The sequence below is a fragment of the Actinoplanes sp. NPDC023936 genome (assembly GCF_040639325.1).
Lineage (GTDB): Bacteria > Actinomycetota > Actinomycetes > Mycobacteriales > Micromonosporaceae > Actinoplanes.
Window position 1 is genome coordinate 1 of record NZ_JBEZZR010000045.1, and the last position, 56,143, is coordinate 56,143.

A 56,143-nucleotide genomic window follows, 5' to 3' on the forward strand; every position below is an offset into this window, starting at 1 on the left:
GCCGGCCCCGGCGGCGCTCCAGGGCCGGCGGCGGGTCGCGCCGGCGGAACGGACCGTCAGGTGCCCGGACGAGGCGGGACGCATGTGATGCGGCAGGGGAGGGTTTGGCTCGTACCGATGTGGCGGGGTTGCCTTCGGTGTCCATGATGGATTCATGCGGACCAAAGGATTGACCGCGGCCGGGATTGTTCTTCTCGCCGGTGCGCCGATTCTGTTGCTACTGATGGGGCGGACGGATCTGGCCACGTCGGCTGATGCGGAAGCGGGAGCGGTGCCGCTGGCCGGGGTGGTGATTCCCTATCTGGTGGGGCTGGTGCTGATCGCGCTGATTCCGCCGCGTCTTCCGGGGATGGCCGTCGATCCGGACGAGAAACTGCGGCGGCAGTCCTATTGGCTGATCGGGCTGGCGTTGCTGTTCCCGGTCGCCGCTCTGCTGACCCGGGACAGCGTCGTCTATCCGCTGGCAAAGATTCTGATTCTGCTGGTGGGGGCGTGGGTGGTGCTGCGCCGGATCCGGCGGCCGTCCCCGGCGCGCGCACATCGGGAGCGGATTCCGAAACTCTGGTATTGGCTCGGGCCGGCGCTGGTGATCGTGGTCTGGGGCTATCTGTTCTTCTACAGTCCGCTCGCCGAGTGGGATGTGTCCGGTTATCGGGATTGGGACCGGATCGAGCTCGCGGTGGTGGCGTTCTACACGTTCCTGACCGCGAGCGTGCTGGAGGAAATCTTCTATCGGGTCATTCTGCAGACCCGGCTCGAAGCGTTGTGGGGCAGGTGGCCGGCGATCGTCGCGACGGCGCTGCTGTTCGTCCTCATGCACGTGCACCGGTACGCGGACGGCCCATTCCTCGACATCACGCTCGTCATTCTCACCTCGAACGGCGCGCTCGGCCTGTTCGCCGGCTATCTCTGGTCGAAATACCGGAATGTGTGGGCGATTGTCGTCGTGCACGCGGCAATCAACGGGCTGACCCTGCTGCCGTTGCTGATCGGCGGGTGATTTCTTGACGCACGGCAGTTGGCCTCATTCTGAACGGACTATGGAACACCCGCTCTGACCTGCGGTTTCGTGGTTTTGCGCGTTCAGTGAGCGGAGACGTCGATCCGCTACCGTGCTGCCGACCAGAAGCATGGGGGAACAGTGGACGCAAATACCGCGGTCATCGAGCGTGCGCCGGCGCCGGAAGCCGACACGCCGGACCGGAAGACCGGCCGATTCGACGCGGAGACGCTGATCCGCGCGCTGCCCTGGCTGGTCGTGGTGGGGTTCCTGGTCGGCATGCTGACCTGGGCCGGCACGCCCGGCGTGCAGACGCTGCGCTACGCGATCTACTGGACGCTCGGCGTGCTCGTGCCGGGCGTGCTGGTCTTCCGGGCGCTGCGCGGCAGCCGCGGCAACCTGCCGGAGGACGTCGGTTTCGGCGCCGCCACCGGCATCGCGGTCCAGCTGATCGGCTGGGCGATCTTCGTCGGCGTCGGCCTGGAGAGCGTGCTCTGGATCTGGCCGCTGCTGGTGCTCGCCGCGTTCGTGGCGGTGCCCGGCCTGCGCCGGCACTGGCGGATCGAGAACCCCGAGCCGCTGCCGCTGGCCTGGTCCTGGCTGATCGCCGCGGTGATGCTGCTGGGGGTCGCGATCCTGGCGCTCGGCGAGTGGGCGGGCAACCCGCTGCCGCCGGTCACGCACTCGCTCTTCGGCGACATCTACTACCACTGGGCGAACGCCGCGCAGCTCAGCCACACGATCCTGCCGACCCAGCCGCAGATGGCCGGCGAGCCGCTGAAGTACCACTGGTTCTCGGACGCGTTCCGGGCCTCCGCCACGCTGATCAGCGGCGCCGACCTGGCGACCGTGATGCTGCGGCTGTGGGCCGGCCCGATTGTGATCACCTCGGTGCTGGTGATCGCGGCTCTGGCGCGGACCGCGAGCCGGGTGTGGTGGGGCGGGCCGGTCGCGGCGTTCATCGCTGTCGCGCTGCCGATCGCCGCGATCTGGCCGCAGTTCTCCAGCTGGCCGGTGACGATCGAGCCGTCCTACAGCCCGACGCTCACCTTCTCCATCCCGTTCGTGACGGTGGTCGCGGTCCTGCTCGTCGAGATCGCCCGCGGTCAGCGGCTCGGTCGCGGCGGCTGGACCCTGTTCGGCCTGCTGCTGGTGGTCGCGACCGCCAGCAAGTCCAGCTCGCTGCCGACGCTGCTCGGCGGCATCTGCCTCGGCGCGCTCGCCCTCTGGGTGCTCGGCCGGAAGCCGCCGAAGGCGATGCTCGCCGCGCTCGGTGGCGCCGCGCTCGTCCTCGGCATCACCGCCCCGTTCCTGGCCGGCGGCGGCTCCGGCGCGGGCATCCAGTTCGGCGCCACGTTCAGCTTCAAGGGTCAGTTCATCTGGGTGGTCGGCCGGGACGGCATCCCCGGTACCGGCGGCCTGCTCCCCGAGCAGATCATGCACGTGCCGTGGGGTCTCAAACTGATCCTCCCGGCGCTGCTCGTCTGCTTCGTGGTGAGCCAGATCGGCCGGGTCCTCGGCTTCACCGCGCTGCTGCGCAAGGACTTCCGCAAGGACGCCGCCGCGTGGGTGCTGGCCGGCATCGGGATCGCCGGCTGGGCCGGCGCACTGCTGATCAACCACACCGCCAACGGCGAGCTGTACTTCATCTACTCGGCGATCCCGGCGCAGGCCGCGCTCACCGCCTGGCTGCTCACCGCTGTCGCGCCTCGCAAGGCCTTCGTCCCGGTGACCGGCGGCCTGATCGCCGGCGCCGTGACCGGCGCGATGCTGCATCGGTACGGTCCCGGCCTCACCGGCCCGTGGGAGGACCACTGGCGGTACAACCTGGCCCGCCCGCTGCTCGTGCTGCTCGCCGTGATCGCGATCGGGTCGGCGCTGTGGTGGCTGCACCGGCGCCGCTGGCCGGTTCTGATCGGCAGCGGCCTGGCCGTGCTGCTGGCGGCCGGCATCGGACTGGGCTGGGCCACCACCTGGCGCGGACTCTCCGGCCAGATCGAGGCGGCGGTCAGCGGCAAGACGCCGTCGACCGGCACCAAGGGCAACTTCTGGGTCACCGCGAACGAGATGCGCGCCGCCGACTGGCTCGCGAAGAACGCGCCGGCCGAGGACTACGTGGCGACCAATGTGCACTGCGAGATGGTGAAGACCGACGCGGACTGCATCAACCGGTCGTTCTGGGTGTCCGCGCTGACCGAGCACGCGGTGGTCCTGGAGGGCTGGGCGTACCAGCCCGACACCCAGTCGGCGCACGGGGACAACGGGATCCCGTACTTCCGGCAGCCGGCGCCGCAGCCCGAACGTCAGCGGATCAACGATGCGGCGTTCAGCGCGCCGACCGCCGCCGGCCTCGCGGAACTGCGCGAGAAGTACGGCGCCAAGTGGCTCTACGCCGACAAGCGCGCCTCGCCGGTCTCGCCGGAGCTCGCCACGCTGGCGACCGAGCGGTTCCGCGCCGGTGACGTGATTGTCTACCAGCTGCCGGGGTAGAAAGACCGGCGTGACTGTTCCGAAGCTGAGAGCATTCGTCCTCGACTCGTCGGACGCCCGGCGGCTCGCCGAGTTCTACCGTCACCTGCTCGGCCTGGAGTACCGGCCGGGCGACGAGCCGCCGGCGTCCGGCGAACCGGACGAGAAGGGACAGGACTGGCTGGTCCTGCTCGGCGACGACGGGTCGTGGCAGCTGTCCTTCCAGCAGACCGACAAGGTCGAGCCGACGACCTGGCCGGACGCGGGCGTGCCGCAGCAGATGCACCTGGACACCGCGGTCGGCTCGGTCGCTGAACTCGACCGGCAGCACGAGCGGGTGCTGAGCCTGGGCGGGACGCTGCGCTTCGACCGCAGCGACGACCCGGAGGAGCCGCTGCGGGTCTACGCGGACCCGGACGGCCACACGTTCTGCATCTTCGTCGGCTGATGGCGGGTTCGTCGGCTGAGGTGGCCGGAACCTATCGCAGGTCGACGTCCACGCCGGCGGCGGTGAGCAGGTCCAGCAGTTGCTCCATCGTGAGCGCCGGGGCCCACCACCGCCTGTCGTATCCCGGCTTCAGCGCGGCCCGCGCCACCGCCGCGTCGTGCCAGATCAGCCGGAAGCCGGGGGCGGCGCCCCAGCCGCCCTGCAGGCAGTCGTGCAGCGCGCCGAGGTTCCACCCGAAGTACCCGCCGGGCCCGTTCACGGCCTCGCCGATCGCGCAGTAGAAGCCCTCCTCGTCGGTGACGTGCCGCCCGTCGAGATGGAAAACGCTGCCCGACGCCGGACCGTGCCGGTGATGGGCCAGCGCCGCCCCGGCCCACTCCTGGCGCAGGTCGCGGTCGTAACCGGCCCAGGTCCCGGTCTCGGACGGGCGGCCGGACCGCCAGCGCTCCCAGATCTCGCGGGCGCGCGCCGGGCGGGGTGGGATGACGGCGTCGGCGTAGGTGGGCTCGAGCACCACGTCGACCAGGTCGTCGCCGTGCAGCGAGGGGCGGACCGCGGCGACCTCGGCGCCGATCCCGGTGTCGAGCAGCCTGGTCGCGGTGCCGTCGTGGGCCACCGTGAAGAGCGAGGCGTTGATCCAGCGGCGGTGACGGTTGTTGGTGCCGCTCTCCAGGGCTTCGATGGCGCGTTGCAGGCGGGCGCCGGGCCGGCAGCCGAGCAGCGTGGCGGGCCGGGGCTGCGGCGCGGGCTGCCGGCGGTAGACGCCGCCGACGCCGCCGCAGGAGCCGAAGTCCTCCTCGCCCTCCGCGCCGATGCCGGTGAGGTCGAAACCGCCGGCGGGCGGCGTCCTCGACGGGGGGTGGCGGAGCCGCCCCTCGAGCATGACGTCGAGCGGGCCGTGGCGCGACGAGCGGCGGGCGTCGAGGACGGTGACGTCCAGCAACTCCTGGTCCCGCGACGGGTCCTCGACCGCCCCGAGACCGATATTGCCCACCCACGACGGACCGGTTCCGTCACAGGCCGCCCGCAACCGGCCGGCCGGGGTGCAGTCGAGCAGTGTGTAACGCTCGACGGCCGGTTCGGTGACCGTGGCGAACAGGCCGTCGATGTCGGCGCACGCCGCGACGAGGCTGTCACCGTCGTCGATGGTCTCGTCGACCAGAAGCCAGGGAAGGCCGATCATCCGGCGACCGTACCGCCTGAAGAGCCAACAGGGGTAACCCGGGACATGAGCCGCGAAACCCGAGGTCCCCGGGGGTACTCTCCGCGCAAAGGGGACTAACTCAGCGTGGAGAGAGGACGGTGTCGGCTCGTGAAGGTCGGCATTCCCAGCGAGGTCAAGAACAACGAGTTCCGGGTGGCGATCACTCCGGCCGGGGTGTTCGAGTTCACCCGGTTCGGCCATGAGGTCTTCGTGCAGGCGGGCGCGGGCCTGGGCTCCTCCATCACGGACGGTGACTACCAGTCGGCGGGCGCGACGATCCTGCCGGACGCCGACGCGGTGTGGGGGACCGGTGACCTGATCCTCAAGGTCAAGGAGCCGGTCGCCGAGGAGTACCACCGGATGCGGGCCGGGCAGGTCCTCTTCACCTACCTGCACCTGGCGGCGTCGAAGGCGTGCACCGACGCGCTGCTGGACCGCGGGGTCACCGGGATCGCCTACGAGACGGTCGAGCTGCCGGACCGCTCGCTGCCCCTGCTGGCCCCGATGTCCGAGGTCGCCGGCCGGCTCGCGCCGCAGGTCGGGGCGTACCAACTGATGCGCCAGGGCGGTGGCCGCGGCGTGCTGATGGGCGGCGTGCCCGGCGTGTACGCGGCGAAGGCCGTCGTGATCGGCGCCGGGGTGTCCGGCTTGAACGCCGCGGCGATCGCGCTCGGCATGCAGGCCGAGGTGCTGCTGCTCGACAAGAACGTAGCCCGGCTGCGCGCGGTCGACGCCGACTATCGCGGGCACGTCCAGACGATCGCGTCGAACGCGTACGAGATCGAGAAGGCGGTCCTCGACGCCGACCTGGTGATCGGCGCGGTGCTGGTGCCGGGCGCGAAGGCGCCGACGCTGATCTCGAACGACCTGGTGTCGCGGATGAAGCCGGGCAGCGTCCTGGTGGACATCTCGATCGACCAGGGCGGTTGCTTCGAGGACTCCCGGCCGACCACGCACGACGACCCGACGTACCCGGTGCATTCCTCGATGTTCTACTGCGTGGCCAACATGCCGGGCGCGGTGCCGCACACGAGCACCTACGCGCTCACCAACGTCACCCTCCCGTACGCTCTGGAGCTGGCCAACCGTGGCTGGCGGGACGCGCTGCGGACCGATCCGGCGCTGGCCGGCGGTCTGAACACGTTCGGCGGCGAGGTCGTCTACGGCCCGGTCGCGGAGGCGCACGGCATGCGCTCGATATCGCTGACGGAGGTGCTCCGCTGAACCTGGACCAGTCGATCACCGCCTACCTGGACCACCTGAGCGTGGAGCGGGGGCTGTCCCGCAACACGCTCGCCTCCTACCGGCGTGACCTCCAGCGGTACGCCGCGGAGCTGGCCGAGGCGGGCGTCACCGACCTCGGGGACGTGCGGCCCGCCGACGTGACCGGGCACCTGGCCCGGCTGCGCGAGGGCGGGCTCGCGTCGTCGTCGGCCGCGCGGGCGATCAGCGCGGTGCGCGGGCTGCACCGGTTCGCGGTCCGCGAGCGCCTGGCCGGGCAGGACGTGGCGGCCGACATCCGGCCGCCGGCGCCGCCCAAACGGCTGCCCAAGGCACTCGACGTGGATCAGGTGGGCCGGTTGCTCGCGGTGCCGGACACGCACTCGCCGCTGGGGCTGCGGGACCGGGCGCTGCTGGAGTTCCTGTACGGCACCGGCGCCCGGATCTCCGAGGCGGTCGGCGCGGACATCGACGATCTGAACGACGAAGACGTGATATTGCGGGGAAAAGGGGGGAAGACCCGGATCGTCCCGGTCGGCGGTTATGCGCGGAACGCGCTGAGCGCCTACCGGACCCGGGCCCGCCCCCTGCTCGCCGAGAACGGCCGGGGCACCCCCGCGGTCTTCCTGAACGCCCGCGGCGGCCGCCTCTCCCGGCAGAGCGCGTGGACCGTCCTGCGCCGCTGCGCGGTTCAGGCGGGCCTGCCGGTGGACGGCCCGTACGCTGTCTCCCCGCACACCCTGCGTCACTCCTACGCCACGCATCTGCTCGACGGCGGGGCTGACGTCCGCGTGGTTCAGGAACTCCTGGGACACGCGTCGGTCACGACGACGCAGGTGTATACGCTGGTGACCGTCGAGCGCCTCCGGGAGGTCTACGCCACCTCTCATCCGCGCGCTCGTTAGAAGATGCGTACCCACAGGTGCGACACGCCGAACGGCTGACCCCGAAGGGGCGGCGGTCGTGGCGTACAGTCGGGCTTCGAGCCGGGAGGGGGGCGAGGTCATGTCAGGGAACGGCGAGCGCGCAGAGGCCTGGACTTCCGCGCTCCGCGACCAGCAGAACTCCCTTGATCTCGGAGCTGACCTGGGTCCAGCCGACCCCACGGCCTACACGATGCGCCGCCCGATCCCCGAGCCGATGCCGACCGACCGGCACGGCCCGGCCCGGATCATCGCGCTGGCGAACCAGAAAGGTGGTGTCGGAAAGACGACGACCACCATCAACCTGGGCGCCGCGCTCGCGGAGTATGGGCGGAAGGTCCTCCTCGTCGACTTCGACCCGCAGGGCGCCTGCTCGGTCGGCCTGGGTGTGAACCCGCACAACCTCGACCTGAGCGTCTACAACCTGCTCATGCAGGACGACGTCGCCACCGAGGACGTCATCATCAAGACCGACGTCGCCGGCCTGCACCTGCTCCCGGCGAACATCGACCTCTCGGCCGCCGAGATCCAGCTGGTCAACGAGGTCGCCCGGGAGATGGCGCTGGCCCGGGCGCTGCGGTCGGTCCGCAAGGAGTACGACTTCATCCTGATCGACTGCCAGCCCTCGCTGGGCCTGCTGGCGATCAACGCGCTGACCATCGCGCACGGCGTGCTCATCCCGCTGGAGTGCGAGTTCTTCTCGCTGCGCGGTGTGGCGCTGCTGCTCGACACCATCGACAAGGTGCGCGAGCGGCTCAACTTCGACCTGGAGCTCGAGGGCATCCTCGCCACCATGTACGACTCCCGCACCACCCACTGCCGCCAGGTGCTGCAGCGCGTGGTGGAGGCGTTCGGCGACAAGGTGTACCAGACCGTCATCACCAAGACGGTCAAGTTCCCGGAGTCCACGGTCGCCGGCGCCCCGATCACCTCGCTCGACCCCGCGTCGTCCGGCGCCCGCAACTACCGTCAGCTCGCTCGCGAGGTCATCGCCGCAAAGGCCGAACGAGGCTAGGTCCGCCAACCGTGCTCTTCGCCCTCGGCGAACCGGTCGCCTTCGTGGCGCTGCTGATCGCCTTCCTGCTCGGCCTGGCGCTGCGGGCCCTCGCCATCCGTTTCACCGCCCGCACGGTCGGCCTGGCGGAACGCCGGGTCTCCCTGCGCCTGAGCCCGCGCGAGGACATCGACCCGTTCGGCGCGGTCGCGGCAGCGGTCGGCGGCATGGGCTGGGGCAAGCAGCTCTCCGTCGACGAGATCCCGCGTTACCGGGGCCGCGGCCGTGCGGCCGCCGTCTTCATCGCCGGCCCGGTCGCCTGCATCCTCGCCGGCGAGCTGCTGATCGCCACCTACGCCCTGGTCTTCCCGGACGCCGCCGAGCTGGTCCTGGCAAGCGCCGGCCTCGGTGACGTCCTGCGCGGTGTCGGCCTCCCGGCAGCCCAGCAGATCGTGCTCTCCCTCGGCGTCGGCCTGCTCGCGTTCGGCCTGCTCGCGCTCATCCCGATCCCGCCGCTCGACGGCTTCGGCATCCTCTGGAACGCCCTACGCCGCCCGGGCACCGGCATGCAGTGGATGCGCCTCTGGCTCGAGGACAAGAACATCGGCGTCCTGCTGCTGCTGATCTTCGCGTTCTTCCCGACCGGCTACCCCCTGCTCAACATGGTCCTGGACTTCCTCGGAGTGCTTTTCCTGCGCGTCTGGGCCTGATCCTGCGCGCCTGATCCTGCGCGCCTGTTCCTGCGCGCCTGTTCCTGCGCGCCTGTTCCTGCGCGCCTGGCCCTGAGCGGTCAGTCCTTGCGATAGACCGAGACGTGGCTCGGGCTCTCCGCGGTGAACCGCCCGCGATCCCAGTCCGCGTACCGCGCCTCCAGCCGCAGCCCGGCAGCCTCGGCGAACCCGTCGATCTGCTCCGGCCACTGATACCGCATGCCGAACGGCCGCAACTGGATGCCACCCTCACGGAACGTCAGCGTCTGCCGGAGGAACGTCTGCGCCTCCCGGTCGTACCGATGCATGCGCACCGTCACCGAGTCCTCGGTGACCCCGTGTACCTGCACCTCCCGCTCGTCCCGGGCGAACTGCTCCTCGTCCGGCACGAACGCCTCGATCACGAACCGGCCGCCGGGCGCGAGCACTCGTGCCACGTTGCGGAAGCAGTCCTCCTGCCGTCCCGGAACCGTCAGGTTGAAGAGCGTGTTGAACACCAGATAGACGAGCGGGTAGCTGCCGTCCACGGCGACGTCCGCCATGTCCCCGAGAACGACCGGCAACGCCGCGCCGCCCGGCTTCCCTCGCAACAGCTCCACCATCTCCGGCGAAGCCTCGATCCCCTCGACGGCCACCCCGCGCGCCGCGAGGGGCAGCGCGACGCGCCCGCTCCCGATGGCCAGCTCCAGAGCCGGCCCGCTCCCGGCGAGCCCGGCGAGAAACGCGGCGGCCGGCTCCGGATCCGGATTGCCGGGTTGGTCGTATTTGGTGGCCCACTGCCGCCCGAACAGCCCAGGATCATCCAAAATAGACATGCTTAAACCCTTACTCGCCCCGCACCGCCGAACCAACCGGTTTTCCGCTCTCCTCCGACTCCTCCTGCCTTCAGTGCCTGCGGGCTGGACGCCCCTCCGGGAGCGATGCGGGCACACCGAAGCGCGGCTGGCGGCGATGCGGGCACACCGAAGGCCGGGCTGGCAGCGATGAGAACACACCGAAGCGGTGTGTGCGCCCGCATCCCTTCCCTGGCGTGGGTGAAAGCGCGCAATGACGTTACGTGTGTCCTGGTCCACGCTCAGCCGCCAACCACAGCGACCGGGCCTGCGCGAAGACCGTCGGCCCGGCCCGGCCCGGCGCGGCGCGGCCCGGCCCGGCCCGGCGCGGCGCGGCCTGGGCGGGCCTCTGGCCGATCACCCGGGGACGCTACTTCCGGTCACACCGGGGAGGGCAGGCGAAGCCGGGAATGGCATTCAGGGGCGGACGGTGAAGGACGCCAGCGCCTCCGGCTGCTCGTCGAACTCCCGGACGTCGGTCACCCGGGCCTGCGGCGGCCCGACCCGGGACCACGCCACCATCCTGTCGACCGAGGCCTCCGGACCCTCGAAGACGGCCTCGACGCGGCCGTCCGGCAGGTTGCGGACCCAGCCTGTCACGCCCTGCTCGGCAGCGGCCCGGCGGCACGTGTCGCGGTAGAAGACGCCCTGGACCAGGCCGCTGACCAGGACACGCTTGCGGATCACCCGGCCAACCCTACGTCGAGAAGAGTTCGCAGGTCATGTTGTAGTAGCGATCGGTCCGGCCCAGGTGCCGCATGCCCAGGCGGCGGCACACCGCCTGCGAGGCGGTGTTCTCCGGGTAGGTGACGGCCAGCACCGGGGAGACGCCGGAGCGGGCCGCGTACGCGAGAACGGCCGTCCCCGCCTCGGTGGCGTACCCCTGGCCCCAGGCGTCCGGGTGCAGGTGCCAGCCGATCTCGGTCGCGCCGGCCGGGGCGAGCGGCTCGCCGGCGAGCAACTCGACAAGGAACGCGGTGCCGAGCAGGTGCCCGGTCCGCCGGTCCTGCACCGCCCAGACGGTGTGCACGTCGTCCTGCCGGTCGCGCCACGCGGCCAGCCGGGCCCGGGCGCCGGTGAGATCCGTGAGCACCTGCGGTTCGGCGCCGAGATAGCGCATGACGTCCCAGCGCGAGTACATGTCCAGGATGAACTCGGCGTCCTTCTCCTCCCACTCCCGCAACACCAGGCGCGGAGTGATCAGTGACCTCATCGCGGCAGCGTAACCGGAGAGCAGCAACCGGTCACGGGTTGCGACGTTGGAAGCTTCGGGGACTGTCCGGCGACGACGTGGAGGAACCGACAACGTGAGCCCGGAGCAGCTCGTCTCAGGCATGGTCTACGGTCGGCACGTGCCCGAGAAGCCCGGCCCCGTCGTGGAGGCCAAGGAAGTGGACGCCCCCACGGACGGTGACGCCCCCACGGACGGTGACGCCACCACGGACGGCGACGCCCCCACGGACGATGATGCCGTCATGGCCGAGGTCGCGGAGCCCGATTCCGGCGGATTCACCGTGCGGCTGGAGAACTTCACCGGCCCGTTCGATCTGCTGCTCCAGCTGATCGGCAAGCACAAGCTGGACGTGACCGAGATCGCGCTGCACCAGGTCACCGACGACTTCATCGCCTACATCCGGGCCATGGGCGACGATTGGGACCTCGGCGAGACGAGTGAGTTCCTGCTTGTCGCGGCGACGCTGCTGGACCTGAAGGCGGCCCGGCTGCTGCCCGCCGCGGAGGTGGAGGACGAGGAGGACCTGGCGCTCCTGGAGGCGCGCGACCTGCTCTTCGCCCGGCTCCTGCAGTACAAGGCGTTCAAGGAAGCGGCCGCGCACATCGCGGAACTCGAGGCGAGCGGCGCGCGTCGCTGGCCGCGATTGGTCACCCTGGAGCCGAGGTACGCGGAAGCGCTGCCGGAGCTGGTTCTCGGGATCGGCCCGGAGCGGCTCCTCAAACTCGCGCTGAAGCAGTTCCTGCCCAAGCCGGGCCCGCCGCAGGTCTCGATCGCGCACATCCACCAGGTCCGGGTCAGTGTCAGGGAGCACGCCGCGCTGCTGCGGGACCGGTTGCGCCGGGCCGGGGTGGCGACGTTCGGCCTGCTCGTGGCGGACTGTGCGAACACCCTGGAGGTGGTCGCCCGGTTCCTGGCGCTGCTGGAGCTCTACCGGGAAGGGCTGATCGACTTCGAGCAGCCGGTCTCGCTGGACGAGCTGACGGTGCGCTGGATCGGCGGGGACGGCGAGGTCGAGCTGGACATCGACGATTACGAGGGGACGAAACCGGCCCCGGAGGGGTCTCCGGAGCCGAACTCCGCCCAGGCCGGGGGCGATGCGGCCGATCATGCCGGGATGGCCGCCGTTTCGGACGAGAATGGCGTGGACGATCTTGACGAGCGGCCGTCCAGTGGCGATCTTGGCGGGGTGGAGGAGACATCGTGAGCAGCGCGGAGCATGAGGACTCCCTGGCGGCGCAGGCGGCCGCGTGGGTGCCGCCGTGGGAGCGCCGGCGGGAGCCCGACCGGGACTACCGGGACGCCGTGGACGCTCCGGAGGGCCTGCCCGGCGGGGATCACCGGGATGCCGTGGACGCTCCGGAGGACCTGCCCGAGGAGGAGATCGAGCCCGAGCCGACCGAGGAGGAGCTCGGTCCGGAGCTGCCGCTGCCCGATCCGGTCGAGGAAGCGGCCGAGAGCGCGGACGCGGACGACGACGCGCCGGACGGCGAGGAGCACGTTCCGGTGGACGCGCCGATCAACGGGGACGGTCCCGGCCCGGAGGCGGGGGCGCCGGCGGTGGTCACGGTTCCGGTGCAGGGCCGGGGGCCGCGGGACGGCTCGGATGCGTCTGCGGGAGGTGATGCCCGTACCCTCTCTGTGGATCTTGACGACGCGGACCTGGCGGCGGCTCTCGAATCGATCATGCTGGTGGTTGATGAGCCGGTAGGCGAATTGCAGTTGGCGCAGGTGATGGAGCAGCCGGTCGAGCGGATCGCGCGGACCCTCGAGGACGTCTCGGCGCGGTACACGGCGGCGGGGCACGGGATCGACCTGCGGCGGGTGGCGGGAGGCTGGCGTCTCTACACCCGGCCGGAGTACGCGCACTACGTCGAGCGATTCGTGCTGGACGGACAGTCCGTGCGGCTCACTCAGGCCGCCCTGGAGACACTCTCGGTGGTGGCGTACAAGCAGCCCGTGACGCGCTCGCGGATCTCGGCCATCCGCGGTGTGAACTGTGACGGCGTCATGCGTACGCTTGTCACTCGCGGCCTCATCGAGGAGTGCGGCACGGAGCCGGAGACGGGTGCATACCTGTACCGGACGACCGTGCTGTTCCTCGAGAAGCTCGGCCTCAACTCGGTCGACCAGCTGCCGCCGCTTGCTCCGTTCCTGCCCGACGATGTGGAAGAAGTACTCGATGCCTCAGGCTGACACCGCCGAACGCCTCCAGAAAGTCCTGGCGGCGGCCGGTGTTGGATCCCGGCGCGCCTGCGAAGACCTGATCTTCCGGCGGCGCGTCACCGTCAACGGCCGAGTCGCCAAACTCGGCGACAAGGTCGACCCCGCCACGGCGGAGATCCACGTCGACGGGCAGCGGGTGATCACCAACACCAAGCTGGTCTACGTCGCGCTGAACAAGCCGCGCGGCGTCGTCTCCAGCCTCGACGACGAGAAGGGCCGCACCGAGCTGGCCGACTTCCTCGGCGCCAACTTCGAGCAGCGGCTCTTCCACGTGGGCCGGCTCGACGCCGAGTCCGAGGGCCTGCTGCTGCTCACCAACGACGGCGGGCTCGCGCACAAGCTGATGCACCCGTCCTACGAGATCTCCAAGACCTACCTGGCCGAGGTGGTCGGGCCGCTGCCGCGCAGCGTGGGCCGCACCCTGCAGACCGGCGTCGAGCTGGAGGACGGCCCGGCGAAGGTGGACAGCTTCCGCCTGGTCGACGCCATCGGGAAGACGGCTCAGGTGGAGATCGTGCTGCACGAGGGCCGCAAGCACATCGTCCGCCGGATGATGGACGCGGTCGGTCACCCGGTGACCCGGCTGATCCGGACGGCTGTCGGCCCGATCCGGCTCGGTGACCTGCGGCCGGGCGGTTTCCGGCACCTGTCGTCGGCCGAGGTGGCCGCCCTGTTCAAGGCAGTCGGCGACTAGCCGGCGGGTGTCCCGCGGGGGCGCGGACCGTGGCCGGACCCGGGTTTGAGGGCACACGATCCGGGTGGGGACGCGGACGGGGAGCACACCCGAGCTCGCGGTCAGGGGCGCCCGGGATCGCGGGGAAGGGACTCCAGCGCCAGGTGCCACGGGAAGTCGCCGTCGATCAGGGGCGGGTCGAGGACCCGTACCCCCTCGGAGCGCAAGCAGGCGACGCTGGCCTGGTAGGGAAGGCGTCCCGCCAGCGCCGGGTTCACCGACGGGAGCATCACCACCGGGATGCCGAGGCCGGGCGCCTCGGCGAGCAGGCCGAGCGGGTACGTGTCGGCGATGCCGAGCGCGAACTTGTTGACGGTGTTGTAACTGGCCGGGGCGACGATGATGGCGTCCGGCCGGGGCGGCTTCGGCTCGGTCGGCTTGCGGTACCGGCTGCGCACCGGCCGCCCGGTCTGCTTCTCGATCGCCGGCAGGTCGAGGAAGTCGAGGGCGAGCGGGGTGGCGACGACCTGCACCTCCCAGCCGGCGCGCTGGGACAGGCCGACGAGTTCGCCGACGCCGGGCGCCGGGCCGGTGGCACAGACGATCAGATAGAGGGTCACGGGCGTCCTCCGTTGCGTATCACGTCGGTGAGCAGGGTGATCAGGGCCCGGGCGGCGGCGCCCGGCGTGCGGTCGCCGGCGATCGCCAGGGAGAGCGGCCAGACCAGGTCGGCGCCGGTCACCGGGATCACCGCGACGCCCGGCTCGCCGGCCGCGATGAACCGGGGCAGCAGCGCGATGCCGAGCCCGTGGTAGACGTGCGCCGGCCCGGTGGCGATGTCCGGGATCTCGATGGTGACCCGGCGCGGCACCCCGGCGGCGGTGAAGGCGCGGTCGGTCACCGACCGGTTGCCGTATCCGACCGGGGAGTCGATGAAGTCCAGACCGGCCAGCGCGGTGATCGGGACGTGATCGGCGCCGGCCAGCGGGTGGTCCTCGGGGACGACCAGGTCGAGGACGGATTCGGTCAGGTCGATCAGGCGCACGCCGGGCGGCCGGGCGCCCGGCAGTGACACGAACGCCAGGTCCAGCCGGTGGTCGGTGAGCGCCTCGATCAGGCCCATCGAGCCGGACGGCGCGGCGCTGGTGCGCAGCAGCACACCGGGATGGCGGCGGTGGAACTCGCCGAGGATGGCCGGCAGGTCGATGATCCGGATCGAGGTGAGTGTGCCGATCCGCAGGGTGCCGCTGAGCCCGCCGCGCACCTCGGCCACCGCGTCCCGGGCCTCGCGGGCGGCGTCCAGGGCGAACCGGGCGCGGGGGAGCAGGGCCGCTCCGGCGTCGGTGAGCAGCACCCGTTTCGAGTTGCGTTCCAGCAGGGGTACGCCGAGATCCCGCTCCAGTGCCTTGACCGCGGCCGAGACCGCGGACTGGACGACGAAGAGCCTGGTCGCCGCCCGGGTAAAGCTCTGCTCCTCGGCGACCGCGACGAAGTACTCCAGCTGACGCAGTTCCACCCGTCGATTATCAACGTTGGTGATGCATGTGAGCTATTTTCTTCGTTGTTGTTGATGATCGGGCGAGCGACAGTCGGCTCATGAACGCATCGCCCGCCCGGCTGCACGCCGGCTTCTGGTCGATCGCCATCGCGTTCCTGACCGCGATGGCGTTCTCCACCGTGCCCACCCCGCTGTACCCGCTCTACATGGGGCGGGACGGCTTCTCCACCTTCACCGTCACGGTGGTCTTCGCCGTCTACGCGGTCGGCGTTGTGATCAGCCTGCTGCTCGCCGGGCACATCTCGGACCGGCTCGGCCGCAAGAAGATCCTGATCCCGGCCCTGGCGCTGGAACTGGTCGCCGCCGCGCTCTTCCTCACCAGCGCGTCGCTGCCGGTGCTGCTCGCCGCCCGGTTCGTCACCGGCCTCGGCGTCGGCATGATCACCGCCACCGCGACGGCGCACCTGCAGGAGTTGCACGCGGCACACCGGCCGGGCGCGTCACGGCAGCGCTTCGAGGTGGTCTCGACCGCCGCCAACAGCGGCGGCCTGGGATTGGGCACGCTGATCGCGGGACTTCTGGCCCAATTCGTGTACGCCCCCCTGCGTACTCCGTATCTCGTGTTCGCGGGCCTGCTCGCCCTGAGCATCCTGCTCGTGGCGCTCACGCCGGAGACCGTGACCCGGACGGCGGAGCGCTACCGGTACCGGCCGCAGCGGATCGGCGCGCACGGCGACCGGATGGTCTACCTGACCGCCGCGGTCTCCGCGCTCGCCTCGTTCGCGGTGTTCGGCGTCTTCACCTCGCTCGCCCCCGGTTTCGTGTCCGGCACCCTGCACCACTCGTCACGCGCGCTGGCCGGAGCGATCGTCTTCGCGGTCTTCGGCGCGGCGGCCGCCGCACAGGCCCTGACCGGCTCGTTGAGCGCGGCGGCGAAGACCCGTCTCGGCCTGCTCGCCCAGGCGGCCGGCATCGTCGTCCTGGTGATCGGCATGCACACCGGGAGCCTGGCCGCCTTCCTGGCCGGCGGCGTGGTCGCCGGCATCGGGGCGGGCGTCCTCTTCAAGGCGGCGGTCGGCTCGGTCGCCGCGTCGGCCGCGCCGGCGGAACGCGGGGAGGCCCTGGCCGGCCTGTTCCTGATCGCCTACCTCGGCCTCGGCGTCCCGGCGATCGCCCTCGGCGTCGCGACCCGGTCGCTGCCGGCGGTCACCGTGATGACCTGGTTCGCCGGGATCCTGCTGGTGCTGCTCGGCGCGGTCGCCCTGCTCGGCCGCCGCGGTGCGGCGACGCCGGCCGTTCCGCCGCCGCCGGCCGTTCCGGTGCGGGACTTGGCACACAGCACACGCTGACGATCGGCCCGGACCCGCTGGCGTGTTGACTTCGGGTGCGCTCCGCACCTGAAATCCCCACACCGGCCCGGACCCGGCTGGGCGTGGGGAAATCGGGTGCGCTCCGCACCTGAAGTCAACACACCGGTTCGGCGCGTCCAGCTTCCTGGTCGGCCACTCCGAGGTCAGCGGTGGATGTGGGCGGACAGGACGGCGAGCAGGCGCTGGTCCCAGGCCTGCTCGTCGTCGTCGCGCCACTGGTGGCCCTGCGGGCACTGCCAGTTCGGCGCCGGGTCGCGCATGACGCAGCCGCCTAGTGCGAGGTGACCGTCCTGGGCGGCGTCGATCGCTTCCGGGACGGGCAGGCCGAAGAGCAGCGGCACACCGGGGGCGCCGCATTCGGGACAGGAAGGGATCATCAATCAGACGGTACTCGCGTCCGGCGGCCCGACGTTTGATCCGGCTCGACGCGGCAATCGACAGCGGTATGCCGCGAGTGATGACCCTCAATCTATTCTCGCCCGAGCACGCCGACTACGAGCGGCGGCGGCCGGTGCTGCGCGACGGGCTGGCCGCCGTGCGCCCTGATCTGATCGCGCTGCAGGAGACGGTCTGGGGAGAGGGGTACGACCAGGCGACCGACCTGCTCGGACCCGGATATCACCTGGCCCGGCACTCCCGGCGCTCGGAGAACGGCGTGGGCGCGGTGCTCGCCAGCCGCTGGCCGATCGGCGCCGTGTCCGAGATTGATCTGCATGTCTCCAGCCGGGTGGACCTGCCCTGGGCGGCCGCCGTGGTCGCCGAGATCGACGCGCCGATCGGCCCGCTCTTCTTCGTCCACCACAAGCCGTCGTACCAGTACGGCTACGCCCTGGAACGCGAGGAGCAGGCGGTGCTCTGCGCCCGGATGGTGGAGGAGCGGTTCGCCGGCCGGCGCCCGCACGTGATCCTGGCCGGCGACTTCGACGACACCCCGGATTCGGCGAGCGTCCGGTTCTGGACCGGGCGGCAGTCGTTGCGCGGGTTCTCGGTCGCCTATCGGGACGCCTGGGAGGCCGTTCACCCGGACGATCCGGGGCACACCTTCACGCCGGAGAACCCGCTGGTCCGTACCGGGGAGATGCCGTTGGAGATCGGGCGGCGGATCGACTACGTGATGGTCCGCTGCGGCACGCACGGCCCGACCCTGGAGGTGGCCGGGTGCCGGCGGGTGTTCGACGAGCCGGTCGGCGGGGTGTGGGCGACCGACCATTTCGGAGTGGTCGCCGACCTGGTCGATCCGAGAGGATGAGGCGATGGACTGGAACAGCGCACTGGCCCGGTACGCCGATCGGCTGCACGCCGTCGCCGGCGGCCGCCATCACGTCGCCTCACCCCTGGGAGCCTGGCTGCTGCTGGCGCTGACCGCGGCCGCGGGCGGCGGTGACGACCTGGCCGAGGCGCTCGGCGTCGCCCCCGAGGAGGCGGCCGGGATCGCCGGCGCGCTGCTCGCCGAGCCGCATCCGCTGGTGGCCGCCGCGACAGCGGTGTGGCACGCGGAGCAGGTCGACCCGGCGGCGCTCGCCGGCTGGCCCCTGCCTGCGGCGACCACGACCGGGCCGCTGCCCGGCCCCGCCGCCCTCGACGCCTGGGCGCGGGAGCACACCGACGGGCTGATCGGCCGCTTCCCGGTCGAGCCCGCGCCGGACCTCCTGCTGCTGCTCGGCAGCGCCCTGGCCACCAGGGTCTCCTGGTCCGAGCCGTTCGAGACCGCCCCGGCGGCAGCGCTCGGCGGGGAGTGGGCGAGCCGGCTCACCCGGGTGCTGGGGACGCCGCCGTTCGGCCACCGGGCGTTCGTGACACGGGCCTCCGGCATCGGTGACGTCATCGTGCACGCGGCCTCCGCCACCGGCGGGCTGACAGTGGTCTCGGTGGCCGGCCAGCCGGACGTGCCGGCCCGCCGGGTGCTCGCCGCGGCCTACGAGATCGCCCCGGCCGTGGCCGCCCGCACGCTCGCCCCGGCGTCGCTGTTCGACCTGCCGCTCGGGGAGTCGCCGCTCTGGAGCATTCGGGAGGAGTTCGGCCACGACAACCAGCGCGAGCACGTGCGGGCGCTGCTACCGGCCTGGTCGGCCACGAGCGACCACGACCTGGCCGCCGACCCGGGGCTCGGTTTCTCGGCCGCGACCCGGGTGCTCGGCAGGCTGCTCGGCGTCGCCGGCCCGCGGTTCGACGCGAAGCAGGTGGCGACCGCCCGGTACAGCCGGTACGGCTTCGAGGCGGCCGCGGTCAGCGGTTTCGGGGTGGCGACGTCGTTCCCGCCGGAGGGCGCGATCCGGCATGCCGAGTTGCGGTTCGCCCACCCGTACGCGGTGGTCGCCGTGACCACCCAGCCGGGCGGCCCGTGGGACGGTGTCCCGGTCTTCTCCGCCTGGATCACGGAGCCGGACGACACCACGGACTAGCCCGGTAACGCCGATAAGCGAATACCAAGCCGGCAAAAACGTCGCCACGGGGTTGGGCGAGGGAAGGCGCGCGCCCTTCGAGCGCGCGCTCTCCTGGTCGATAACACATCCCGCCAGGTGGCGGAGACATCCCCGCTGACTGGCGGATCATCAGTTGGTCTGTATTGAGAAATCCCGGATTTGCGCCATACCATCGGCCATTGCGAGTCGCAGATCAACAGAAGAACGGGATGCTCCATGCAACACCCCAAACGCGCGATCACGGCGAAATTGACGGCCACCCTGGTGGCCGCAGTGCTGATCGCGCAGTCGGCGTCGCCCGCCGTCGCGAAAGAGATCGCTCCGCCCAGCGGTGACACCGGCCCCGCCGAGGTTGAGACGATGTACATCATGACCCCGCAGGAATATCAAGAGAGGTATTTCGATATTCATGGCGCGGCGGTTCCCACCGGTGTTCCGGAGCCGCTGGAATCTGAAACTATCCGCAATGCCGCAGGTCAGCTCATCGACACGGATACCGGAGAAATTCTGACCGGCGCGGGTGTCAGCTCGGCGGCCGTGTCGAGCAGCGACGCGGGTGCGGCCGGTGGCAACGAAGTGAGGCCCAGCGCCGTTGACCCCGGCAATGGTGGCGGCGGCACCGGGGGTGGCGTGCCGTGGCACAAGGTCTTGTACTCGTACACCGACTACAAGCGCAATAAGATCACTGTTCGGTACGGCACCAGAGCATTCGGCTACCACCACTTCGCCGCCAAACATAATCTTCGCAATCGCGCCGTCTTCAAGACGATTCCCAAGAACGCCCCGATCAGCACTTTCGGCGCCAAGCTGACGTACGAAGTCTGGGTCGGTGATCCGGCGAATGGTCGACCGAAGGTGAAAATCCGGTTCGTCTCGTGGCAGTCTTCGATGACCGATGACAATAAATACCGGGTACCGGACGCCGGTTACGTCGGAGTGATCACCGCATTCTGTGTGAAGGACAAAAAAGAAGTAAAGGGCGAGAAGTGCCCTGAGTGGATCAACAAGTTGAAGTAGGGTTGTGGCGGCGCCGCGCGGAGGATGCGATGAGCACAGAGCAGGAAGACCATCTGCACGAGCGTTTCCTGCAGACGGTTGCGCCCCTGATGATCGAACCGATCGGGGGGCCGCCGGCCGGGCTGCGTCTCGCCGGCGTCGTTCGCGCGGGCGTCAACGAGACCAGGGTGATGCTACGGGCCGGCGTGGCCATCTCCTTCCGCCTGATCAGCCAGGAGCGCGAGCTGGACATCCATGCGGCATTCGACTGGATACGCGACCTGACTCCTGCTGACCTCGTGGGCGTCGGCGGCGAGCGCGACAGTCATGGCTACGCGATAGTGGCTGCCGAGGAGATCGGCTTCAGTGCGGGCCGTCATGCGACTCGACCGGACACCGACTACTTCACGATGCTGCGCATGATGCTGTACGGCAGCTCGGTTCGGTACCGGGAGATGTATACGCTTGCCGGCTTCCTGATGCTGGAATCTCAGCGGCATCGGCTCTACATCAGGAATCCGGCCAGCGGCGTGACGGTCGGCGTGGATCTGCCACTCACCGACGCGGGAGGAGAGATCTATCCGGGCATGGGTGGCACCTTTCCCACCCTGCTGGCATCCGTGTTCGAGAACGATGAGCTGGACTTCGAAGAGGAGGTCCGGGGGACCGACGAATACTGTTCGAAGATCTACGACCTGAGCGGGTGGGTGGTTCCGGCGCCGGTCACCGGCACGGAGCAGGCCGACGACTCCGTTCCGGACGATGTCGAGAATCTCATGATCCTCAGCCCGGAGCAGTACGAAGAGCTGATGAACGCACCCGACCAGGACAGGTCCTAGCTGGCCAGCGCCATCTCGGCCAGGACGGCGTCGATCTCGGCGGCCGGGGCCGGGCGCGCGAAGTAGTAGCCCTGGGCATACCGATATCCCAGGGCGTGCAGCCGGTCCGCCTGGTCGCGGGTCTCCACGCCCTCGGCGACGGCCCGCAGGCCCAGCGTCGCGGCGATCGTGCTCAGCGAGGTGGCGATCGCCTCCTGCTCGGCGGTGCCGTTGAGGTCGTCGATGAACGACTTGTCCACCTTGAGGGTGGTGACCGGGCAGGTCCGGAGCAGGGTCAGGGAGCTGTGGCCCGTACCGAAATCGTCGAGAGCCAGACCCACGCCCAGCTCGCGCAGCTCACGCACCGTGCTCAAAGCTACGCCGCCGGCGAAGACGGCGGTCTCGGTGATCTCGATGGTGATCCGGTCCGGCGACAGCCGGTGCCGGTGCAGCGCGTCGGCGACCAGACCGGGCAGATCCGGGTCGAGCAGCTGGCGGGCCGAGACGTTGACGTTGACGCGGGGCGCGGCGGCGCCGTGCCGGCGGTACCAGGCGGCGGCGTCGGAGCAGGCCTGGTCGAGGATCCAGGCGCCCAGATCGATGATCAGGCCGCTGTGCTCGGCGACCGGGATGAACTCGGCCGGCGAGACCACCGGGCCGTCGGCGGGCTGCCAGCGGACCAGCGCCTCCACTCCGGTGATGGCGCCGGTCGGCAACTCCACGATCGGCTGGTAGACCAGGCGGAACTCACCGCGGTCCAGGCCGCGGCGCAGCGCGGCGGCCAGCTCGGCGTGGTGCGCCGCGGTGGCGTCCAGCTCGCCGCTGTGATCGCGGAACCGGTTGGTGCCGGTCAGCTTGGCGGCCTGCAGCGCGAGCTCGGCGCGGCGCAGCAGGTCGGGCACCGTGTCGCCGCTGCCCGCGGCGATGCCGACCGTCACGGTGACGAGCAGGTCGTGCCCGTCCACCCGCAGCGGGACGCGGAACGCGGTGAGCAGTGACTCCGCGAGACCGGTGTGGTCCCCGGCGAGCGGCATCAGGACGCCGAACTCGTCGCCGAGCAGCCGGGCGGCCACGGCCTCCGGACCGGCGACGACCCGGATCCGCTCGGCGGCGGCGCGCAGCAGCGCGTCGCCGGCCCGGTCACCGAGCCGGTCGTTGAGGGCGGAGAATCCGTCCAGGTCACAGACCGCCACGGTGACCGGGTCGGTGCGGCCGGTGAGCGCGGCGGTGAAGAACCGCCGGTTCGGCAGCCCGGTCAGGTCGTCGTGGTTCGCCTGGGCGTCGAGGTGGTCGAGCAGCAGGTTGTTGTCGGAGAGAGCGGCGTACTGGCGGACCATGACGAGCACTGTCAGCACCACCGAGCCGCCGGCCAGCCCGGGTGACAGGTTGCCGTGCCGGAGGGTGCTGATGATCAGCATGGCGGCGGTGATGCCGACGGCCGTGTACGGGACCGCGCTGACGTGCCGCCAGAGGCCGAGGTGGCCGGGCCGGTCGGCGGGCAGTGGCTGCGGCTCGCGGGCGGCCGGGTCCAGGTTGGCGCGGATCTGCAGCAGGGCGGCTGCCGCGAAGAAGATCGCGGCGAAGGGCAGCGTGACAGCGGCCGGGTTGAGGAACGGCCTCTCCTCGATCAGCGGCGCGACAGCCCACGCGGCCGGCCCGAGCAGGCCGATCGGGGCGAGCGACCAGAGCGCGGCGCGATGCACCGCGGAACTGCGGGTGATGCCCACTTTGATCACGGCGACCACCGCGGCGCACGCGACGGTCAGCACGACGGCGAGCATGACCGGGACGGCGCCGGTGCCCGAGGCCGGTCCCGACGTCGTCCAGAAGAAGTGCGAGACGACAAGGCTGGCGGCGACCGCGACGATCCCGATGTCCAGGAACATGGCGACGGTCGCCCGCCAGGTGCGCTGCGGCCGGGGCAGGCGGATCAGCGCCAGCACGGCGACGCCGACCGCGGCGAGGTAGCCGGTCGCGGTGAACGGGCTCATCGGGACCGGGTTGCCCGCCACCAGCGTGTCGGCGGTCTGTCCGACGGTGCCGGCGGTGAGCCAGCCGCCCGCGTACGCCAGCCGCCGCCAGAAGTCGCGCGCCGGGCCCCGGCCGGTGACCGACGCGAGCGCGCAGGCCAGCGTCGAGGTGACGGCCGCGCCGATCGTGGAGGGCCAGAGCAGCCACGGCGGCGAGCCCAGTTCGCGGCCGAGGAGTCCCAGCACCGCGCTGATCGTGACGAAGACGGCCGCCAGGATGAGCACGCGGACGGCCTGTCTCATCATGTCCGGCCTATCGGCACGTCACATCGCGGCGAGCAGCTTTTTCTGCACCTTGCCCATGCCGTTGCGAGGCAGTTCACCCACGATCCGCACGATCCGGGGTCGTTTGTGGGCGGCGAGCCGGTCCGCCACGAACGTGATCAGTTCCTGCTCGGTGACCGGGTCGGCCACAACGAACGCTGTCACCTGCTCACCCAGGTCGGCGTGCGGCGTGCCGATCACGGCGGCCTCGCGGACCGCCGGATGGAGCAGCAGCGCGTCCTCGACCTCGCCGGCGCCCACCCGGTACCCGCCGGTCTTGATCAGGTCGGTGGACGCCCGGCCGACGATGCGGTGCCACCCGTCCGCGCCGATCGTGGCGACGTCGCCGGTCGGGAACCAGCCGTCGTCCAGCTCGGGCCGCTCGACGCCGGCGCCGCGCAGATAGCCGTCGAGCAGGGTGGGGCCGGTGACCTGCAGGTTTCCGATGGTGACGCCGTCGGCGGGCAGCGGTGTGCCGGACTCGTCCACCAGGCGGGTGCGGACGCCGGTCAACGGGGTGCCGACCTGGCCGGCCCGGCGTTCGCCCGCGGCTCGGGCACTCACCGTGATCAGGGTCTCGGTCATGCCGTACCGCTCGACCGGGGCCTGCCCGGTCAGCTCGCGGAGGGAGTCGAAGACCGGGGACGGCAGCGGGGCGCTCCCGGAGACGAGCAGCCGGGCCGGCCGCAGCGCGCGAGCCGCGCCGGGGGTGTTCGCGATCCGGGACCAGACGGTGGGCACGCCGAAATACATGGTGCCGGGCGTCGACCCGTACCCCTGAGGTGTGGGTTTGATCGTGTGCCGCAACCGGCCGCCCAGCCGCAGCGGTCCCAGCACGCCGAGCACCAGGCCGTGCACGTGGTAGAGCGGCAGGCCGTGCACGAGCGTGTCGTCAGCGGTCCACTGCCACGCCTCGGCGAGCGCGTCCAGGCCGGCGGCGAGGGCGGCGCGCGAGATCACCACGCCTTTCGGCGGCCCGGTGGTGCCACTGGTGTAGAGGACGAGAGCCGGTCGCTTCGCTTCCGGCTCCGGCGGCACGCTGCCGGGCCGTTTCTGGTCACTGATTGCCATGACGGGTACGGGGGAGGTCCCGGCCGCCTCGCGATCGTCCGACAGCACCAACGCCGCGGCTGAGTCACGAAGGATGTGCGCGCGTTCGAGCTCACCGGCGTCCGGCGGCACCGGGACGACCGGGACGCCCGCGAGCAGGGCGCCGGTGACCGCCGCGATCGTCGGCAGGCCGGGTTTCGCATCGACCGCGACGATCTCGTGGCCGGCGATCCGTTCGGCGATCGCGGCCGCCCAGCCGAGGAGCTCGTGCCGGGACAGGTCCTGCTCCGGGGTGGCGACGGCGCCGGGCAGGTCGTCACCGCCGGATCGTTGGCCGCCGCCGGGCTGTGCGTCGCCGCCGGTTAGCGCGGTGAGGAGCGTCATGACCGGATTGTGTCATCGCACGGGGGAATTGCGGGTTGCCGCCCGGCTGTCGGGAGTGAGCGGCCGGTTGCTGGGTGTAGCGGCCGCTGCATAGCGTCTCCTCACGCGGTTGCAGATAAATGCCGAGGAGTCGCTACATGCCCGATATGGCTCGCTGGCGGGATCTGCGGCAGCTCACCCGCGGGTACCGCCGGTGGATCGCCCTCGCCGCCGCGCTCAGCCTCCTCGGTTCGGCCCTCGCCCTCGCGCAGCCGCTGCTCGCCGGCAAGGCGATCGACACGGCCGCCGGCGGAACCGTCCCGTGGCCGGTCCTCGGCGTCCTCGCCGGGCTGTTCATCGCGCAGGCGTCCGCCCTCGCGCTCGCCCGCTGGGTGCAGGCCTACACCGGCGAGACCATGACACGGGACCTGCGCCGCACCGTGGCCGAGCATGTGCTCCGCATGCGCCTGTCCGTTCTTGATCGGGTACGCACCGGGGACGTGATCGCCCGTGCCTGCGGCGACACCACGATCGTCAAGACCCTCGTCGCGCAGAGCCTCGGCACCGGGGTGGCCGGCGTCGCCGGGCTGATCGCCACCGTGCTGCTGCTCGGCTGGCTGGACCGGTGGCTGCTCGCGCTCGTCGTGCTGCTCTTCAGCGTCGCGGTCGGCAGCCTGCTCGCCGTGGTGCGCCGGCTGCGGGTCGCGTCCCGGATCGCGCAGACCGCGGAGGGCGCGCTCAGCGCCGACCTGGAACGGGCGCTCGGTGGTCTGCGCACCGTGCGGGCCTGCCGGGCGGAACCCGTCGAAGCGGCCCGGATCGACCGGGCGGCCGGCCGGGCGTACGTCTCCAACCTGCGGATGGCCGGACTGGTCGCGCTCAGCGGCCCCACCAACGACCTCGCGGTGAGCGGCGCGTTCCTGGCCGTGCTGCTGGTCGGCTCCACCCGGGTCGCGGCCGGCGAGACGAGCCTCGGGCGGCTGGTCGCGTTCACCCTCGCGATGACGTACCTGTCCGCGCCGATCTACGAGATCTTCCAGGCGGTCAGCGCGGTCCAGCAGGGCTCCGGCGCGCTGCACCGGATCAACGAGGTGCTGTCCCTGCCGACCGAACGTGATCACCCGGTCGGCATCGTCGGCGTGCAGCGGCACACCGGGCCGGTGCTGGAGTTCCGCGACGTCTGGTTCGGTTACGACCCGGCCCGGCCGGTGCTGCGCGGGATCAGCTTCGCCGTGCCGGCGCGCGGGCACATCGCGCTCGTCGGGCCGTCCGGAGCCGGCAAGTCCACGATCTTCGCGCTGGCCGAGCGGTTCTACGAGCCGGACCGCGGCACGGTGCTGCTGAACGGCCGGGACGTGCGGTTCACGCCGTACGACCGGCACCGCTCCGCCGTCGGCCTGGTCGAGCAGGACTGCCCGCTGCTGGCCGGAAGCCTGCGGGAGAACCTGCTCTACGGCGCGGGCCCGGCGGTCTCCGAGGACGAGCTGGCCCGGGTGCTGGCGATGACCGGTCTGACCGGTGTCGTGGCGGCCCTGCCGCGCGGGCTGGACACCACGGTGGGCGAGCGGGGGAGGCAGCTGTCCGGCGGGCAGCGCCAGCGGGTCGCGATCGCCCGGTGCCTGCTGGCCCGGCCGCGCGTGATCCTGCTCGACGAGCCGACCGCGCATCTGGACGCGGACTCGGAACGGGCGCTGGCCATCGCGTTGCGCGAGGTGGCGGCGGTGTGCGCGCTGGTGGTGATCGCCCACCGGTTCTCCACGGTGCGCGCCGCCGACCACGTGCTGGTGGTCGACCGGGGGGTGGTGACGGCCGGGGGTACGCACGAGGAGCTGTTACACGCCGACGAGTACTACCGCCGCCTGGCCGCCCAGCCCCTGTACCCGTGACCGGCCGCGCCGCCCGCCGCTGCCGCCCGCTGCCGCCGCCTTGGGCCCGCTTTTGGCCGCAGCCGGCTGCCGCTGCCTTTAGTCGCCGCCCGCTGCCGCCCGCCCGCTGCGGCGCCTCCCACGGCGGCGGCACGCGGCTGCGGCGGTCAGTCCGTTCGGCGTCCGAGGCCCGTTGCCAGTGACAGCAGGAGGGCGGTGCCGGTGACCGCGATCCACCAGTCATGCTCGATCACGGCCAGGACGACCAGGACGGCCATTCCGACGAGCATGCCGATCCGGCCGGCCCGGCTCGCGGCTCTGGTGCGCCACCACGGCGGCTGCCGGCGGGGTTCGCCGTCGGCCAGCTCCTTCGCGTACTGCTCCAGCGACGGGAACTCGTCGCGCGGACCGGAACCGGCCGCCGCCACGTGTGCCCGCGCCTCCCCGACGAGCGCCGCGGCCCGGCCGGGCGGCACGTCGAACCGCCCGACCAGCAGCGCCCGCAGTCGCGCGAACCACGCGTCCGGATCGTCCGGGGCGCCGGAAGCGCCGGCGTCCGGGCCGCTGGCCGGACCGGCGTCCGGGCGGATGGCCGGGCGGGTGGCCGGGGCGCTGGCCGGACCGGCGGCCGGGTTGGTGGCCGGGTCGCTGGCTTGCGCGGTGAGCGGGCCGGGCTCCGGGGCCGGCGCGGGCCGGGTGAGCCACCAGCAGAGGCCGAGCGAGACCACCAGTGTGCCCAGCGCCGAGGTCTCCCCGATGCGACCGTCCGGCAACTCGGTGAACCCGGCGGCGGCCGCGATCACCAGGGCGCCGGCCGCGACGAACGCCCACGGGGCCAGACGGGGATGCCCGGCGGCGCGCAGCGCGTCCGGCACGGCGACGACGGTGAACAGGCTCAGGAACCCGAGCAGGACGCCGACCGTACCGGCGGCGGTGAGCGGAATCGTGAGACCGCCGTTGACCCACATCGCCAGCAGCGACACCGGCACGCCGAGGAACGCGTACCGGAACACGCCGTCGCTGAGGTGATCACGTGCGGTCTTGCCGAGGGTGTCCCGCGACGCCTGCGCGGCCGGCTGGGCGGCGGCGACGTCCGCGGCGAAGCCGGTGGGTGGGCCCAGCGCCTCCCACGGGTCCGCGCCGCTCTGCTCGTAGTCGGACCGGGCCTGCTCGATCAGCGGTGTGGCCTCGTGATAGCCGATGCCACGGTCGCTGAGCGCGGTGCGGGCCAGCAGCTCCCACCGCTCGAAACCGGCTGTCATCGTTCCTCCATCGTCTGCCGCAGGAACCCGTCGAGGGTGGCGGCGAATCGCTGCCAGGACTGCCACTGGTCGTCCAGCCGGCGCCGGCCGGCATCGGTGATCGCGTAGACCTTGCGGCCCGGACCGCCCTCGCCGGCCTGCCAGGTGGAGCTGACCGCGGCCTCGGTCTCCAGCCGGTTGAGCACCGGGTAGAGCACACCGCCCCGGATCGTGCCGAGGCCCTCCTCGCCGAGGCGCTGCGCCAGGGCGTACCCATGCCGGTCGCCCTCGGTCAGCGCGGCGAGGACGGCCATCTCCAGGGTGGCGCGTAACCAGCCGGAGTCCGGCCCCGGACCAGCCATAGGTCGCCTCCCAGTCTAGTTCCACAAGTCGACTAGTTCGGATTTAGACTAGCAGAGCCCGCGGGAACCGCCGTGCCGGGTTACGGTTGTTGATCATGAGCGAGCGCGAGTTGCCCGGCGGCCGGACCGGGGGTGCGGTACTCCTCGGCGACACCCTGCGCCGGCCGGCCGGCCCCTGGACACCTGCGGTCACCGCACTGCTGAAACACCTGGAGGACGCCGGGTTCGACGGTGCGCCGGCGCCCCGCGGCACCGACGAGCAGGGCCGGGAGATCCTCACCCTGCTGCCCGGCGAGACGCTCGGCGACGCGCGGCCGTGGCCCGCCTGGACGCACAGCGACGAGACGTTGTGGCAAGTCGCACAGTGGCTGCGCGAGTACCACGCGGTGGTGGCCGGCTTCCAGCCGCCGCGGGACGCGGTGTGGCGCAAGGGCGGGGCCTGGGAGCCCGGACTGATCATCGGGCACAACGACGTGGCGCCGTGCAACGCGGTCTGGTCCGGCGAGCGGGTCACCGGGTTCTACGGGTGGGACTTCGCGGGGCCGGTCACGGTCGAGGCGGACCTGGCGTTCACGGTGTTCGCCTGGGTGCCGCTCAGCGCGCGGGAGGTGGCCGCCGCCGAGGGCTTCACCGCGTTCGCCGACCGGCCGCGGCGGCTGCGGCTGATGCTCGACGCGTACGGATGGCGCGGCGACAGGTCGCTGATCGTGCGGGAGGCACGGGACCGGATCAGCGCGTCCATCCACGACATCCGGCGGCTCGCGGTGGCCGGCGATCCGGGCTGCCGGGAGCTGGTGGACGCCGGGTACGACATGGATCTGGCGGCCGCGGTGAAGGAACTGGCCACCTTCCCGCGATAGGCGTCGCCGGATGGGCGCCCCTGGATGGGCGCCCCCGGATGAGGGCACACGCAACGCGAACCCGCCCGGATGAGGGCACACGCAACGCGAACCCCACCCGGATGAGGGCACACGCAACGCGCGCCCGCCCGGATGAAAGCACACGCAAGCCGTCCGCGTGCCCTCATCTCGGCCCTGGCGTAGACGAAAGCCCGCAATGGCGTTGTGTGCGACCTCATCCCTGCTTGATCGCCGATGCCACCCATGTCACCGTGCCGCCCCATCCGCCGTGCCGCCCCACGCAGCGTGCCGGGCCGGTCGTCGGGGCGCGGATCGAGCTCTCGTGGCACAGGAACGGGGGCACGAAGGGCTCACCGCGGTAACGGCGGGGCCGGTCACCCGTACCGGAGAAGGTGGGTGACCGGCCCGCGCCGTCAGACGAAGGTCTCCCCGGCCGATGCCTTGGCGACCAGCAGCGGCGGCGGGGTGAACCGCTCACCGTAACGCTCGGCCAGCTCGCGGGCGCGGGCCACGAAGCCGGGAAGGCCGCCGGCGTACTGGTTGATGTACTGCAGCACGCCGCCGGTCCAGCCGGGGTAACCGATGCCGAGGATGGATCCGACGTTGGCCTCCGCCACCGAGGTCAGCACGCCCTCGTCCAGGCACTTGACGGTCTCGATCGCCTCGATGAAGAGCATCCGCTCCTTGAGGTCCTCGAACGGGATCTCCCGGCCGGCGGGCGTGGCGAAGGCGGAGAGGCCCGGCCAGAGCCCGGCCCGCTTGCCGTCGGCGTATTCGTAGAAGCCGGCCCCGCCCGAGCGACCCGGGCGCTCGAACTCGTCGATCATCCGGTCGATGACCGCGTCGGCCGGGTGCGGGACGTAGGAGTCGCCGGCCGCCGCCTGGTACTCCTTGCGGATCTTGCGGGGCAGGGTGAGCGTGAGCTCGTCCATCAGCTGCAGCACCGGCGCGGGGTAACCGGCCTGGCTGCTGGCCTGCTCGATGCTGGCCGGCGGCACACCCTCGGCGAGCATCGAGATGCCCTCGTTGGTGAACGTGCCGATCACCCGGCTGGTGAAGAAGCCCCGGCTGTCGTTGACCACGATCGGGGTCTTGCGCAGCAGCCGCACCACGCCGAGCGCCCGGCGCAGGGCCTCGTCGCCGGTCTTCTGCCCCTTGATCACCTCGACCAGGGGCATCTTGTCGACCGGGGAGAAGAAGTGCAGGCCGATGAAGTCCGCCTGGCGGCGCACGCCCTCGGCGAGCAGCGTGATCGGCAGGGTCGAGGTGTTCGAGCAGAGCAGCGCGTCCGGCGCGACGACGTCCTCGATCTCGGCGAACACCTTGTGCTTGAGCGCCGGGTCCTCGAAGACCGCCTCGATCACCACGTCCGCGCCGGCCAGATCGGCGACGTCGGCGGTGGCGGTGATCCGGTCGAGCAGGGCCTGGCCCTTCTCGCTGGTGATCCGGCCCCGGCCGACGTCCTTGGCGACGAGCTTCTCGGAGTACGCCTTGCCGCGCTGGGCGCCTTCCAGCGAGACGTCGCGGAGCACCACCTCCGCACCGGACTTGGCCGACACGTACGCGATGGCGGCGCCCATCATGCCGGCCCCGAGCACCGCGATCTTCTTGATCGGCGGCACGTCGCCGATGTCGCGGGAGTTGACCTCGTTCAGGTCGAAGAAGAACGCCTTGATCATGTTCTTGGCGACAGTGCCGGTGACCAGCTCGACGAAGTACCGCGTCTCGATGGTGAACGCGGTGTCCACATCGACCTGGGCGCCCTCGACCGCCGCCGACAGGATGTTGCGCGGCGCCGGGTAGGGCGCGCCCTTGAGCTGCTTGCGCAGGTTCGCCGGGAAGGCGGGCAGCTGCGCGGCGAGCGCCGGGGTGGACGGCGTGCCGCCGGGGATCTTGTAGCCCTTGGTGTCCCACGGCTGGGCGGCGGCCGGGTTCGCCAGGATCCACTCGCGCGCCGCGGCGAGCAGCTGTTCCGGGGTGTCCACCAGCTCGTCGATCAGGCCGAGCTCCTTGGCGGCCGGCGCGCGGTGCCGGGTGCCCTTGAGCAGCACCTGGGTGAGGGCCACGAACAAACCGAGGAGCCTGACGGTACGCACGACGCCGCCCCCGGCCGGCAGCAGGCCGAGGGTGACCTCGGGCAGGCCGACCTCCAGCCGCGGGTTGTTCAGCGCGATCCGGCGGTGGGTGGCGAGCGCCAGCTCCAGGCCGCCGCCGAGGGCGGAGCCGTTGAGCGCGGCCACCACCGGCTTGCCGAGCGTCTCGAGCCGGCGCAGCTGGCCCTTGACCTCGGTGCCGAGCGCGAAGACGTCGGCGCCGCGGTCGGCCGGCACGCTGCCGAGCTGGTCCAGGTCGCCGCCGGCGAACCAGGACTTCTTGGCCGAGGTGATGATGACGCCGGTGATGCTGTCGCGTTCGGCGTAGAGGCGGTCGACGGTCTGGCCCATGCTGCGCACGTACGCGTCGTTCATGGTGTTGGCGCCGCGGGCGGGGTCGTCGAGAGTGAGCACGACGATGCCGTCCTCACCACGGTCCCAGCGGATGGTCTCGGTCATGTGTGAATGCCCCTTCAGAGCCGCTCGACGATGGTGGCGATGCCCATGCCGCCGCCGATGCAGAGGGTGGCCAGGCCGTACCGCCCACCGCGCCGCTCCAGCTCGTCGACGAGGGTGCCGAGGATCATGGCGCCGGTGGCGCCCAGCGGGTGTCCCATGGCGATCGCGCCGCCGTTGACGTTGACGATCTCCGGGTCGAGCTTGAGGTCGTCGATGAAGTGCAGCACGACCGCCGCGAACGCCTCGTTGATCTCGACCAGGTCCAGGTCGTCGACGGTGAGACCGGCCTTGTCGAGCGCCTTGCGGGCGGCCGGGGCGGGGCCGGTCAGCATGATCGTCGGGTCGGCGCCGCTGAGCGCGGCGGCCACGATCCGGGCGCGGGGCTGGACCCCGGCGCGCACGCCGGCCGCCTCCGAGCCGACCAGCACGAGGGCCGCGCCGTCCACGATGCCCGACGAGTTGCCCGGCGAGTGGACGTGGTTGATCTTCTCGACCCAGTGGTATTTCTGCAGCGCGACGGCGTCGAAGCCGCCCTGGTCGCCGATCACGGCGAACGAGGCGGGCAGCGTGCCGAGGCTCTCCACCGTGCTGTCCGCGCGGATGTGCTCGTCGCGGTCGAGGATCAGCAGGCCGTTACGGTCGCGGACCGGCACCACCGACTTCTCGAAGTACCCGTTCTGCCAGGCTTTCGCCGCCCGCTGCTGCGAGCCGACCGCGTACGTGTCGACGTCCTCGCGGCTGTATCCGTCGAGCGTGGCGATCAGGTCGGCGCTGATGCCCTGCGGGATGAAGTCGGTGTTCAGGTTGGTCTCCGGGTCGAGCGCCCAGGCGCCGCCGTCGGAGCCCATCGGCACCCGCGACATCGACTCGACGCCGCCGGCCAGGACCAGGTCCTCCCAGCCGGAGCGGACCTTCTGTGCCGCGATGTTGACGGCTTCCAGGCCCGAGCCGCAGAAGCGGTTGAGCTGGACACCGGCCGTCGTGTGGGGCAGGCCAGACGCGATCGCCGCGGTCTTGGCGATGTCGGAGCCCTGGTCGCCGAGCGGCGACACGACGCCGAGCACGACGTCGTCGATCTCGGCCGGGTCGATGTCGGGGAAGCGCCGGCGCAGTTCGTCGATCAGTCCGACGACCAGCGAGAGGGGCTTCACCCCGTGCAGCGAACCGGTCTTCTTGCCGCGGCCGCGCGGCGTCCGCACGGCGTCGTAGATGAAGGCCTCGGTAGTCACGCGTACTCCCTCGGGGTGCGAATTGCGGCTAACTTTTGCCGATGTTTCCGCTTGATGTCAAGGCTACGCGGGTGTCAGTGCCGCGAACCGCACATCACGACTAGGCTGTCCTGCGTGAGCGTCACAGCAGCCTCCGGAGAGCCTGCGCCCACGGTCCGCAAACGCCCCAAGGACCGCAAGGCGCAGCTCGCGCTGGCCGCCGCCGAGCTGTTCTGCGAGCGGGGGTACCACGGGGTCAGCCTCGACGAGATCGCCACCGCGGTCGGGATCAGCGGCCCGGCGATCTACCGCCACTTCCCGAACAAGTACGCGATGCTCGTCTTCGCCACCCGCAAGCTCACCGACACCGTGCTCGACGCGACGACCTCCACCGATCTCGACGAGCTGCTGATGGCGCTGGCCCGGCTGGCCGTGGCCGGGCGCAAGGTCGCCGGGCTCTACCAGTGGGAGTGGCGGTACCTCGATGGCGAGCACCGCGCGGAGTTCCGGGCGAGCCTCTCGGTCCTGGTGCGGCGCTTGGCCGTACCGTTGCTGGATCTTCGCCCGTCGCTGACGGAAACCGACGCCGAGGCGCTGGTCCGGGCCGCGCTGAGTGTCTTCGGCAGCGTCGGCACGCACCGCGCCGCGATCGCGAAGGGGCGCGGTGAGGCGGCGCTGCATCGGGCGGCGTGGGCGGTGCTGCGCGGCGAGCCGCCGACCCCGGCGCCGGTCCCCGCCGGACCGTCCGAGGAGCAGGCCGTGCGGGTGGGCGCGCGCCGCGAGATCCTCCTGGCCGAGTCGGTCCAGCTCTTCCATCGGTACGGGTACCACGCGGTCGGGGTCGAGGAGATCGGCCGGGCCGCGGGGATCACCGCGTCCAGTGTCTATCGCTACTTCCCCGGCAAGGCCGACATCCTGGCCGCCGCGTTCTACCGGGCGTCCGAGCGGGTCGCCGAGACCACCGCGGTGGCCCTGGCCGGCGCGGACGGCGACGAGGACGCGCTGCGCCGGATGGCCGAGTCCTACGTCGACCTGACGTTCGAGCGCAGCGCGCTGGTCTCGGTCTACCTCGCGGAGAACAACAACCTGCCCGAGGCCGACCGGCACGAGCTGCGCAAGGTGCAGCGGCTGCACGTGGAGGAGTGGGTGCGGCTGCTCGGGCGGCTGCGCCCGGCGCTCGCGGCCGCCGAGGCCCGGCTGCTGGTGCACGCCGCGCTGAACGTGGTGACCGATCTGAGCAGGTGGGTGCGGTTCGATCGGCGCAGCGGGATGGACGGCCATCTGGTGCGCTTGGCGCTCACCGTCCTAAAGGCCTGATGTTAGGGGCGATAAGGCCTGATGTTAGGGGCGATTCGCTTCTATGCGGACGCTTCATTGGTGGCCCCTTCCCAACAAGTTAACCGGGGTTTACAGTGCCGCCATGGGTGACGACTCGTCCTGTCGTCGTCCTGCGAGCCAGCCTGTCTGCCGAACACCCCGTCCGCCGCCCTGCGGCACACGGCCAGAAGGAGGCACAACCATGGATTCCTCCCTCGCCCAGCGGTGCGCCGACACCGCGCGCGGCCTGACCATTCCCGCCCTCGTGCACCGCAACGCCACCGAGTTCGGTGACCTGCCCGCGCTCAGCGTCCTCGGTTCCGGCCGCACCCGGACCTGGCGTGAGCTGCGCGACGAGATCGCCGTGCTCTCCCGTGGCCTCGCCGACCTCGGCCTGAGCTCCGGCGACCGCATGCTGATCATGATGTCCAGCCGGCCCGAGCACTGGCTGGTCGACCTGGCCGCCGTGCACCTCGGCGCGGTCCCGTCCACTGTCTACGCCACCCTTTCCGACGACCAGCTCGCCTATCTCGCCCGGCACAGCGGGGCCGAGATCCTGATCGTGGAGCGCGCCGCGGACCTGGCCCGCTGGGAGCAGGTGCTGGATCGCTTCCGGCACGTGGTGGTCGTCGACGACTCCGGCGAGCGGCTCTCGCTCGACCAGGTCGTCACGCGCGGTGCGGCCGCGCTCGAGGCCGACCCGGGCGCGTTCGAGAAGACCTGGCGTGAGGTGCGGCCGGAGCAGCCGGTCACCATGCTCTACACGTCCGGCACGACCGGCGATCCGAAAGGCGTGCTGCTCACCCACGGCAACGTGATCTACCAGACGGTGGTCCTGGAGGCGGTGGTGCCGGACGTGCCGGACCACGCCGCGTCGCTGGCCTACCTGCCGCTCGCGCACATCGCCGAGCGGGTGCTCGGCGTCTACAACCCGATCTACCGCACCGGGCACGTGACGATCTGCCCCGACCCGACCCAGCTGCTCGCCGGGCTGGCCCAGATCCGGCCGGTCTCGTTCTTCGGCGTGCCCCGGATCTGGGAGAAGATGGTGGCCGGCGTGCAGGCCCAGCTCGCCGCCGCGGATCCGCAGGTCAAGGCCGCTGTCGACATGGCGCGCGAGGTGGCCCTCGAGGTCTACAAGCTGCGCGGCGCGGACCAGGAGGTGCCGCCGGAGCTGGCCGCCAAACTCGCCGCCCTCGACGAGAAGGTGCTCAAGCCGCTGCGCGCCAGGCTCGGCATGGACAACGTGCTCTGGGCCGGCAGCGGCGCCGCCCCGATCCCGGTGGAGGTGCTGCTCTACCTCGCCAGCCTCGGCATCGACGTGCTCGAGGTGTGGGGGATGACCGAGACCACCGGCACCGCCACGATCAACACGCCGTCGAAGTTCCGCACCGGCACGGTCGGGCGGATCAACGCGGGGATGGAGCTCAAGCTCGCCGAGGACGGCGAGATCCTGGTCCGCGGCCCGCTGGTCTGCGCCGGATACCTGCGCGCCGACGGCGGCGTCGACCCGGTAACCGACGCCGACGGCTGGCTCGCCACCGGCGACGTCGGCACGCTCGACGCCGAGGGCTTCCTCACGATCACCGACCGCAAGAAGGAACTGATCATCAACTCCAGCGGGAAGAACATCTCGCCGGCGCAGATCGAGAACCTGCTGCGGGCACACCCGCTGATCGCCCAGGCCGTCGCGATCGGCGACCGCCGGCCGTACGTGACCGCGCTGATCGTCCTGGACGAGGAGGTCCTGCCGCTCTGGGCCCGCTCGCGCGGCCTGACCGGCGAGACCACTGCCGAGCTCGCCGCCGACCCGGCGGTGCTCGCCGAGATCACCGCGGCGGTGGACCTGGCGAACACGAAACTGGCCCGGCCGGAGCAGATCAAGACGTTCCGGATCCTGCCGAACGGCTGGACCCCGGAGACCGGCGAGCTGACCCCGACGCTCAAGCTGCGCCGCCGCGTCATCACCGACCGCTATTCCACGGAGATCGGCAAGCTCTACGGCGAGTGACAGGCCGGCCGGGGCGGTCACACCGCCCCGGCCGGAATCGTCACTTCTCGCAGTTGACCACGATGTCGATCGTGCTGGCCTTGCAGGTGTCGGTGTTCGCGCCGCCGTCGAGCTTGTCGGCGTCGATCTCCTGCGAGCCGTGGTCGACGCCGATCAGCGTGTCGTCGCCGTCGCCGCCGTGGAGCTCGTCCTTGCCCCAGGACCCGTCGAGGGTGTCGTTGCCGCCCAGACCGTAGATCTTGTCGGCGCCCTCGCCGCTGGTGATGACGTTGTTCGCCGTGTTGCCGATCAGGACGCTGCCGTTGCTGTCGCCGGCCACGATGTTCTCCACGTCGGCGCCGACGGTGTCACGCTCGCCGGCCCGGCCGTCGTCGCCCTTCTGGCCGTCCAGGTCGACGCGCACGGTGCCGTACGTGTCGTAGCGGACGGTGTCCACCCCGGAGCCGCCGAGCAGGGTGTCCGCGCCGTTGCCGGAGGTGTTGTAGTTGTCGCCGTCGAGGTCGCCCTCGAGGCCGTCGTTGCCGGCGCCGCCGGACAGGTAGTCGTTGCCCCGCCAGCCGATCAGGCTGTCGTTGCCGCCCTCGCCGTAGATCTTGTCGTTGCCGGTGTCGCCGTAGTACCCGCTGTCGCCGTGCAGCCGGTCGTTGCCGCCGCCACCGTAGATCTTGTCGTGGCCGGCTTTGCCGTACCCGGTGTCGTTGCCGGCCTGGCCGTACAGCGCGTCGTTGCCGGCGCCGCCGGACAGGTAGTCGTTGCCGGTGCCACCGTAGAGCTTGTCGGCCTTGGAGCCGCCCCACAGGCTGTCGTTGCCGGTGCCGCCGTCGAACAGCGACGGGATGCCCGTCTTGTTGGTGACCTTGTCGTTCTTGTCACCGGCGTGGACGAGGACCCGGGTCGGGTTCTTCTTGAGCTTGCAGCGGACCTTGGTCTTGTCGCCCTTGACCTGCTTGCAGCCCTTGCCGGCCTTGATCTTGTACTTGTCGTCGATGGTCACGGTCTTGCCGGACCGGGTGACGACGACCGTGCTGGCCTTCCCGGAACCGGCCTTGTACTGCACCTGAGTGGACTTGGCGACCGAGACCACGCCGGTCGTCGCCGCCTGGGCCGGTGCGGCGAGCACCCCGGCGCCGAGCGTGGTGAGCAGAATGATCCCGATGCGGGACACGTGCGATGAACGCACCATGAAGTTCCCCCGTACGCAGCGCGTCGATGTGATGGCACGGAGCATAGATGATCATGCGCCGCGGCGGGGTCCGCTCGATGGTCAGTTCTCGGCGGTGTGGTACCTCGGGAAACGGCGGGCGGTGATCTCCTCGAAGTCGTCCGGCGTCGTCGCGTACCGCGCCTCGAACGCCCGGCGGATGGTCGCGTCGTCCGGCACGAGCTCGTAGTACCGCGCGTCGAGCCGCCGCTCCGCGGCGTCGTCCGCTGTCGCGCCCGGCAGCTCGCGCAGGAGCGCGGCGAGACCGTCCAGGCCCAGGTAGTGGCAGGCCTCGGCGGCCGCGGTGAGCTCGGCCGGCTCGCAGCTGATCGCGGCGTGCGCCGGACCGCAGTTCGTGACGATGCCGTGGACCAGAAGGAGCGCGCGGAGATGCCGGTCGCCGATGCCGTCGCCGAGGTCGGCGCGGGCTCGGCTCCAGACCAACTGGGCCGCTTGTGGTGCGAGGGCTTGCGTCATGCGGTCAGTGTGCCCCGAATCGGCCGCCCGGGAACGCCGATCCCACCAAAACGGGTGAATGCCGCTAGGACGGTGGACAGCGGACAATGTTCTTACCGTGGCGGCGCGACTTCTGGGAGTGACGATGCAGCAGTATGCGGCTCTGATCGGCGCCGTCCTCGGCGGATTGCTCACGTTCCTGCTCCTCGGCGTCGGCGAGAGACACCGGCGGCGGGATCAGCGGGTGCGCTGGGACGCGGAACGGCTCGCGGCGTACGTGGCGTACGGCACCGCTGTGAAACGAGTGGTGCGGGTGGCGAGCGGCATGGCCCGTACCCGTGGCCTGTCGCACTCCGCCGAAGCCGTCCCGCTCGACCACGGCCGCACCGAGCTGGCCGAGGCGGCCGCGGCGCGCGCCGTCACCTGGGAGTCGGTGCTGCTGCTCGGGCACCCGGAGACCGTGCGGGCCGCGCGGGCCTGGCACCAGACGGTCTGGCAACTGGAGTTCTTCGCGCGCGGCGTCCTGACCAGCGAGGCGTCGTGGGTGCAGGCGCTCTCCGAGTTCGAGCGGACCCGCGACGAGTTCTACCAGTGCGCCCGGCGGGATCTGGGGATGGCCGGATACCTGCCGCCGGCGCTGTGGCCGCCACGCTGGTTCGATCGGCTCGGTGCGGAACAGCGGGAGCAGCTCGTCGCCGGCGGCATTTCCAGGGTTTCCTCAGCAGCGCCCTGACCAGCGAGTTTCCGTCTGTCCGGTACCGATCAGAAAAACCGGTTTGAACCGCGCGCCCGTCGAGGCCCGTATGTGCCCCCGACCGGGGTGACATCGACGTCCACGACGAGGAGTGATCATGAGGTCGCGCGCGTACCGACGCAACGACGGCAACCGGCGGAAGACGATCGGGGCGGTGATCGTCGCCGGGGTGCTGGTCGCCACCGGTGTGACAGGCGTACAGCTGGCCTCGGCCGGCACCGAGGCGAACGCCGCCGATCTGGTGAGCGTCGACGGTCAGCAGTTCGACGTGTCCCAGTGTGCGGAGCTACAGGTCAACGCGGGTGCGGTGATCTGCGACGGCGAGGAGCTGGCGCCGGTCGAGGAGCAGGCGCCGGAGGAGGCGGCCGCGGACTCGGCGGTGGCGCTGGAGGCCGCTTGCGACACGTTCGCCGCGGATGTGGCGGCGGCCGAGGGCGGCGCTGCTGAGGGCGGCGCTGCTGAGGAAGGTGGCGCTGAGGAAGGTGGCGCTGAGGAAGGTGGCGCTGAGGAGGGCGCGGCCGGCGAGGGCGCGGCGGCGGAGAAGGCTCAGAACAAGGCTCAGGCCAAGAAGTGGGCCAAGGTCCTGAAGAAGGCCGCCAAGGCCGCCGGCAAGGAGAAGGCCGCCGGCAAGGAGAAGGCCGCCGAAGAGGGCGCCGCCGAGGAAGGCGCTGCTGAAGAGGGCGCCGCCGAAGAGGGAGCCGCTGAGGAAGGCGCCTCCGCTGGGGACGCCGCCGCTGCCGCTGTCGCCTCCGCTCAGCGCAGCCTGCTCCAGTCCTGCCTCGCGCTCGCCGACGCCAAAGCGGCCGCCGGCGCCGGTGCAGCCGAGGACGAGGGCGCCGCAGGCGAAGAGGGCGCCGCGGGTGAAGAGGGCGCCGCCGAGGACCAGGGCGCTGCCGGTGACGAGGGTGCCGCCGGTGAGGAAGGTGCCGCCGAGGAGCAGGGCGCCGCTGAGGAGTCCGCCGCTCCCGGGGCCACCGAGTAACGAGACGATATGACGGCGGGGGCGATCACCGCCCCCGCCGTACTTCATCGCGAGGCCCCCGTCATCCGCCGAGGCTGGCAGCCGCCGACCGGATCGCCGCGGAGAAGTAGCTGACCTGCGTGTAGACACCCGGCTTGTTCGGGCGGGCGCATCCGTCGCCCCAGCTCACGATGCCGACCTGGATCCAGGCGTTCGACGCGTCCCGGCGGAACATCGGGCCACCGGAGTCGCCCTGACAGGTGTCGACGCCACCGGAGGTGTACCCGGCGCAGATCTCCTCGGCGGCGATCACCTCACCGCCGTACATCGCGCTGGAGTTGCAGGTGCTGTCGCTGACGAACGGGACGGTGGCCTTGAGCAGGTAACGCTGCTGCGCGCCGCCCTCGCGGGCCGCGCCCCAGCCGGAGATCGTGAAGGTGCCCGAGTCGTAGGCGGTCGACGTCGCGATCGGCAGCGTGGCGAGGCCGGTGACCGGGCTGGCGAGACGGATGAACGCCCAGTCGTCGCCGTTGCCGTTGTATCCGGGCGCCCGGTAGACGTAGTTGGACCGGCGGGTGATCCGGGTGCTGGACTGCAGGTCCACCACGCCGAGGGTGGCCGTGATCGACGTGTTGCTCCCGGTGCGGCTGACGCAGTGCGCCGCGGTCAGCACGAGCGTCGGGCTGTAGAGCGCGCCACCGCAGCCCATCGAGAGCCGGACCATGAACGGGAACTCGCCCTGGGTGGCGCGGGTGCCGCCGACGACGTACGGGGTGATGGGCTCGTCGGCCGCGGCCGCTGCGCCCGGTGCGGCCAGCACGCCCATGGTGGCTGCGGTGAACGCTGCCGCCGCGGTCGCCAGAAGGGTTCGCCATCTGCGCATGAGGGGTCCTCCTCAGTCGGGGCGCGCCGGTCGGGTAGCGCCGCTGAGGGAACTCTGTCATTTATATGTGCGAATGTTTAAATCTCAGATCGCTCATACCGCCGACCGCGGCGTCCGCCATGATCCGGTCGAGGGTCCGGCGTCCGATTCCGGCCATCACGGGGTTGGTCCGCTCGTAGTACCAGACCAGCCCCATCGACTGCTCGAACGCCCACGCCCGGCCCCGCTCCCACTCCGCGTCGTCGCAGGCCAGGCCCGCGCGCAGAACCTCGCGAGGGCCGGGCTCCAGCAGGTGCCAGGCGCAGAGCAGGTCGAGCGCCGGGTCGGCCGGCCCGAAACCGCCGACGTCGAGGACGCCGGTGAGGCGGCCGCCGGCCACCAGGAGGTTGCCGGGCATCAGGTCGCTGTGGGTCATCACGTCGGGGTCGCCGCCGCGGGGAAGCTCCCGCATGGTTTCCCACAAACCCCGCAGCAGGGGTACGGGCAACAGCCCCTCGCTGGCGTCGAAACAGGTCCGCATCCAGGCGTCGTGATCGGCCAGCACGCCGCCGCGGCCCCGCCCGGAGAACGTCGCGCCTCCGGTCTCCACGGCACGCATCGCGGTGATCAGATCGACCAGATCGGTCGCGAACGCCACGGAGCCGCCCGGGTCGGCGGCCGTCGCCACGGTCCCGGGCAGCCAGGTCTGCACGGTCCACGGCAGCGGGAACCCGGCGCCTGCTTCCCCGATGGCGACCGGGACGGGTGTGCGGAAGCGGGTCCGGCCGAGCAGGCGCTGGGATGCGTACATCTCGCGGTGAAGCCCTTGCCGGATCTCGACGATCTCGGCAGGCGCGGGGTTCTCCCCGCTGCGGATCAGCGGAAAGCGGGCCGTGAGGCCGTCGCCGATGCGGAAGATGGCGTTGACCGTCCCGTCCGAGTCGACCTGGCGGACTTCGAGATCCGCCCACTCGGGGAACTGCTCCGACACCAGCTTCCGCACCGTCGCTACATCGATCGTCACCCGTCCATTGTCAGCAGTATGTCGACTGCTTTCCGATCACCTTGTACGGGCAGTCGGCGGCCTCGGCGAGCATCAGCGCTGCCGTCCGGTTGCGGGCCGTCTCGGCCGGGATGACGCTGGCCGGCGGGTAGAAGCCGCCGCCGCCCGAGCTGCCCGGGTAGAGCTCGAAGGTGTACGCGAAGATCTTGTGGACGCCCCACAGCCAGTCGAGCGAGTCACCGTCGGTGATGTACAGGTCGCTGGACTGCTGCGGTGTGTACCCGTTGGTCGCCGCCATCTGCCGGCCGAGCGTGGCGAACGTGTTGGCCTGGTCGGCGTTCATGCCGGTGGCCGTGTTCGCGGTGGTGTGGCCGTAGGGCCAGAGCACCAGCTTCGAGTACGAGTGGAAATCGATCACGGCTTTGACCTGCTGGACGCCGCCGATCACCCGGCTGTTGTAGAAGTCGCGGAGCACCCGGGTCTCCGGCGCGGAGAACGCCGACGGGCCGCGGTAGGTGGCGCTCGACGTGCTGCCGGACGAGCCGCCGCAGCAGCCCCACTGGTATCCGTAGTTGCGGTTGAGGTCGGTGCCGACGTAGCTGGATCCGCTGTTCGGCTGCCGGTTCTTGCGCCACGAACGGTAGCTGCCGGTCGCGACGTCGTACTCGGTGCCGTCCGGGTTGACCGACGGGATGATCCAGATCTCGCGGCTGTCCACGATGGTCCTGATCCGGCTGTCCGACGCGTACCCGCTGGTGAACTGGCCCAGCAGGTAGAGCGCCTGCTCGACGGTGAGGTGCTCGCGCGCGTGGTGGTTGGCCTGGTAGACCACCTCGGGCTCGGACTCGTCGGCGCCGACGTTGTCGGAGATCTTCACGGCCACGATGTCGCGGCCCTCGTAGGACTTGCCGAGCACCCGCTTGCTGACGATCGAGGGGTAACCGGACGCCGCGGCGTTCACCTTGGCGACCATCTCGGCGTAGTTGTGGTACGCCGCGTCGGCGGGCGGGAAGTCCAGTGTGGTCAGCTGCTCCGGCGCGTCCTTGACGGTGAACCCGGCCTTGCGCAGCTTGCTCACCTCGGCGCCGGTCGCCGTGACGGACGCGACGCCGTGCTCGATGTCCTCGATCGCCGCGCCGATCCGGGCGATCTGGTTGCGCTGCGCCTCGGTGCGCACGTCGTAGATCTCGTACTCGCCTGCGGGGTCGGGGGCCGGCCCAGCCCCGGCGGGGGCGGACGCGGTGAACGCCGCGGCCGCGCAGAGCGTGGCGGCGGCGAAGACCGCGAGGGAACGTCGTCTCATGAACGACCTCCGGAATCAGGGGGATGGTGCACCTACCCCACCACCACTCATTCATGAACGGCAATGCATGAGGCCATGCCAATACGATCCCTATCCCGGCGTGATGATGGCTTGACCCGCACGCCGTGCCAGGCGGCCGGCTGGAGCGATCATGCGTCGGTCACGTGTAGGTGAAACGGGTAGTGGCGTTCGCTTCGGAAGTCTGGCTGTCGGCGACCACGACCACGTCGACTGTCCCCTGACCGGCCGGGCTGACGGCGGTCACCTGCTGGTCGGAGGAGACCCGCACCAGTGGAGACGGCACAGTGCCGAAGTTGACGCCGGTGGTGCCGTGAAGTCCGGTCCCGGTAATGGTCACCGGCGTCCCGCCCGCGGCCGGTCCGGTCACCGGGTCGATGGTCGTCACCTCCATGCGTGCCGGGCCGGCCGCCGGGCCGGGGTCGACGCCCCTGGGCTCCGGGGGCCGCGTCGCCTGCTCGGTCGCGTTCTCGGACGTCCGCGCACCGAAGTAGAAACCGGCAATCGACGCCAGGATGCTCAGCAGCGCGGTCACGATGGTCTTGCGCATCTCATCCGACCCCGCGCCCGCCGAAACCAGCGTGGCGATGAGGGCTATCCCGATGAAGGTTGCGATGATCAGACTGAGCAGACTTTGGGTGAGCCCCCGTGTGCCACGCGGCTGCGTGCTGATCGCCGAGGCGATCTGGCGGATGTCCTCGACGGTCGGTTTCGTAACCTTCGTAATCATCAGATCGATGAGTCTTGTCTGTTCCTGACGCCGCCAACGGGTGGCCTGCCGAGTGTCGTAGAACAGCGGCAATGCCCACAGGAGCGAGACCGCCACGGCGATCGCGCCGATGAACCACAGCGCCCAGTGGTCGGGGATCGTGAAGGCGCCCGGAGCGTCGGCGTTCGGTCCCGGCGACGGTGAGGGTGTTGGCGCCGGCCCACCGTAGGCCGGCGCGCCGTTGAGACTGAGAACGATCAGCAGGCCCGGAACGACTGCCCACCGGGTGGCGGATGCACGTGACATGACGGCCTCGGCTCGGTATTCAGCGCTTTCTCCGAGTGTTGCTCCCGAACCCTTGATCGGAACGGTTCTGTCGCTGGGAAGACAGGACACCAGGGGATCTGCACGAGCATCGCGACCAGAGCGCTGCCTGCGTGCGGAGGGGGCGTCTCGTCCGCCAGGTCGCCCGCTGGGTGAGGGGCGCCGCGTCTGCGGCCGGGCGGCCTCGCCGAGCCCTCTCCGCGTCACGATGGGTGGCTGACCACGAGGAGCGTTACGGGGTGTGCGGCATTCTGTGGGGCCTCCCACGTCCGCGGCTTTCCGGAAAGCGCCGGCTCTACCCCGGACGCCGGCACGCCAGGTGACGATCCGGGGTAGTCGTCCGGCGGTCAGCGGGCTCGGCGGGTCATCCGCAAGAAGACGTAGACGGCGGCGCAGACCAGCACCACACCGATGGCCTGCAGGCCGGGGGAGTCGTCGGACTCGCCGAAGATGACCGCTGCGACGCCGAGCGCGACGAGCGGGACGGCAGCCAGATATCTCATTCCTCGTCCTCCACGAATTCCAGGAGATCGCCGGGCTGGCACTCCAGCACCCGGCACATCGCTTCCAGGGTGCTGAACCGCACGGCCTTCGCCCGGCCGTTCTTGAGCACCGCCACGTTCGCCGGGGTGAGGCCGACCTTCTCGGCGAACTCGCCGACGCCCATCTTCCGTTTCGCGAGCTGGACGTCGATGCGCACGACGATCGGCATCAGATCACCGTCTCCATCTCGCTGCGCAGGGTGGTGGCCTGCCGCAGCAGCGCCCGCATCACCAGCATCAGCAGGCCGAACGCTGTCACGCCGGTGACCAGGAGCATCAGCACCACGATCGGCCCCGGATCGTCGGCGTTGAACCCGACGACCAGGAAGACGGCGACGAGCACGAGCCAGCCCGCGCCGATCGCGTACAGGATCGCGTCGACCCACTTGAACGAGGCGTCGCTGAAGATCCGGTCCTTCTTCACCAGGGTCAGCAGCCGCCACGTCGCCACGATCACGACCTCGCCGCAGAGCAGCCAGAACGCCACCAGCGCGGTGGCCGGCCAGCGCAGCGGCGCGAAGTCCGGATCCTCGCTCGCCATGTGGGCGAACTGCCCGGGGAACGAGAAGGTCTGCAGCATGACGAGGACGCCGAACAGCACCACGAGTACGACTCGGAGCGGCGTCACCACTCGATTCTCGGTAAGCACCCATCGAGAATCACTTGTTAGCTATCGAAAGTCAATAGGCCCGGATGTCGAGTGTTCACCACATCTCCACATCTGCGGGCCGGGGGCCGTGCGGGTAGAAGTAGGGCATGCGTGTGCGTGCGGTGGTGAGCCTTCTGGCTCTGGCGTTGTCCACGTTCGTCTACGTCACCGCGGAGACGCTGCCGGTCGGGCTGCTGCCGCTGATCGCCGATGACCTCGAGCGCACGATCCCGCAGATCGGGCTGCTGGTGACTGTCTACGGGTTCGTGGTGGTGCTCACCTCCGTACCCCTCACCAAACTCACCCACCGCGTCCCGCGCCGCCTGCTGCTCTGCGCCTTGCTCGCGGTCTTCGTCCTGGGCAACGCCGGGTCGGCGCTGGTGGACGGCTACGGGCCGCTCATGGTCGCCCGTGTGGTCGTCGCGATGAGTCAGGCCGTCTTCTGGTCGGTGGTCACGCCGGCCGCCGCGGCGATGTTCGCGGCCCCGGCTCGGCCGCGTGCGCTCTCCGTGCTGTTCGCGGGCAGTTCGCTCGGCGCGCTCGCCGGCGTGCCGGCCGGCACCTGGCTCGGGCAGCAGGCCGGCTGGCGGGCCGCGTTCCTGGCGCTCAGCGTTGTCGGCCTGCTGATCATGGTGGTCATCGTGACGCTGATGCCGCGGGCGCCGCAGGGAAAGGCGGAGACCGCTGTGGGTTCCGCGCCGGACGCCGGGCGGTACTGGACGATCGTCGTCTACTCCGCGCTCGCGGTGGCCGGGTCGTTCACCGTGCTCACCTACATCACCCCGTTCCTCACCGAGGTCAGCGGTTTCCGCGAGTCAGCGGTGGGCCCGCTGCTGTTCGTGCGCGGCCTGGCCGGGCTGGCCGGTGTCCTCGCGGCCGCCTGGCTGGTGGCCCGCAACGGCTGGCTGACCATGACCGCGGTGATCGGGTCGCAGGCGGTCGCGCTCTTCGTCCAGTGGGCCTTCGGAACATCGGCGGCCGCGTCGGTGGTCACTCTTGCTGCCGCCGGTTTCGCCTTGTCGGCGATGGCTTCCGCCTTGGGGGTACGGGCATTGGAGACCGCCCCGGGCAACACCGACATGGCGACCGCCGGCACGTCGACGGCGTTCAACGTGGGAATCACCGCGGGAGCGCTGCTCGGCAGTGTCCTGATCCCGGCGGCAGGGGTGCGCAGCGTGGCCCTGGCCGGCGCGGTGCTGAGCCTGCTCGCCTTCCTGGTCGCCCTGCTGGAGCCGCGGTTCTCCACCCGCCGCCGGGAGGCGGCCCACGATCTCGCCGTCTCCGGCCGATGAGCCGTCTCCGGTAGATGAGCCGTCTCGGTGGATGAGGTGGTGATCGCCACTCTTGTTGTTTTCCGATCGCCGACGGATGCTGTTGGTGAAAGTTCAACAACTGGGGGTTCGTCATGACGGTCACGCTGGACTCACCAGCCACGAGGGTGCGGACCCGGGTCTCGGTGCCACTGCGGTTCCCGGACGGATACACCACCACCGCTGACGTCTTCACCTTCACCGGCCTGGTCGACGGCCGCGAACACCTCGCCCTGGGCCTCGGGCCCTGGCGGGCCGCCCTCGTCGCGGCCGCCGCCGGTGAGACGGCGCCGCTGGTCCGGCCGCACAGCGAGTGCCTCACCGGCGACGTGTTCGGCAGCGAGCGCTGCGACTGCGGCCCCCAGTTGCGCGAGGCCGTCGAGCGGATCGCCGAGACCGGCGGTTTCCTGCTCTACCTCCGGCAGGAGGGGCGGGGGATCGGCCTCTACGCGAAGCTGGACGCCTACGCGCTGCAGGACACCGGACTCGACACCTACCAGGCGAACCTGGCGCTCGGGCACGGCGAGGACGAGCGGGACTACACGCCGGCCGCGCAGATGCTGACCGCGCTCGGCGTCGAGGAGATCCGCCTGCTCAGCAACAACCCGGACAAGGCCGCGCAGCTCGCGGCGCTGGGCGTCGGGGTGGCCGAGCGGATCCCCACCGGGGTGCACCTGACCGGCGCGAACGCCCGGTACCTGACCGCGAAGCGGGACCACACCGCGCACACCCTCGACCTGCCGCTGGCCGGCTGAGATGAGCGCCACCGCCGTGCCCTGCACGGTCCACCCCGGCGCGGCCGTGTCACCCCTCGCCGGCGCGGCCGTGCCGAGCCTCCCCGACCACGCCGAAGCCGTCGCCACCCACGCCGACTGGATGCGGGCCGCGATCACGTTCTCCCTGCTCGCGCCCCGCGTCGACACCCGGTACGCGGTGGGGGCGATCGTCGTCGACTACGACGGCAGCATCCTGGCCACCGGGTACACCGGCGAGAACGACCCGCACGAGCACGCCGAGGAGGCGGCTCTCGCCAAGATCCTGCCGGGGACCGACCTGTCCCGGGCCACCATCTACACCACGATGGAGCCCTGCACGTCGCGCCGCTCGCGGCCGGCGTCCTGCACCCGGCTGGTCCTCGCCGCCGGCTTCGGCCGGGTGGTGCTCGCGCTGCGCGAGCCGCTGCTCTTCGCCGACTGCGATGGCGTCGACACGTTGCGCCTCGCCGGGGTCGACGTGGTCGAGCTGCCCGAACTGGCCGCCCAGGTCCGCGCCGTCAACGCGCACGTCCTCGCGCCCGGCCAGGCAGGATGACACCGTGGCGCAGGATGACACCGTGGCCGAACCTCGCTGGCTGACCGACCCGGAGATGCGGACCTGGCTCAACGTCGCCCAGGTTCTGATGCTGCTGCCGGCCGCGCTGGACCGGCAGTTGCGGGAGGACGCCGGGATCCCGCACGCGTACTACCAGATCCTGGCCACGCTCAGCGGCGCCGACGGCCGGTGCCTGCGGATGACCGACCTGGCCCGCGTGGTCGGCACCACGACGAGCCGGCTGTCGCACGCGGTGGCCAGCCTGGAACAGCGCGGCTGGGTGCGGCGGCAGGCCTGCCCGAGCGACAAGCGCGGCCAGGTCGCGCACCTCACCGACGCCGGCTGGGAGACGCTGCGGGCGGCCGCGCCGGGGCACGTCGAGGAGGTGCGCCGGCTGGTCTTCGACAACCTGGACCCCGAGGAGATCGCCCAGCTGGGGACGATCACGGCGAAGATGCTGCCGCCGCTCGCCGCGGGCTGATCCCCGGGACGGGGCGGCCAGTGGGCGTACCCGGGAAAGCTCTTGATCTTGATTTGTTTCTCGGCATAGCCCCGGTTCGTCGGTGAGTCCATGGGCGGGCACAATGGGAGGGTTGGTTGCCGTGGGACATCAGGAGGAACCGGTGGCGCTTCAGGAACGGCCGGAAACGTGCGTGGTCGCCGTCGACGGCCCGTCCGGTTCGGGCAAATCCACCGTTTCCCGGCGGCTCGCCGCGGCGGTCGAGGGGGTCTACCTCGATACCGGCGCGATGTACCGGGCGATCACCTGGGCCGTGCTCCAGGGCGGCGCCGACCTCACCGACCCGGAGGCGATCGCCAAGATCGCGCTGGAGACCGAGCTGTCGATCGGCACCGACCCCGCCGCGCCGCACTTCGCCGCCAACGGTGTGAACGTCGACGCCCCGATCCGCGGGCCGGAGGTCACCGGCGCCGTCTCCGCCGTCGCCGCCGTGCCTGCCGTCCGCAAGCACCTGGTCGCGCTGCAGCAGGCGATCATCACCGCCCATCCGCGGATCATCGTCGAGGGCCGTGACATCGCGTCCGTGGTCGCCCCCGACGCGGATCTGAAGGTCTACCTGACCGCGTCCGCCGCCGCTCGCGCCGCCCGGCGCAGCGCCGAGGACGCCACCGACGTCGCCGCTACCGAGGCCGACCTGGCCCGCCGCGACAAGCTCGACTCCAGCCGCGCGGTCGACCCGCTGCGCCAGGCCTCCGACGCCATCGAGGTGGACACCACCGGGATGGGGATCGACGAGGTCGTGGCGCATCTGCTCGATCTGCTCAACAGCAAGGTAAGTAAGTGACTGATCTTCCCGCTGGTCTCGATCTCAACGACTTCGAGGGTGGGCTGGATTTCTCTGCGTCCGGCTCTTCTTCAGAGGATATTTCCGATTTTTCGGGACCTGTTCCGGTGGTCGCCGTCGTCGGCCGGCCGAACGTCGGCAAATCGACCCTTGTCAACCGCATCATCGGCCGCCGTCAGGCGGTCGTGGAGGACGTCGCCGGGGTGACCCGCGACCGCGTGCCCTACGACGCGCAGTGGAACGGCAGGCGCTTCACCGTCGTCGACACCGGCGGCTGGGAGCCCGACGCCCGTGACCGGGCCCGCGCCATCGCCGACCAGGCCGAGATCGCGGTGCAGACCGCCGACGTGGTGATCTTCGTGGTCGACGTGACGGTGGGCGCCACCGACGTCGACGAGGCCGCCGTGAAGATGCTGCGGCGCAGCCACAAACCGGTGATCCTGGTCGCCAACAAGGCCGACAACCAGAACCTCGAACTCGAGGCCGTCTCGCTCTGGCAGCTCGGTCTCGGCGAGCCGTACCCGCTCTCCGCCCTGCACGGCCGCGGTTCGGGTGACCTGCTCGACCGGATCCTGGACGCCCTGCCGCCCACCCCCCCGGTGGTCGAAGGCGGCCCGCGTGGCCCGCGCCGGGTCGCGCTCGTCGGCCGTCCGAACGTCGGCAAGTCCAGCCTGCTGAACCGCCTCGCCCGCGAGGAGCGCGCGGTCGTCGACTCGGTCGCCGGCACCACCGTCGACCCGGTCGACAGCCTGGTCGAGATGGACGGCGAGCTCTGGCAGTTCGTCGACACGGCCGGCCTGCGCAAGCGCGTGCACCAGGCATCGGGTACGGAGTACTACGCGTCCCTGCGCACCGCCGGCGCCGTGGAGGCCGCCGAGGTCGCGGTCGTCCTGCTGGACTCCGGCGACGTGATCAGCGAACAGGACCAGCGGGTCATCTCCCAGGTGATCGAGGCCGGCCGCGCCCTGGTGATCGCCTACAACAAGTGGGACCTCGTCGACGCCGACCGGCGGATCTTCCTGGACAAGGAGATCGACCGGGACATGAAGCGCGTCGGGTGGGCCGTCCGGGTGAACATCTCCGCCAAGACGGGCCGTGCCGTCGACAAGCTGGCGCCGGCCCTGCGCACGGCCCTCGCGTCGTGGGAGCAGCGGATCCCCACCGGAGCCCTGAACCAGTGGATCACGGCTCTGACCCAGGCCACGCCGCACCCGGTCCGCGGCGGCCGTGCTCCGCGGGTCCTGTTCGTCACGCAGGCGGGCGTCGCGCCGCCCCGGTTCGTGCTGTTCACGACGGCCCCGTTCGACGCGGGCTACCTGCGGTTCATCGAGCGGAAGCTCCGTGAGGAGTTCGGGTTCGAGGGGACGCCCCTGGAACTCTCGGTGAAGCCCCGCAAGAAGCTGGGGCCAGGGGGGCGCGGGAAGGCCCATGGGTAGCGGTTGGTAAGCTTTAGGAGATGTCGCGCCGGGCTGAGGTTCGGGGCGGGATCGGGCTGTAGCGCAGCTTGGTAGCGCACTTGACTGGGGGTCAAGGGGTCGCAGGTTCAAATCCTGTCAGCCCGACTTTTCGGAACGTCTTCGCAGGTCAAAGACCTGCGAAGGCGTTCTTTTATTTACGCTGATCGATCATAAGGGTGCGTGGAACCCTTTACTCGGCATCCGCGCGAGCGGATCGAAGTGCATTCCGGAAGATGTTTCCGGAGTTCAAGGCCGATCTTATGGGTCGGGAGGTCGTTTTCGTGGCCTCCTTTACTTGGCCGCCTTCGCCGATGATGATCGAATGGGTCTTCGAGGCTCCGCTGTGTATCGCTGCAGGTCAACGGGCCGTGTAGGCCGTTCGGGTGTTGCCCCTTGTGGCCGTTGACCCGGCGGCACCACCCTTTACTCGTGAGCCGGGGGCGCGGTCCGGAGTTTTTGGCTGCGGGACGTGAGCACGCCGCTGTGCGAGCCCTTGACTCGGGCGGCTGTGCTGCTGGGCAGCGACTCCTTGACCGGGGAGCTGGCATTGAAGATAGAGAATCTCCTGACTGGTGTTCAGAGTCAGGTCTGGGCGGTGCTGCTGAGAGACTGGGACCGCTCGTTGCGCGCCGCGAATCATCCGGAGACCACCCGGTACAACTATGTGCTCGCCGCTTCGCAACTGGCCGCGTATCTGGGCGAGCGGATGCCGGAGGTAGGCGGCGCTTGCGGTCCGAGTTTGGTGGACAGCAGGCAGGTGACGGCGTTTCAAGCGTCGGTGATCGAGGAGCGCTCGGCGGGAACTGGGTTGAACAAGTACAAGGCGTTGCAGCAGTTCTTCCGCTGGCTTGTCATCGAGGGCGAAGTTGAGCGGTCGCCGATGGACGGCGTGCCGCAGCCGACAGCGGTGCAGAAGCTTGTCGAGGTCCTCAGCGATGAGGAAACGCGACGCATTCTCGAGGTCTGTGAGGGGCGCGGCTTCGTGCAGCTGCGCGACCAGGCGCTGGTTAGGATGTTCTACAACACCGGGGGCCGGCTGGCTGAGATCGGCGATCTCCTGGTGCCTGACGTCGATCTGGATACTGACTCGGTCGTCCTGATGGGTAAGGGCGGCAAACAACGCCGGGTGCGGTTCGGGGCCAAGACTGCGGGTGCTCTGCGCCGGTATGTGCGCGCCCGCAGCCGACGCCCGGGCCTGACCGGCATCGACCAGTTGTGGATCGCTGCGAAGGGCGCCCGGCCGTTGAAGCCGAACGGCATCAAGATCCGGCTCCGGGAACTGGGGGACAGGGCTGGGGTTGAGCATGTCCATGCGCAGCGGTGGCGGCACAGCTTCGCCCATGAATGGAAGCTGGCCGGTGGCGATACCGGCGACCTGATGTTGCTGATGGGATGGTCCTCGGAAGAGATGCCGCGCCGTTATGGCGCCAGCGCGGCCGCGGAACGAGCCCAGCAAGTCCACGCGCGACTCGGCATCGGCGAACGCGTCTAACGGGTCCGGCCGCCAGCTGCGTCTACGCGGCCAGCGCTGAACGTTGGTACTGCCTCTCGATGCTGGGCGGCCTGGCGGGCTCCATGCCCATCCGCGCCAGCAGCGCGTCCAGGAAGCCCCGGGACGGGCACACGTTCACGCTCGACCTCTAAACGTGTGACAAGCTCACCGATCTGTCCGTACGGGCGGCCGGCAAGTGCGCCCATCTCCTCTCAGAGTTGTTCCGCCAAGCCGGCGCTGGACGCACACGGCCGATGAGCCTGGCCAGGATGGGCTGGCTCCGGCCGACGCCTCGGCCGCGACGATAACCATTACAGTCGCATTCGTGAGCGCAGATCAGGGTCTGGTCCGAGTGTCCGATTCGTTCGGCGTACGCCGAACCCGAGTCGGATCGATCCTCGCGGAAGACGCGACAAAATACCAGGTCAAGTGGGATGACACCGATGAGGAGGAGCTTGTCCCACGGGGCGCCGGCGTTCACGTCGCGACGAGGGGTTCGCTGCGTTTCCTGGCTCTGTCCGACTCCCGGCTGTTCCACGCCGTCTTCGCCCAGGAGCCCCTCGCGGTGGTTCTCCACCTGTTGGCCGAGTCGTCGGTCCCGCTGAAGGTGCGAGAGATCCGGGAGCGTCTGGCCGAGCTCGGTCTCCGGAACGAGACCTGGGCGCGGCACGGGCCCCGCGCGCTGGCGGTTCTGCCCAAGTGGCCAAATGTCGTCCGACGGCAGAAGGGCGACACTCTGGCCTACGCCTGGGTGGGGGACGACCTTCCCGAACTCCCGTCAGAGGCCGACCCGGAGCCGGAGCCGGCACCTACGCCCGCGCCTGTGTCGAAGCCCGCTCCTTCTCCCGCCAAGCCAATCGCGGCTGCGACACCGGCCGAACCGGCGGTGCCGTCCGCCGAGCGCCTTCGGCGCCAGATGAGCGCCGCGCGGAACCTCGGCGAGGTCGCTCGCCTGCTCACGCTCCCGAGAGAGTTCGTGGCTGAGTTGTCACCGGAGGTGATCGCCTCCGCGCTCCGCCGGGTCGCCGCTGAGGATCGGCTGGTCGCTGGCTGGCTCGACGCCCTGACCGCCTCCGGGCCGATCGGTGCGCTGACCGAGGAACTGTCGATGGCCCGGGCGGCGAACGCCGCACTCCAGAGCCGGGTCGATGAGCTGGAGGAGTGGTGGACGGCCCTTGAACAGAGCACCGATCCGGGCGCCGCAACCCGTCAGCCGAGTAGCTGAGGAGCTTCGAGGGCATCGGAACGGGCGCGATCACCGTCGAGCGGTTGACCCTCCAGGACCGCGACATCGACCATCCGCTAGCGGATAAGCACCTGCACAGCAGGTGAAGCCCGGCCAGCCGCTCCACCGGGCGGGACGCGCGGTGTTCGCCAACCTGCTCGAACGAGGCCTCGACCCCGCACAACTGCACCTGCATGGCCGAGACGTCGACAACATCGTCACGCCGTACTTTTGCTGGCTTTCAATGCGCTGCATGAGGTCGATGGCGCGATGCCTGACCGATCTCGAGGGCAGGGAGTGGCTCGAGGTGGTCAACCCAACCCGGATCAAAGACCTCGACGCTTTGCGGATTCTTCCCAGATCTCCGGCCGCCCTCGAACGGTTCTCCCGCGTGCGCCTGTAGCAGTGATTCTGGCGCCCTGCGCGTGGCGCATGCGTCGCAAGGTTACCGCCCTACACACCGCGATCGAATCCGGTCAACTGGTCACCTTCCCCGACGCCGAGACCCTGGTCCGCTGGCAGCACCCCACCGAGGGCCTGCTCGGAGCCGGTCGACCCGGTGAGGCCGCCGGCGCTGCCGCTGTCGTCAGAATGCTGCGGGTAAGACATCGCGAGCGTCGATCAGGATGACACCAGTCAGGCCCGCCCACGGCCGCAGACGACCTAGCCCATTGTCGAATGCCGCCACTACCTGCTGCGGGGGCTCCCGTGAGGGAAACAGCGCACCGTCGAAGAGATCCGGGTAGCCGTCGTCGATCTCCAGGTGGCGCTGGGTGCTGCGTCGCAGGGTGATGTTCTGGGCCCGCAAGCCGCTGAAACACTGGAACGCGCTGTCGGTGACACTACGTACTGGCTCGGAGCAGACCAGCTGATACCACGGTGCGCCATAGGACAGAGCCGTTGCGGCGTCGAACTTGCCCAAGCGCCGCAGCAGGAGCGCGGTGTCAACGGGCAGGACAGTGCACGCCCACTGCCGAAAGTCGGCGCGGCCGTGCGGACAGGCACTCGCCGTCACCCCGGGAGGGTCTGTTACCGGCAGCGCGTCGCTGTAGATGCAGTACAGCCCGGCGATGCCGTCGTTGCGGCATCTCCAGTCGAAGACATCGATCTGTTCCCCGGCCGGGGCGGACCGAGCGGCCTTCTGGTCGAACGCGATCCGGCCGTTGCCTGGCGCGGCGCGTTTCGCTTGCATCCGGAACCCGGCGTACCCCGAGTGATCTCGAATCCACCACTCCCAGTCCGCCCCGTTGCGAGCCTCCTGCGCGGACGTGAAGCGCTGAACCGACACGCTCCCGCGATGCCCTGCGGCCAGCGTCAGCAGGACGTCGTCGGTGAAGGTCGTCTCTGCGGGCGCAAGACGCAGACACCGGCCCAATCGCGTGCGCCATTGCACGTCAGCGGCACTCGCGCGAAAGCGGGAGCAAAGGTCCACCGCAGGTTGAAGGTAAGCAGCCGGCACCTCCGCGGTGCCCGCAGCGGTCAAGCTCCACACGTTGCGCCCGGTGACATCGCCGCTGTGAAGCAGTCCTTTCTCGATCATCCGGCGCCGAGCCGTATGTGCCTTGTTGCGCCAGCGTTGCTCTGCTCGCCACGGGCTCACATCCGCGAGATCCTCGGCATCCAGGCGGGAGCCGAACCGGCGCTTGATCATCTCGAACACCTGGTGAGTCTCGGCTGTGCCCTGCAGTTCGTACAGGACAGCGAGTATCCACGCCGCCATCTCGCGTTCCGAAGTCATCGCGGCCGAACCTCGCTCCCGGCAGGCATCACACTCTGCTCGACATCACCCGAGGCGGGCGGGCGCTCGGACTCCAGAATCCTAAATGGATGGTTTACGACTGTGTCCATGACACGCGGTGGCAGGCGACGCCAGCCAGGCAGCGCAGGTGCACCGGCCGGCCCACCGACGGAACGCGTTTCACGAGGTAGCCTTTCATCCTAGGATGCCCTACGCCCTGTGTATCGCGAGCTGAACAGCGACCGGGTTGCTGGAGCTCACGACACAGCAACAACACATCGAAAACCACGGTTCGGAAGCGAACGCGTGCTCTTTGGTCGCTGGAGTCCCGCACGGCTTGCTACCCCACCCGCCTCGGCGCAATGTTCATCTATGGAACCAGCGGACGCAGTCGGAAGTGACCTTGCAGAAAGTGATGCCGATCGGGCGCGTCATGCCGCCTTCGAATGGGCGGACATGTCTCCGGAGCGTCGTGCCGCAACCGTTAACGCGATGCTGCCCTTTTACCTCCACGACGCCGCCCGGGTCACGGCCGCACTCGCCGTCACGCGCACCCGCCACGAGTCCGACAGCGACATGGGATGGGACGACGCCGGGGCATTCCTCAGGCAGACGTTGCAGCGGCTCCGCGATGCCGGCGCCGACCGCAGCGACGCCGACCGCGAGCGGTTCGCGGCACAGCTGCATCAGGAGATGTTTACGGATCCGGAACCGTACCGATGGCCCGACCGCAGCTCCCGCAGCCGCAGCCTCTAGCGGCGGATACTGGTGCGCGCACGCGTGCGGTGGCAACACCAGACGGCCGGCACCGCTGGGATCGGTCATCAACTACTGTTCCTGCGGCTGGGTGGGCACGTCATCGGCAAGCTCGACTACCAAGTCTGCGAGCTCTGCCGGCGCGGGCTGGTCCGCAAACTCGACGTCGACGACCGCTACCGCGGCCTTGGACTGGGAAGCCGGGCGATCCAGCGGATGCAACACCGCCATCCCGGCTACGCCTGGCGAACCACCGTGCAGTACCCGACCGCGGGCACGTTCTGGCAGAACGTGAGCACCGCACCCGGCCAGTTCGACGAGGACGCCCAGGGGGCGTGCCAACACTTGGACCCCGACCGCGAGAACTAGCTGGCGGGCTGACCTGACGGCAGACCGAATGGCTGGAGAGCGGTAGCACCGGCTGTGCAGACCGGCTGCCGATCCAGGTACAGGTCCTGGGTCATACTGACCCGCGCATGACCGAGCTGGTCAGCGATCTCCCGAACCGGAACACCCGCATCGTCCATCTGCGTCGCCACACTCCTTCGCAGCAGATGCGACGTATCCCGATCCAGACCGGCGAACACGAAAGCCGCCTTGACGTCACG

Annotated in this window: 55 protein-coding genes, 1 tRNA gene and 1 pseudogene (1 of these 57 cut by a window edge); 33 read left to right on the forward strand and 24 right to left on the reverse strand. The window is 70.6% G+C overall.

From position 1 onward, the window contains the following. The first annotated feature begins 169 nt into the window (after positions 1–169). From AB0F72_RS36380 to AB0F72_RS36390, 3 genes are all read left to right on the forward strand, one after another. Positions 170–1,000, forward strand: a complete 831-nt coding sequence (locus AB0F72_RS36380) for a CPBP family intramembrane glutamic endopeptidase (RefSeq protein WP_360441649.1) — start codon at positions 170–172, stop codon at positions 998–1,000. Between the two features lie 141 nt (positions 1,001–1,141). After that, a complete protein-coding gene (locus tag AB0F72_RS36385; RefSeq protein ID WP_360441652.1) occupies positions 1,142–3,490 on the forward strand; it encodes a hypothetical protein in 2,349 nt (782 codons plus the stop codon). 10 nt (positions 3,491–3,500) lie between these two features. Further along, entirely contained in the window at positions 3,501–3,917 is a 417-nt protein-coding gene (locus AB0F72_RS36390; RefSeq protein WP_360441655.1) for a VOC family protein, read from the forward strand. A gap of 31 nt (positions 3,918–3,948) precedes the next feature. Here the strand turns inward: AB0F72_RS36390 and AB0F72_RS36395 are convergent, their stop codons facing one another. Continuing rightward, positions 3,949–5,100, reverse strand: coding sequence for a barstar family protein (locus AB0F72_RS36395; protein ID WP_360441658.1), 1,152 nt, complete (start codon positions 5,098–5,100; stop codon positions 3,949–3,951). 129 nt (positions 5,101–5,229) lie between these two features. Here AB0F72_RS36395 and ald point away from each other — a divergent pair, with 129 nt between their 5' ends. The 4 genes from ald (at position 5,230) to AB0F72_RS36415 (ending at position 8,969) form a co-directional block, all read left to right on the forward strand. Then, on the forward strand, positions 5,230–6,345 hold the full coding sequence (gene ald / locus AB0F72_RS36400; protein WP_360441661.1) for an alanine dehydrogenase: 1,116 nt from the start codon (positions 5,230–5,232) through the stop codon (positions 6,343–6,345). Continuing rightward, positions 6,321–7,247, forward strand: a complete 927-nt coding sequence (locus AB0F72_RS36405; protein ID WP_360441814.1) for a site-specific tyrosine recombinase XerD — start codon at positions 6,321–6,323, stop codon at positions 7,245–7,247. The genes ald and AB0F72_RS36405 overlap by 25 nt, the downstream gene beginning before the upstream one ends. Before the next feature lie 100 nt (positions 7,248–7,347). Beyond that, positions 7,348–8,280 (forward strand): AAA family ATPase, encoded by a 933-nt coding sequence (locus tag AB0F72_RS36410; RefSeq protein ID WP_360441664.1) that lies wholly within the window; start codon positions 7,348–7,350, stop codon positions 8,278–8,280. 11 nt (positions 8,281–8,291) lie between these two features. After that, the gene (locus AB0F72_RS36415) at positions 8,292–8,969 is read left to right on the forward strand and encodes a hypothetical protein (protein ID WP_360441667.1); all 678 of its coding nucleotides are present in this window, start codon (positions 8,292–8,294) and stop codon (positions 8,967–8,969) included. Between the two features lie 80 nt (positions 8,970–9,049). On the opposite strand, the gene AB0F72_RS36420 is transcribed toward AB0F72_RS36415, so the two are convergent. From AB0F72_RS36420 to AB0F72_RS36430, 3 genes are all read right to left on the reverse strand, one after another. Further along, positions 9,050–9,784 (reverse strand): class I SAM-dependent methyltransferase, encoded by a 735-nt coding sequence (locus AB0F72_RS36420; RefSeq protein WP_360441670.1) that lies wholly within the window; start codon positions 9,782–9,784, stop codon positions 9,050–9,052. Positions 9,785–10,219: 435 nt separating this feature from the next. Beyond that, a complete protein-coding gene (locus tag AB0F72_RS36425; RefSeq protein WP_360441673.1) occupies positions 10,220–10,489 on the reverse strand; it encodes an acylphosphatase in 270 nt (89 codons plus the stop codon). Positions 10,490–10,499: 10 nt separating this feature from the next. Further along, on the reverse strand, positions 10,500–11,015 hold the full coding sequence (locus AB0F72_RS36430) for a GNAT family N-acetyltransferase (protein ID WP_360441676.1): 516 nt from the start codon (positions 11,013–11,015) through the stop codon (positions 10,500–10,502). Between the two features lie 262 nt (positions 11,016–11,277). On the opposite strand from AB0F72_RS36430, the gene AB0F72_RS36435 reads away from it, so the two are divergent. The 3 genes from AB0F72_RS36435 to AB0F72_RS36445 are packed head-to-tail and all read left to right on the forward strand — an operon-like array spanning position 11,278 to position 13,953. After that, the gene (locus AB0F72_RS36435) at positions 11,278–12,240 is read left to right on the forward strand and encodes a segregation/condensation protein A (RefSeq protein WP_360441817.1); all 963 of its coding nucleotides are present in this window, start codon (positions 11,278–11,280) and stop codon (positions 12,238–12,240) included. Continuing rightward, positions 12,234–13,229 (forward strand): SMC-Scp complex subunit ScpB, encoded by a 996-nt coding sequence (scpB, locus tag AB0F72_RS36440; protein ID WP_360441820.1) that lies wholly within the window; start codon positions 12,234–12,236, stop codon positions 13,227–13,229. The genes AB0F72_RS36435 and scpB overlap by 7 nt, the downstream gene beginning before the upstream one ends. Then, positions 13,198–13,953 carry a pseudouridine synthase gene (locus tag AB0F72_RS36445; protein WP_360441679.1) on the forward strand — a complete coding sequence of 252 codons (756 nt, stop codon included), beginning with the start codon at positions 13,198–13,200 and terminating at the stop codon, positions 13,951–13,953. The genes scpB and AB0F72_RS36445 overlap by 32 nt, the downstream gene beginning before the upstream one ends. A 101-nt stretch (positions 13,954–14,054) precedes the next feature. Here the strand turns inward: AB0F72_RS36445 and AB0F72_RS36450 are convergent, their stop codons facing one another. Together AB0F72_RS36450 and AB0F72_RS36455 are read right to left on the reverse strand one after the other, a co-directional pair. After that, positions 14,055–14,552 carry a flavoprotein gene (locus tag AB0F72_RS36450; protein ID WP_360441682.1) on the reverse strand — a complete coding sequence of 166 codons (498 nt, stop codon included), beginning with the start codon at positions 14,550–14,552 and terminating at the stop codon, positions 14,055–14,057. Then, positions 14,549–15,448, reverse strand: coding sequence for a LysR family transcriptional regulator (locus AB0F72_RS36455; RefSeq protein WP_360441685.1), 900 nt, complete (start codon positions 15,446–15,448; stop codon positions 14,549–14,551). The genes AB0F72_RS36450 and AB0F72_RS36455 overlap by 4 nt, the downstream gene beginning before the upstream one ends. A gap of 80 nt (positions 15,449–15,528) precedes the next feature. On the opposite strand from AB0F72_RS36455, the gene AB0F72_RS36460 reads away from it, so the two are divergent. Further along, on the forward strand, positions 15,529–16,779 hold the full coding sequence (locus AB0F72_RS36460; protein ID WP_360441688.1) for an MFS transporter: 1,251 nt from the start codon (positions 15,529–15,531) through the stop codon (positions 16,777–16,779). A 164-nt stretch (positions 16,780–16,943) separates the two neighbouring features. Here AB0F72_RS36460 and AB0F72_RS36465 read toward each other — a convergent pair whose 3' ends face one another. Next, a complete protein-coding gene (locus tag AB0F72_RS36465) occupies positions 16,944–17,177 on the reverse strand; it encodes a hypothetical protein (RefSeq protein ID WP_360441691.1) in 234 nt (77 codons plus the stop codon). 80 nt (positions 17,178–17,257) lie between these two features. Here AB0F72_RS36465 and AB0F72_RS36470 point away from each other — a divergent pair, with 80 nt between their 5' ends. The 4 genes from AB0F72_RS36470 to AB0F72_RS36485 all read left to right on the forward strand — a co-directional run bounded on the left by AB0F72_RS36470 (position 17,258) and on the right by AB0F72_RS36485 (position 21,058). Then, entirely contained in the window at positions 17,258–18,049 is a 792-nt protein-coding gene (locus tag AB0F72_RS36470; RefSeq protein WP_360441694.1) for an endonuclease/exonuclease/phosphatase family protein, read from the forward strand. 4 nt (positions 18,050–18,053) lie between these two features. After that, positions 18,054–19,202 (forward strand): hypothetical protein, encoded by a 1,149-nt coding sequence (locus AB0F72_RS36475; protein WP_360441697.1) that lies wholly within the window; start codon positions 18,054–18,056, stop codon positions 19,200–19,202. A gap of 237 nt (positions 19,203–19,439) precedes the next feature. After that, positions 19,440–20,240 (forward strand): hypothetical protein, encoded by an 801-nt coding sequence (locus AB0F72_RS36480; protein ID WP_360441700.1) that lies wholly within the window; start codon positions 19,440–19,442, stop codon positions 20,238–20,240. Between the two features lie 29 nt (positions 20,241–20,269). Further along, positions 20,270–21,058, forward strand: coding sequence for a hypothetical protein (locus AB0F72_RS36485; RefSeq protein ID WP_360441703.1), 789 nt, complete (start codon positions 20,270–20,272; stop codon positions 21,056–21,058). Here AB0F72_RS36485 and AB0F72_RS36490 read toward each other — a convergent pair. Further along, entirely contained in the window at positions 21,055–23,313 is a 2,259-nt protein-coding gene (locus AB0F72_RS36490; protein ID WP_360441706.1) for an EAL domain-containing protein, read from the reverse strand. The two genes, AB0F72_RS36485 and AB0F72_RS36490, sit on opposite strands and share 4 nt — an antisense overlap. 18 nt (positions 23,314–23,331) lie before the next feature. Further along, complete coding sequence (locus tag AB0F72_RS36495) at positions 23,332–24,765, reverse strand: AMP-binding protein (protein ID WP_360441709.1); 1,434 nt, start codon at positions 24,763–24,765, stop codon at positions 23,332–23,334. 137 nt (positions 24,766–24,902) lie between these two features. Between AB0F72_RS36495 and AB0F72_RS36500 the strand changes: the two genes are divergently transcribed. Beyond that, positions 24,903–26,630 (forward strand): ABC transporter ATP-binding protein, encoded by a 1,728-nt coding sequence (locus AB0F72_RS36500; RefSeq protein ID WP_360441712.1) that lies wholly within the window; start codon positions 24,903–24,905, stop codon positions 26,628–26,630. A 146-nt stretch (positions 26,631–26,776) separates the two neighbouring features. Here AB0F72_RS36500 and AB0F72_RS36505 read toward each other — a convergent pair whose 3' ends face one another. Further along, positions 26,777–27,871, reverse strand: coding sequence for a hypothetical protein (locus AB0F72_RS36505; protein WP_360441715.1), 1,095 nt, complete (start codon positions 27,869–27,871; stop codon positions 26,777–26,779). Continuing rightward, a complete protein-coding gene (locus AB0F72_RS36510) occupies positions 27,868–28,212 on the reverse strand; it encodes a PadR family transcriptional regulator (protein ID WP_360441718.1) in 345 nt (114 codons plus the stop codon). The genes AB0F72_RS36505 and AB0F72_RS36510 overlap by 4 nt, the downstream gene beginning before the upstream one ends. A gap of 95 nt (positions 28,213–28,307) precedes the next feature. On the opposite strand from AB0F72_RS36510, the gene AB0F72_RS36515 reads away from it, so the two are divergent. After that, a complete protein-coding gene (locus tag AB0F72_RS36515) occupies positions 28,308–29,072 on the forward strand; it encodes a phosphotransferase (protein WP_360441720.1) in 765 nt (254 codons plus the stop codon). A gap of 413 nt (positions 29,073–29,485) precedes the next feature. On the opposite strand, the gene AB0F72_RS36520 is transcribed toward AB0F72_RS36515, so the two are convergent. Further along, on the reverse strand, positions 29,486–31,624 hold the full coding sequence (locus tag AB0F72_RS36520; RefSeq protein WP_360441722.1) for a 3-hydroxyacyl-CoA dehydrogenase NAD-binding domain-containing protein: 2,139 nt from the start codon (positions 31,622–31,624) through the stop codon (positions 29,486–29,488). Positions 31,625–31,638: 14 nt separating this feature from the next. After that, a complete protein-coding gene (locus AB0F72_RS36525) occupies positions 31,639–32,853 on the reverse strand; it encodes an acetyl-CoA C-acetyltransferase (protein ID WP_360441725.1) in 1,215 nt (404 codons plus the stop codon). Positions 32,854–32,967: 114 nt separating this feature from the next. On the opposite strand from AB0F72_RS36525, the gene AB0F72_RS36530 reads away from it, so the two are divergent. After that, entirely contained in the window at positions 32,968–34,149 is a 1,182-nt protein-coding gene (locus AB0F72_RS36530) for a TetR/AcrR family transcriptional regulator (RefSeq protein WP_360441728.1), read from the forward strand. A gap of 202 nt (positions 34,150–34,351) precedes the next feature. Next, a complete protein-coding gene (locus tag AB0F72_RS36535; RefSeq protein WP_360441731.1) occupies positions 34,352–36,160 on the forward strand; it encodes an AMP-binding protein in 1,809 nt (602 codons plus the stop codon). A gap of 40 nt (positions 36,161–36,200) precedes the next feature. On the opposite strand, the gene AB0F72_RS36540 is transcribed toward AB0F72_RS36535, so the two are convergent. Continuing rightward, on the reverse strand, positions 36,201–37,343 hold the full coding sequence (locus AB0F72_RS36540) for a calcium-binding protein (RefSeq protein WP_360441734.1): 1,143 nt from the start codon (positions 37,341–37,343) through the stop codon (positions 36,201–36,203). An 81-nt stretch (positions 37,344–37,424) separates the two neighbouring features. Next, positions 37,425–37,838, reverse strand: coding sequence for a hypothetical protein (locus tag AB0F72_RS36545; protein ID WP_360441737.1), 414 nt, complete (start codon positions 37,836–37,838; stop codon positions 37,425–37,427). 124 nt (positions 37,839–37,962) lie between these two features. Here AB0F72_RS36545 and AB0F72_RS36550 point away from each other — a divergent pair, with 124 nt between their 5' ends. Then, complete coding sequence (locus AB0F72_RS36550; RefSeq protein ID WP_360441740.1) at positions 37,963–38,550, forward strand: hypothetical protein; 588 nt, start codon at positions 37,963–37,965, stop codon at positions 38,548–38,550. A 118-nt stretch (positions 38,551–38,668) separates the two neighbouring features. Then, a complete protein-coding gene (locus AB0F72_RS36555; RefSeq protein WP_360441743.1) occupies positions 38,669–39,553 on the forward strand; it encodes a hypothetical protein in 885 nt (294 codons plus the stop codon). Between the two features lie 61 nt (positions 39,554–39,614). On the opposite strand, the gene AB0F72_RS36560 is transcribed toward AB0F72_RS36555, so the two are convergent. The 7 genes and pseudogenes from AB0F72_RS36560 to AB0F72_RS36590 form a co-directional block, all read right to left on the reverse strand. After that, complete coding sequence (locus AB0F72_RS36560; RefSeq protein WP_360441745.1) at positions 39,615–40,415, reverse strand: serine protease; 801 nt, start codon at positions 40,413–40,415, stop codon at positions 39,615–39,617. A gap of 61 nt (positions 40,416–40,476) precedes the next feature. Continuing rightward, complete coding sequence (locus tag AB0F72_RS36565; protein ID WP_360441748.1) at positions 40,477–41,418, reverse strand: aminoglycoside phosphotransferase family protein; 942 nt, start codon at positions 41,416–41,418, stop codon at positions 40,477–40,479. Between the two features lie 13 nt (positions 41,419–41,431). Beyond that, positions 41,432–42,637: pseudogene (locus AB0F72_RS36570) on the reverse strand (M14 family metallopeptidase); the annotation flags it as partial. Between the two features lie 223 nt (positions 42,638–42,860). Then, complete coding sequence (locus AB0F72_RS36575; RefSeq protein ID WP_360441751.1) at positions 42,861–43,823, reverse strand: IPT/TIG domain-containing protein; 963 nt, start codon at positions 43,821–43,823, stop codon at positions 42,861–42,863. 275 nt (positions 43,824–44,098) lie between these two features. Further along, the gene (locus AB0F72_RS36580) at positions 44,099–44,254 is read right to left on the reverse strand and encodes a hypothetical protein (protein WP_360441754.1); all 156 of its coding nucleotides are present in this window, start codon (positions 44,252–44,254) and stop codon (positions 44,099–44,101) included. Next, positions 44,251–44,463 (reverse strand): helix-turn-helix transcriptional regulator, encoded by a 213-nt coding sequence (locus AB0F72_RS36585; RefSeq protein ID WP_360441757.1) that lies wholly within the window; start codon positions 44,461–44,463, stop codon positions 44,251–44,253. Before AB0F72_RS36585 ends, AB0F72_RS36580 begins: the two co-directional genes overlap by 4 nt. Further along, the gene (locus tag AB0F72_RS36590) at positions 44,463–44,921 is read right to left on the reverse strand and encodes a DUF2975 domain-containing protein (RefSeq protein WP_360441760.1); all 459 of its coding nucleotides are present in this window, start codon (positions 44,919–44,921) and stop codon (positions 44,463–44,465) included. Before AB0F72_RS36590 ends, AB0F72_RS36585 begins: the two co-directional genes overlap by 1 nt. A 128-nt stretch (positions 44,922–45,049) precedes the next feature. On the opposite strand from AB0F72_RS36590, the gene AB0F72_RS36595 reads away from it, so the two are divergent. The 10 genes from AB0F72_RS36595 (at position 45,050) to AB0F72_RS36640 (ending at position 53,444) form a co-directional block, all read left to right on the forward strand. Beyond that, the gene (locus tag AB0F72_RS36595) at positions 45,050–46,234 is read left to right on the forward strand and encodes an MFS transporter (protein ID WP_360441763.1); all 1,185 of its coding nucleotides are present in this window, start codon (positions 45,050–45,052) and stop codon (positions 46,232–46,234) included. A gap of 113 nt (positions 46,235–46,347) precedes the next feature. Continuing rightward, positions 46,348–47,007, forward strand: a complete 660-nt coding sequence (gene ribA, locus AB0F72_RS36600) for a GTP cyclohydrolase II (RefSeq protein ID WP_360441766.1) — start codon at positions 46,348–46,350, stop codon at positions 47,005–47,007. A gap of 1 nt (position 47,008) precedes the next feature. After that, the gene (locus AB0F72_RS36605) at positions 47,009–47,563 is read left to right on the forward strand and encodes a deaminase (protein ID WP_360441769.1); all 555 of its coding nucleotides are present in this window, start codon (positions 47,009–47,011) and stop codon (positions 47,561–47,563) included. 55 nt (positions 47,564–47,618) lie between these two features. Beyond that, positions 47,619–48,044 carry a MarR family transcriptional regulator gene (locus tag AB0F72_RS36610; protein ID WP_360441823.1) on the forward strand — a complete coding sequence of 142 codons (426 nt, stop codon included), beginning with the start codon at positions 47,619–47,621 and terminating at the stop codon, positions 48,042–48,044. Between the two features lie 142 nt (positions 48,045–48,186). Next, positions 48,187–48,867: a (d)CMP kinase gene (gene cmk / locus AB0F72_RS36615; protein WP_360441772.1), complete on the forward strand. Its 681-nt coding sequence runs from the start codon at positions 48,187–48,189 to the stop codon at positions 48,865–48,867. Between the two features lie 44 nt (positions 48,868–48,911). Next, the gene (gene der, locus AB0F72_RS36620) at positions 48,912–50,303 is read left to right on the forward strand and encodes a ribosome biogenesis GTPase Der (RefSeq protein ID WP_360441825.1); all 1,392 of its coding nucleotides are present in this window, start codon (positions 48,912–48,914) and stop codon (positions 50,301–50,303) included. 52 nt (positions 50,304–50,355) lie between these two features. Then, positions 50,356–50,429, forward strand: a tRNA-Pro gene (locus AB0F72_RS36625). Positions 50,430–50,793: 364 nt separating this feature from the next. After that, positions 50,794–51,816: a tyrosine-type recombinase/integrase gene (locus AB0F72_RS36630; RefSeq protein WP_360441775.1), complete on the forward strand. Its 1,023-nt coding sequence runs from the start codon at positions 50,794–50,796 to the stop codon at positions 51,814–51,816. A gap of 325 nt (positions 51,817–52,141) precedes the next feature. Continuing rightward, the gene (locus AB0F72_RS36635) at positions 52,142–53,041 is read left to right on the forward strand and encodes a hypothetical protein (RefSeq protein ID WP_360441778.1); all 900 of its coding nucleotides are present in this window, start codon (positions 52,142–52,144) and stop codon (positions 53,039–53,041) included. A gap of 142 nt (positions 53,042–53,183) precedes the next feature. After that, on the forward strand, positions 53,184–53,444 hold the full coding sequence (locus AB0F72_RS36640; RefSeq protein WP_360441781.1) for a hypothetical protein: 261 nt from the start codon (positions 53,184–53,186) through the stop codon (positions 53,442–53,444). A 183-nt stretch (positions 53,445–53,627) separates the two neighbouring features. Here AB0F72_RS36640 and AB0F72_RS36645 read toward each other — a convergent pair whose 3' ends face one another. Beyond that, positions 53,628–54,779 carry a hypothetical protein gene (locus AB0F72_RS36645; RefSeq protein ID WP_360441784.1) on the reverse strand — a complete coding sequence of 384 codons (1,152 nt, stop codon included), beginning with the start codon at positions 54,777–54,779 and terminating at the stop codon, positions 53,628–53,630. Between the two features lie 372 nt (positions 54,780–55,151). On the opposite strand from AB0F72_RS36645, the gene AB0F72_RS36650 reads away from it, so the two are divergent. Both AB0F72_RS36650 and AB0F72_RS36655 read left to right on the forward strand, forming a co-directional pair. Next, positions 55,152–55,535 carry a hypothetical protein gene (locus AB0F72_RS36650; RefSeq protein ID WP_360441787.1) on the forward strand — a complete coding sequence of 128 codons (384 nt, stop codon included), beginning with the start codon at positions 55,152–55,154 and terminating at the stop codon, positions 55,533–55,535. Between the two features lie 24 nt (positions 55,536–55,559). Continuing rightward, the gene (locus tag AB0F72_RS36655) at positions 55,560–55,904 is read left to right on the forward strand and encodes a hypothetical protein (protein WP_360441790.1); all 345 of its coding nucleotides are present in this window, start codon (positions 55,560–55,562) and stop codon (positions 55,902–55,904) included. Here AB0F72_RS36655 and AB0F72_RS36660 read toward each other — a convergent pair. Further along, positions 55,901–56,143, reverse strand: partial view of a site-specific integrase gene (locus AB0F72_RS36660; protein ID WP_360441793.1) — the 3' end only. Its footprint extends 1,041 nt past the window's final position; the window shows 243 of its 1,284 coding nt (coding positions 1,042–1,284); its start codon lies beyond the right edge, outside the window; it ends in the stop codon at positions 55,901–55,903. The genes AB0F72_RS36655 and AB0F72_RS36660 overlap by 4 nt on opposite strands.

Bases quoted from the DNA above. Each gene is read 5' to 3' on its own strand.
- AB0F72_RS36520 (WP_360441722.1), bottom strand. From the start codon at position 31,624: ATGACCGAGACCATCCGCTGGGACCGTGGTGAGGACGGCATCGTCGTG.
- AB0F72_RS36465 (WP_360441691.1), bottom strand. From the start codon at position 17,177: ATGATCCCTTCCTGTCCCGAATGCGGCGCCCCCGGTGTGCCGCTGCTC.
- AB0F72_RS36580 (WP_360441754.1), bottom strand. From the start codon at position 44,254: ATGAGATATCTGGCTGCCGTCCCGCTCGTCGCGCTCGGCGTCGCAGCG.
- AB0F72_RS36420 (WP_360441670.1), bottom strand. From the start codon at position 9,784: ATGTCTATTTTGGATGATCCTGGGCTGTTCGGGCGGCAGTGGGCCACC.
- AB0F72_RS36535 (WP_360441731.1), top strand. From the start codon at position 34,352: ATGGATTCCTCCCTCGCCCAGCGGTGCGCCGACACCGCGCGCGGCCTG.
- AB0F72_RS36560 (WP_360441745.1), bottom strand. From the start codon at position 40,415: ATGCGCAGATGGCGAACCCTTCTGGCGACCGCGGCGGCAGCGTTCACC.
- AB0F72_RS36510 (WP_360441718.1), bottom strand. From the start codon at position 28,212: ATGGCTGGTCCGGGGCCGGACTCCGGCTGGTTACGCGCCACCCTGGAG.
- AB0F72_RS36550 (WP_360441740.1), top strand. From the start codon at position 37,963: ATGCAGCAGTATGCGGCTCTGATCGGCGCCGTCCTCGGCGGATTGCTC.
- AB0F72_RS36500 (WP_360441712.1), top strand. From the start codon at position 24,903: ATGCCCGATATGGCTCGCTGGCGGGATCTGCGGCAGCTCACCCGCGGG.
- AB0F72_RS36505 (WP_360441715.1), bottom strand. From the start codon at position 27,871: ATGACAGCCGGTTTCGAGCGGTGGGAGCTGCTGGCCCGCACCGCGCTC.
- AB0F72_RS36490 (WP_360441706.1), bottom strand. From the start codon at position 23,313: ATGATGAGACAGGCCGTCCGCGTGCTCATCCTGGCGGCCGTCTTCGTC.
- AB0F72_RS36495 (WP_360441709.1), bottom strand. From the start codon at position 24,765: ATGACGCTCCTCACCGCGCTAACCGGCGGCGACGCACAGCCCGGCGGC.
- AB0F72_RS36430 (WP_360441676.1), bottom strand. From the start codon at position 11,015: ATGAGGTCACTGATCACTCCGCGCCTGGTGTTGCGGGAGTGGGAGGAG.
- AB0F72_RS36435 (WP_360441817.1), top strand. From the start codon at position 11,278: ATGGCCGAGGTCGCGGAGCCCGATTCCGGCGGATTCACCGTGCGGCTG.
- AB0F72_RS36470 (WP_360441694.1), top strand. From the start codon at position 17,258: ATGACCCTCAATCTATTCTCGCCCGAGCACGCCGACTACGAGCGGCGG.
- AB0F72_RS36485 (WP_360441703.1), top strand. From the start codon at position 20,270: ATGAGCACAGAGCAGGAAGACCATCTGCACGAGCGTTTCCTGCAGACG.
- AB0F72_RS36595 (WP_360441763.1), top strand. From the start codon at position 45,050: ATGCGTGTGCGTGCGGTGGTGAGCCTTCTGGCTCTGGCGTTGTCCACG.
- AB0F72_RS36645 (WP_360441784.1), bottom strand. From the start codon at position 54,779: ATGACTTCGGAACGCGAGATGGCGGCGTGGATACTCGCTGTCCTGTAC.
- ribA (WP_360441766.1), top strand. From the start codon at position 46,348: ATGACGGTCACGCTGGACTCACCAGCCACGAGGGTGCGGACCCGGGTC.
- AB0F72_RS36545 (WP_360441737.1), bottom strand. From the start codon at position 37,838: ATGACGCAAGCCCTCGCACCACAAGCGGCCCAGTTGGTCTGGAGCCGA.
- AB0F72_RS36445 (WP_360441679.1), top strand. From the start codon at position 13,198: ATGTGGAAGAAGTACTCGATGCCTCAGGCTGACACCGCCGAACGCCTC.
- AB0F72_RS36585 (WP_360441757.1), bottom strand. From the start codon at position 44,463: ATGCCGATCGTCGTGCGCATCGACGTCCAGCTCGCGAAACGGAAGATG.
- AB0F72_RS36540 (WP_360441734.1), bottom strand. From the start codon at position 37,343: ATGGTGCGTTCATCGCACGTGTCCCGCATCGGGATCATTCTGCTCACC.
- AB0F72_RS36480 (WP_360441700.1), top strand. From the start codon at position 19,440: ATGCAACACCCCAAACGCGCGATCACGGCGAAATTGACGGCCACCCTG.
- AB0F72_RS36555 (WP_360441743.1), top strand. From the start codon at position 38,669: ATGAGGTCGCGCGCGTACCGACGCAACGACGGCAACCGGCGGAAGACG.
- AB0F72_RS36605 (WP_360441769.1), top strand. From the start codon at position 47,009: ATGAGCGCCACCGCCGTGCCCTGCACGGTCCACCCCGGCGCGGCCGTG.
- AB0F72_RS36460 (WP_360441688.1), top strand. From the start codon at position 15,529: ATGAACGCATCGCCCGCCCGGCTGCACGCCGGCTTCTGGTCGATCGCC.
- AB0F72_RS36650 (WP_360441787.1), top strand. From the start codon at position 55,152: ATGGAACCAGCGGACGCAGTCGGAAGTGACCTTGCAGAAAGTGATGCC.
- AB0F72_RS36395 (WP_360441658.1), bottom strand. From the start codon at position 5,100: ATGATCGGCCTTCCCTGGCTTCTGGTCGACGAGACCATCGACGACGGT.
- AB0F72_RS36475 (WP_360441697.1), top strand. From the start codon at position 18,054: ATGGACTGGAACAGCGCACTGGCCCGGTACGCCGATCGGCTGCACGCC.
- AB0F72_RS36410 (WP_360441664.1), top strand. From the start codon at position 7,348: ATGTCAGGGAACGGCGAGCGCGCAGAGGCCTGGACTTCCGCGCTCCGC.
- AB0F72_RS36515 (WP_360441720.1), top strand. From the start codon at position 28,308: ATGAGCGAGCGCGAGTTGCCCGGCGGCCGGACCGGGGGTGCGGTACTC.
- AB0F72_RS36610 (WP_360441823.1), top strand. From the start codon at position 47,619: ATGCGGACCTGGCTCAACGTCGCCCAGGTTCTGATGCTGCTGCCGGCC.